The organism is Pseudarthrobacter humi, from assembly GCF_024294965.1.
Lineage (GTDB): Bacteria > Actinomycetota > Actinomycetes > Actinomycetales > Micrococcaceae > Arthrobacter > Arthrobacter humi.
Genome location: NZ_JANCLV010000005.1, coordinates 222,386 through 278,883, shown reverse-complemented (window position 1 = coordinate 278,883; position 56,498 = coordinate 222,386). Strand labels below are relative to the sequence as shown.

Below are 56,498 nucleotides of genomic sequence, written 5' to 3'. Positions count from 1 at the left end.
CGGGGCGGGCGTGGATGTCCTTGCCGTCCAGTGTCACCGTGCCGGAGGCGGGTTTGAGGAGGCGGGACAGCCCGCGCAGGAGCGTGGACTTGCCGCAGGCGTTGGCGCCCACAATCATGGTCACCTTGCCCTCCGGGATGTCCGCCGTGAGGCCGTCCACCACGCAGCGATGGTCGTATTTCAGCGTGAGGTCCTGGGCGCTGAGAACAGCCATGTCAGGCATCCTTTCGGTTGGCCGTGACCAGAAGCCACAGCAGGAACGGGGCACCGAGCGCGCCGGTGATAACACCGACGGGCAGCACGGTGCCGTCCAGCAGCAAGGGGGCGAGGTTGGCCGCGACGTAGTCGGCCGTGAGGACAATCAGCGCACCCACCAGGGCCGACGCCGGGAGGCTGGCTTTACGGGTGAAGCGGAGGGCGATGGGACCGGCCAGGAAGGCGACGAAGGAAACCGGCCCGGCAGCCGCCGTCGCCACCGCGGCGAGTGCGACGGCGGTGACCACCACGGCGAGGCGCGTGAACCCGACGCGGATGCCCAGCCCCGCCGCGGCGTCGTCGCCGAGTTCCAGGATGCGCAGCGGCCCGGCAAGGGCGATGACGGCGGGGACCAGGACCAGCAGCGCCAAGGAGAGCATGCCCGCCCGGTCCCAGTTGGCGGAGTTAAGGGAGCCGTTGAGCCAGACGAGTGCGTCAGCTGCCGTGCGGATGTCCGCGCGGGTCATCATGAAGTTGACCACCGCGTGCAGTGCCGCGGCGATGCCCACCCCGGCCAGAATCAGCCGGTTGCCCGCGGCGTTCCCCCGGTTGCCGCCGCCTGAGCCAAGGGCCGGTCCGCGGGAGATGGCGTAGATCAGCGCTGCGATGCCCAGCGCGCCGCCTAGCGCCGCTCCAGACACGGCGGGACCGGTGGCACCGAAGATCACGATGGCGGTGACCGCGGCCGCGCTGGCGCCGTAGCTGATGCCGATCACGTCGGGGCTGGCCAGCGGGTTGCGGAGCATGGTCTGGAACAGGCCGCCGGAGAGGCCGAACGCGGCGCCGATCATCACACCGATGACGGCCCGGGGCAGCTTGTTCTCCATAACAATGAAGCTTGCGCCCGGGATTCTTTCGCCGCCGGTCAGGTGTCCGATGAGGATCTTGAAAAAGTCCGGGATGGTCACGGTGTAGCTGCCCAGGAGCACGTAGACGGCGAACATAACCACCACGCCGAGGGCAAGGGCGGCGGTCCGGTTCACCAGGGTGCGGCTCAGCAAGGATGCGCGAACCGGCAGATAATCCCCTGTTTCGGCGGTTTTGGGCGCGTTATCTGCCAGTTCGCGCCTGGTGGAGGTGTTCACAGTCCGGCCCCCTTGCCACGGCGGATGAGCCAGACGAAGACGGGCGCACCCACGAGTGCGGTCATGATGCCGGCCGGGACCTCGCCGGGAAGCAGCACAACGCGGCCGATGATGTCCGCGCCGAGCAAAAGTGCCGGCGCGAGGACCAGGGAGAACGGCAGGATCCAGCGGTAGTCGGGGCCGGTGAGTGAGCGGACCACGTGCGGAATGACCAGGCCAACAAAGCCGATGGGCCCTGCCAATGCCGTCGCGGAGCCGCACAGCAGCACGATGCCCAGGGCGGTCACCCCACGTGTCAGGCCCACACGCTGGCCGAGGCCGCGGGCAATGTCATCACCCAACGCCAGGCTGTTGAGGATGCGGCCGGTGCCAAGAATAATAAGTGCCCCGACGGCCAGGAACGGGAGGCCGGGGAGCACCACAGCCCAGTCGCGGCCGGCGATCCCGCCCACCTGCCAGAAACGGAAGCGGTCCAGGGTGTCCTGGCTGGAGACGAGGATAACGCTCATCAGGGAATACAGCCCGGCGCTGAGCGCGGCGCCGCTGAGGGCGAGCTTGACCGGCGTCGCACCGTCCCTGCCCATGGACGCGATGAGGTAAACCACGACGGCGGCGGCTCCGGCGCCGATGAAGGCGAACCAGATGTAGCCGCCCAGGGAGGTGACGCCGAAAACGTAGATGCCGGTGACCACGGCCAGCGCGGCTCCGGCGTTGACGCCCATGATGCCCGGGTCTGCCAGCGGGTTGCGGGCTACGCCCTGCATGGCGGCGCCGGCCAGGCCCAGGGCGCCGCCAACGAGGATTCCCAGGACGGTGCGCGGGATGCGCGCGTGGACCACGGCGTGGTCGCCGTTGGCGGGGTCGAACAGGGTGAGCGCCTGCCAGACGGTGGCCAGGGAAAGGCCGCGGGCTCCGATGGCCAGGGAAGCGGCGGCTAACAAAGAAAGTACGACGACGGCGGCCAGCAGCCAGGCGGCCTGCCTGGTTGTGGCCTTCCCCCCGGCGCGAACTGGCAGATAATGCCGTGTTTTTGCGGTTTTGGGGGCATTATCTGCCAGTTCGCGCGCTCCGGCGAGTGCCGTCGTCGTACTTTCCGCCATGGGACGGTACTTACTTCACTGCAGCTGTGACGTTGTCCGCTGCGCGGGCCAGCTGCGGCAGGAACGTGTCCAGCGCCCACGGCAGGCTGAGCGGCGAGGAGGCAGAGATTGCCAGGACCAGGCTCTTGTCCGCGTCGGCAACGAACGCGCCGTTCTTGACGGCCGGAATCTGGCCCAGCAGGGGGTCGCTCTTGACGGCCGCAGCGGTCGCGGCATCCTCAACCGAGCTCAGGAAGATGTCGGCCTCAAGTTCGTTGGCCTTCTCGGCGGACCACGTCGCAAAGAAGTCCTTGGAGCCGGCGGAAGCCTTCTCGGCGACCGGTGCCAGCTTCATCCCGATGGCGGAGAGGAACTTGGGACGGTTGTCATTGGCGGTGTAGAAGCCCGTGGACGTGAGGTCCGCGGGATCTGCGTAGCCGTAGATGAAGCTCTTGCCGGCGATCTGCGGGTACTTGGCAGCTTCCGTCTTGACGGTGGCCTCAGTAGCGGCGATGAGCTTGGTAGCCTCAGCCTCCTTGCCCAGCGCCTTGCCGATGATGGAGGTGGAATCCTGCCATGAGGTTCCGTAGGCAACCTCGGGGTGCGCCACAACGGGGGCGATCTCGCTGAGCTTTTTGTAGTCCTCTTCGGTAAGGCCGGAGTAGGCGGCCAGGATGACGTCCGGGGTGAGCTTGGCGATCTCGGTGAAGTTGATGCCGTCGGCCTCGGAGAACTGGACCGGAGCCTTGTCTGAGCCGAAGCTCGCGCCGAGTTCCTTCAGTGCCGCGTCCTTCCACGGTGTGGAGCCCTGCTCGTTGCCGCCCCATTCGTTCTTGGGGACGCCAACCGGGACAACGCCGAGGGCAAGGGCAACGTCGTCGTTGACCCAGGAAACGGTGACTACGCGCGTGGGCTGTTCCTTGACGGTGGTTTCACCGAAAGCGTGCTTGATGGTGACCGGGAATTGCGAGCTGCTGGAGCTGGAGGGGCTGGCGTCCGAGGTGGAGGACGCGGGGCCTGTGGAGCAGGCGGACAGTGTGAGTGCCGCGGCGGCCAGAACGGCCGTTGCCTTGCCGGCTGACTTGAACAGCGTGCGGCGGGTGGCGCTCGGGCCGGAGAAGAGGGGGGAAGTCACGGAGCTCCTTAGGTGAATGATGCGAACCTAAGTAAGGGTAGCCTAGCCTGCTCAGAATTAGAAAAGCTTTGTATTGCGTAATTAATGATGTGACGCAGCAAATCGCGCCAGGTCATTGCCGACAGGGGTGAACGGTGGTTCACTCTTAAGGGGTAAACGCGCGTTCACCGCACGATCCCCGCCCCAAGTCCACACCTGAAAGCACCTGATGCCGCGTTCCAACGCCCTGAACAACACCCGGGGCCCGTCCCCGTCCGCCATCACCGCCGTACTTGCCCTCAGCGGCACGGTGGTGGCACTGATGCAAACCCTGGTGGTGCCGCTCCTCCCGGATTTCCCCCTGATCCTGGGCATCACCGCCGACGACGCCTCCTGGCTGGTGACCGCCACGCTGCTCGCCAGCGCCGTGGCCACGCCCATCGTGACCCGCAGCGCGGATATGTACGGCAAGCGCAAGATGATGGTGGTTTGCCTGGCGATCATGGTGGCTGGTTCGGTGGTTGCCGCGGTTGGCGGATCCTTCCTGTGGCTGGTCATCGGCAGGACGCTCCAAGGGTTCGCTTCGGCCCTGATTCCGGTGGGCATCAGCATCATGCGCGACGAGCTGCCCAGGGAGAAGATGGGCTCCGCCGTTGCCTTGATGAGCGCCACACTGGGAATCGGCAGCGCGATGGGCCTGCCGCTCGCCGGAGTGCTGTACGAGAGCCTGGGGTGGGCCTCGATCTTCTGGGTGTCCGCTGCGGCCGGAACGCTGCTGCTTGTTGCCGTGGCGCTGGTGGTCCCGGAATCCAAGGTCCGCACTGCCGGGCGCTTCGATTACGCGGGAGCGCTGGTGCTCTCCGCAGCCCTGGCTGCCCTGCTGCTGGCGATCTCCAAGGGCGGCGCCTGGGGCTGGGGCTCGGAACCGGTGCTGCTGCTGTTCCTTACCGCCGCAATACTGCTGGCCGCCTGGGTCCCGTACGAGCTGAAAGTCAGCCAGCCGATGGTTGACCTGCGCACATCGGGCCGCAGGCCGGTGCTGATGACCAACGTGGCCTCGCTGCTCATCGGCTTCGCCATGTTCGCCAACATGCTCCTCACTACCCAGCAGCTCCAGCTGCCGACGGCCACGGGCTACGGTTTTGGGCTGAACGTCATCACCGCAGGGCTGTGCATGGTCCCGTCCGGGCTCGCGATGGTGATTTTCGCGCCTGTTTCCGGACGTATCATCCGCGTCTTCGGCGGCAAGTCCGCGCTGATCGCCGGCGCCGTCGTGATGATTGTGGGCTACGTGAGCCGGGTCTTCTTCTACGACTCCATCGCATGGGTCATCATCGGTTCAACCGTGGTCAGCGTGGGCACTGCCATCGCCTACGCCGCCATGCCCACACTGATCATGGGCGTGGTGCCGATCACCGAGACGGCCTCGGCCAACGGGCTGAACAGCCTGGTCCGGTCCATTGGCACGTCGACGTCGAGCGCCGCGGTTGCCGCGGTCCTCACCTCGGTCAGCATGACGGTGGGGGCCGCGAGGCTTCCGTCCTTCGATGCTTTCAAGGACGTGTTCTGGCTGGCCGCGCTGGCAGCGGCAGCATCGGTGGTGGCCACGGTCGTCATCCCGAAGGCCACGGCGGCCCACCGCCCATCCGCAGCTGGCACCGCTGCATCCGTCAACACCGCCGAAATCGTGGTGCAGGGACGCGTCCTTGCGCCGGACCACCGCCCTGTCACCCCCGCCGTCGTGACCGTACTTCAGACCGCCGGCGAGCCGGTGGACTGGAGCCGGGTGGATACGGAAGGCAACTATTCGGTGGCCCTCCCCGGCGCGGGGAAGTACCTCATCGTGACCAATGCGGCAGGCTGGGCGCCCACGGCCGACGTTTTCGACTTCGACGGACGTACCCTGCACCAGGACTTCCTGCTGCGGGACCGGCTGGAGATCGGCGGACTGGTCACGGCCGGCAGCGCGGCTGTGGCCGGCGCGGTGGTGACGCTCCTTGAGGCAAGCGGCGGCTACGTGGACACCACCGTCTCGGACGACGACGGCGCGTACGCGTTTCCGCTGCCCGCCGCCGGCCGCTACGTTGTGACCATGGTTAATCCGGCGACACACCAGGCCACGGCACGGAAACTCGCGGTGGACAACCGTTCCGTCACTGTTGACCTCGCCGCGCCGCGCGTGGAGGAAAAGTCCACGGAGCCGGTGAGCGCATGAGCAGCCCCAGCCACGACGCGATCTTCAGCGCCGCCGCCCGCCTTTTCGGGGAACGCGGCTACCGCGCCGTCACAGTGCGGGACATTGCCGCGGACGCGGGCGTTTCGGCGGCCCTGGTGATGAAACTCTTCGTCTCCAAGGAAAAGCTCTATGCTGCCGTGCAGCCGGATGAGTCGCTGCTCGCCGAACTGGAGGTCCCGACGTCGGAACTGGGCAGGGCGCTCGTGTTCCGTGTGTTGATGCGCCGGGAACGCGGAATGCAGGAGCCGTGGGCCATCATCCCGTTCGCCGTGCTGGACGCCCCCGACCTCGAGGCAGCCCGGACGGATGTCCGCGAAAGGTACCTCGCCGCCATCGCGAGCCTGATCGGGGACACAACACCGGAGCGCCGGTTCGCCTCCACCGTGGTGGCCCTGATGACCGGATTCGGCGAGTCCGTCCGCACCCTGGGCCTCTTCGACGGGTGGGACTTTGACGAGCTGGTGGGACACTACGGCGCAATCGTCCAGGCCCAGATCGACGCCTGCACGGCTGCCCTCAACCAGTAGCAACGCGGGGTCACATATGACCCCTCCCTGCGGGAATTTTGGACGTTATGTGACCCCGCGTTGGGGTATCGGAGACTGGTCAGCGGAGCACGATGTCCACGGGGTTCGCCTCGGACCGCCACTGGCCTTCCGCGCCGGGCCTGGGCCGGATGACCGGGGCGGTGAGCACTCCGGAGCGGTTGGTGCGCTTGTCCCGCAGGATCTCCGTCACGGAGCCCAGGTGCCGGGACAGGTCGATCACGTTCTCCGGAGCGGCCAGCAGCAGCTGGAATCCGAACTCGTGCAGCGCCTTGATCCCGGCGCCGGCAAACTCCTCCGAGGCCAGCACAAACGCCTCATCCATCATCACGGTGCCGTAAGTGGTGAACCCCTGCTCGGCGATGCCGAGCTGGTAGCTCAGCGCCGCGGCCATGATGAACGCCGTGAAGCGCTGCCGCTCGCCGCCGGACATGGAGCCGGTGTCTGCGTGCATGTACACGTCGGTCCGCTTGCCGTTTTCCCGGTGCTCCTTGCACTGGATGAACAGGTGCCCGCGGACATCCAGGACTTCGGCGCGCCAGCGCCGGTCTTCCGGGGTGGGCGAGCCGAGCCGCTTTACGAGCGTTTCGAGGGTCTTGTACCGGGCGGTGAGCTCGGCGTCGGCTTCAGCGTTTTCCGGGCCGGAACCCGCGCGGGCGGGCCGCGTGTGCCGGGCCTTCAGCGCGTTCTGGATGGCGTCCTTGAACTGCTTGGCCGTGGCTGGCAGGGGCTGCTTGATGTCCAGTTCCAGGAAGCTGCCCTCGTGGAAGTTGACCTGGGACAGGATGCCGTTGAGCGGCAGGATGCGGCTGGTGATGGACCGCCGCTCCTCGTCCAGCAGGTGCAGCAGCGTGCTGAATGATTCATGCGTGCGCTGGTTGAAGAACTGCCGGAATTCGGACTCCTGGGCGGGCAGTCCGTCGCTGATGATGGCGTGGTACCGGCCTTCGAACTCCCCTGCCGCACCGATGGAGGTACCGTGGTCCGCCGAGATCGCGGAGCCCCACTCGCGCACAAAGCCCTCGAAGATCCGGGTCAGCCGCTCGGAGGTTGCCTGCCCGCGCGTCTCGGCCGCGTGCAGCTCCGCGAGCAGCGCCGTCCGGACGCAGTTGGCCAGGTTATCCAGCTCATGCATTTCGCTGACGTCGCCGAAGTCGGTGAAGTACGGTTCCAGCGCTGTCACTGTGGCGTCCGACGGCGGCGCTTGCTCCAGGCGGGCACGTGCGGCTTCCAGCAGCGAATCAGCTGCGCTCATTTGCCGGTCCAGTGCCTTGTATTCGCTTTGCAGGACTGCTGCTGCTTCGGTGCTGGCCTGGTGTTTCTGCCGCGCGGTCTCGATGTTGGCCCGCAGCGGTTCCAGGTCGGCCTGGGCCGCGAGGGCATCCTTGAGCCGCTGTTCAATCCTGCCGAGTTCATCGGCGGCGACGGCAGCTGAGACCTGTTCCCAGGGCCGGTGGTCCTCCGCGATCCGGCGGAGGGCATCGAGCTGCCGGCTCATGCCCTGGTGCGACTCTTCCCGGCTCTGGGCCAGTTCGGCGGCCTTGGCGAGTTCCTGCTGCAGGTCCTCCACCTGGGCGGCCACAACTTCCAGCTTGGCGGCGTTGTCGAACCCGAGGACGTAGTCCTGGCGGCTGGTGAAGCGGTCGTCCTTCTCCACCGTGTGCCGGTTGCGTTTGACCACACCTCCCAGGCTCAGGCCCTTGTCCAGGGTGGCCAGCTCGTTGGGGTCCTCGACGCACGGGTAGGCGAAATCGAGGGCGATCCGCTCCCGGATCCATTCCCCGGCGTCCGCCACCGCGCCGCTGGCGAGGATGTCCAGCTTGGTGAGCAGGTCGCCGTCGCGCGCGTCCTCCGCGGCGAGGGCGCCGCCCGCGAGTGGCTTGGATACGTCGACCGCCCGCAGGGCGCCACGCACTTTGTTGTCGTTCAGGTAGCGGGTCACCGCGGCGAAATGTTCGCCGGGGACCAGCAACGTCGTGGCGAGGTTCCGGAGGGCACGCTCCGCGGCCGGCCGCCAGCGTTCCTCCCCCTCGGCGAGGTCCATCAGCTCGCCGCCGAACGGCATCCGGTCCTCGGGAACGCCGGTGGCCGCGGCGATGGCCGCACGGTTTTCAATGCTCGACGGCGGCAGCAGGGACTTGCGTGTCTTCAGGGACAGCAGCTCCTGCTGGGCTGCCGCCAGCTCACGCTTTTTGGTGGCGTGGCCGTCGAAGGCTTCGAAGCGGAGCTCCTGCAGGGCCTGCGAGTCGTCCTTGAGCTCGGCCGACCTGGCGGCAGCCTGCTCGTGGGCCTGTTCCCAACCGTCAGCGGTCCACTCAAGCTGCAGGCCGGCGTCGGACAGGGCCTTGCGGGCCGCTTCCTCCACCTGCTCGCGGAGCCGCAGACCCACCGTGGCGTTGTCCAGCGACTGTTCGATCGCGGAGATCGCGTTGCCGCCCTGGTTGTTGTAATCGGTCTCCAGCTGGCGCAGATCCTTGGCCAGCCCGTCGCGGACGGAGCGTTCCGCGCCCAGCTCCTTGGCTTTCGCCTGGGCCAGCTCCTTGAACCGCGCCAGTGTTTTCTGGTGCACCGTGACGGCGAGCTGCTGCTTGTAGGCTTCGAACTCCTCGCCGGACAGCTCACGGAGCCGGTTTGCGTTCAGGAGCGACTGCGCGTACTCCTTGTTCAGGCCGGGCACTGGGGCCAGCTGGTCCCTTTGCTGCCGCACGTCCTCCAGCCGCTGCCGGATGGACATGAGGTTGCTGAATTCCTCCACCACGTCATCGGCCGCGGCGAGGGTAGCGGGGGCGTCCAGGACCTGGTCGCGGAAGAAGGTATTGACGCTGCCGCCCAGGCCCTTGCCTGCCTGGATCACGCGCAGCAGGGGCAGAGCCTGGTCCGAACTGATGCCGAGGAGCCGGCGGAAACGCTCCGCGAAGGCCTTGTGGACATCGAAGATCTGGGCATCCGCGAAGATCGTCTCCAGCGCAGCCTTGGTGAAGCGCTTGTCCGCGATGTCCTCGATGGCCGGCAGGTCCAGCGGCTTGCTGTCGATCACGTAGAAACGCCCAACGCTGGACTCCGTGCCGTTTTTGGGCAGGTCGAACAGTGCGGACACCGTGATGCGGGTGCCCGCGGCGTTATCGAACGTCAGCGCGACGGCGGACCAGGTGGCACCGGGGCGCTGGAACGCGCTGGCCGAGCCCTCGCCCACCGCCTTGTCGCCCACTTTGCCGCGCATGTAGGTGAAGGTGGTCCTCTTGTCCTCCACGGCACCGCCGGCACGCTGGGCCGCGGCCTCGTTGGAACGCGGCCGGGCATCGAATACCCGCAGCATGGCGTCAAACAGCGTGGACTTGCCCACGCCCGAGTTGCCCGTCAGCAGGGTTCCGTTCCTGTCCACGTGCATCGTGTGCGCCCCGTGGAACGTGCCCCAGTTGACCACCTGCACCAGGGCAAGGCGCATCTGGCCCGGGTTCGTGAGCTCGCCCATCGGCAGCATGGTTGCGATGCTCACTTGGATTCCTCCGTTGTTGTGGCTGGGGACGCCGACGACGATGCCGCCCCCGCCCCTTCGCCGGACGGCCCTGCTGCAAGCAGCAGGCCGTCCGGCTCCGACAGGCCCGATGCCACTCCCGGGGCGGCATCGCCGCCGTCGTCGTTTGGTACGTCACCGCGGGCGTCGTCGTCCTCCGCACCAGAGTCGCCGTCGAGTTCTATCAGGGGTTCTGTTCCTGTGGGGTCTGCGGTGGCTGCTACCAGGGCTTCGATTTGGGCGGGGATATCGCCGATGTTTTCGAAGGGGAGTGCCAGCGGTAGGGCGTTGGAGATGGTGTAGACGTCGTCGAGGCCGGTGGTGAGGAGCAGCTGGCGGGCCAGGAGCTTGGTGATGGCCCGGGCGACCACGTCCGAGTCCCTCAGCGCGTCCTGCTGGCCGGCGGGCTGGTAGTGGGCCACAAGGTCGGCGAGTTCCTCGCGGGTGATAGTGGCATCGGTTTGGGCCGTGACGTGGCGGTCCAGCAGCAGGCGCAGGCGCAGCAGCACGATGGTTTCCACCCGGCTCAGCGCACGCTGTTGGCGCAGGATGCTCGACCGGCTGCTGCCGCCGATGGCCTCAGGATCCACCGGGCGCAGGACAGCGATCTTGCGTTCGTGGTCCAGCTGCAGTGTCAGGAACAGTTCGGACAGGCGGCTGCGCAGGATGATCTGGTTGTCCAGCAGCGTGGTCCACAGCTTCTCGTCGCGGCCGCCGTCAATGTAAGGGCCCTTGAGCAGCTTGACCAGCGCCTGGCGCACCTTCATCGAGAGGACGCCGGTGTCGCCGGGAAACAGCGCCGCGCCGTCCACAAACGTGTCCCGGGGCGCAACGGCGAAGGGCCGGGTTTCGACAGGCTCAACCACCGGAACTGTGGGCTCGACCGCCGGCGCGGCCTCCTGAACGGGGGGTGCCGCCGTCGTCATTTCTTCAGTCATCGTCAGTCCTTCTTGAGGGTGACCACCGGCAGGTACGCCGTGCGGGTGGTGCCGTCGATCTGTTCGTAGTCCAGGCCGTCCCAGCCGTCGCGGTCAAAGGCCGCGCCTTCCTGGAGGGCGTGTGAGAGGAGTGCGCGGATGGAGTTGATGTGCTGTTCCTCCGGCGGCAGCTGGCCCCAGGCTTCGGCCAGGGTGGACGCGCCGGCCACGGCGGCCCGGATGGCGTCGGGACGTGCTTTGCCCGTCCTCGGCGAGCGCACCCGGTCTGAGTCGCTGAAGGCGATGGGGTCGGCCAGCTTGGGCGGAACGGCGAACTCGTCCGGGTCGTAGAGCTTGACCATGGCCAGCGATTCGAACCCGGCGTTGAACAGCACCGGACCGCGGACCAGCCCCGGCCGTTCGCGTTCATACGGCAGGGATCTGATAGCCTGCTCGGCCTCGCGCAGGACCTTCCGGAGGCGGACCGACTGGCGGAAGTCGTCGCTCTGGACGTAGGTGTTGAGGCTTTCGCTGAGCTTGCCGTAAATCCGCTGGATCTGGCTGTGCTGGTGGCGGAGCTCGGCCACCAGGTTCTTGAGCGTCTCGCGATCCTCCGGCGAAAGGTCGTCGGCGAACTGCCGGCTGAGGACTTCGCCGATGGCCGACCGGAACCGGAGCTGCTGCTGCGGGTCTTCCAGGAACGCGGTGAAGGAGCGGAAGGTCCTGCCCTCGGGGCTCTGCCGCAGCCGCTTGTCCGCGGCGAGCACCTGCGCCATGGTGGCGCCTTTGCTCAACGACTCCTCGATGATCTGGTTGCGCAGCTCGCCCACCAGTTCCTCGATGCGGTCGCGCATCTTTTTGTAGTCGGCGGGCAGGCTGGCGGCGAGGTCCAGGATGTTCCCGGCGGCTTCCACCGCTTCGTCGTCGTCCAGCAGGCCGTCAAAGTCGCCGGAACTGATGTCCTGGATCAGCTGCTGCCGTTCCCCGATCTCGTCCTCAAGGGACTCCAGCCGGGCACTCTGGTCCGGGTTGGTCTCATTGGCCAGCTTCTCCACGTCGCCCAGGAGCGTGCCCAGCCGGGAACCGTTCAGCGTGGACCGCTCGCTGGAAAGGCTGTCCAGGAAGGCAAGCACGCGGGCGGCCGGCTCCGTCACCTCGTAAACGATCTGCCCCGACTGGTTGCGGCGGGTCAGGAAATGCTTGCGCGTCCACTCGTCCGCATAATTCCTGCCTGACGACGTGCCGATGACGGCACCACCCGGCACGGGCTCCTGGCGCCGGAGCTGCTCAAGGAAGGAGTCGACGTCGGTGTGGAACTCCTCGAGCGGAAGCTGCGGACGGGTGCGGGTGAAGGATGCCTGCAGCACCGCGATCACCCAGGGCGCCGAGCGCGTCAGGGCCCAGGCGGGTCCCTTGGTGAGGAGTTCGAGGTCCCGGAGCCGGGCACTGATCGCGTCAGCGGATGACCTGGCGGAGCGGGGCACGCGCTCTCCTTCAGCTGCTGGGGGATGGTTGGGCAGCGCGGATCGCGAAAAACTGCCAACTACAAGGTTAACGCAGGCCCCGCGCCCGGATAGTCGTTGTACCTTGCTGGCCGCGGGAGCACACTATTTAGATCACCTGAGAGGAGTTTGTCATGCGTGAAAAAGCTGTACTGACCACCGGCCTGGCGGCTGTGGCAGTCATTCTGGGTGGCGCGACAGTGGCGGTCGCCGCGAGCACCGGAACCAGCGGAGATCAGCCCTTGAGCAAGATCGGGGTCAACGTCGACCGGTCAGCGCCGGTGTCCACCGTCCCGGGGCCCGAGCGGGACGACGATTCCAATCTGGCACCACTGAACACTGCGGACCATGACCAGGCCGCAAACGCCGCATTGGCCAGGGTGGGCCAGGGCAGCGTCACCGAGGTGGAACGGGAAAATGACGGGAACGTCGCGTACGAGGTTGAAGTCAGGCTGGACAACGGTTCCCAGGTTGAAGTGGGGCTGGGCGCCGACTTCGCGGTCCTGAACCAGGCCGCCCCGGAGTTCGATGACGACTAATGGCAAGCGCGGACAGTGACTTCCGCGACCGCTCCGTGACCTACGTCCCGGTAGCATTGCGATCCCGTATCAACCCGCCGTGACGGCGGGCCAGGTCTGGCTGGGACGCCCAAGCACCCCTACGCTCATGCTACTGATCTCAACCGAAGCAACGGCGCAGCAGGGGGAACAATGCAGTTCGACTTAAGTGCAGTGGAGACGGCCACCATGGTTTTCATCGGAACCCTGGTGTTTGCCCTGGTCCTGGTGGCCTTCGTCCTGACAGCGGGCTTCCTGGCCCTGGTCATGGTTGGGGTAGGCAAGTTCGCCTGGTTCCTCGCCTCCACCACGCTGCTGACGGTGGTCCATGGGATCAACCACGGCTGGGACAGGCTGGTCCACCACGCCTCCACCGGATCCCCGGGGGACTTCCAGGGCCAGCCATCCCCTAGCACTGGAAGCTACCCGCGGGTAATGTTGGGAGACAGCTGAAGGGTTCTCCCACCCGGCGGATCCATGGCTTGAACCGGCCATCCCGGTCAGAGGAGATACCCCATGAGCTTCGCCACTGACAGTCCCGCCACGAACCCACCTGCCACCGAAGTTCCTGCCACGGATGCCCCGGACGCCGAAGTCCCCGTCGCCGCAGCCAATATCGGGCCCGAAGCCACCGCGGCGGACGCCCGGGCACTTGCTGAAGCCTCCCGCGAGCTCGGCTGGGACCGGCCCAGCTTCGCCAAGGGACTCTACCTGGGGAATTTCGACCTCAGCCTCATCCACCCCTGGCCGAAGGCGAAAGCCGATGACGTGGAACGCGGTGAGGCCTTCATGGAGCGCCTCACCGCGTACGCCCGCACCATGTCCGGGCGCGTGATCGAACGCGAGGCCCGGATCCCGGACGAGTACCTCCGGGGCCTGGCGGGCCTGGGCGTCTTTGGCATGAAAATCCCGCAGGAGTACGGCGGGCTCGGCTTGTCCCTGGTCTACTACGGCCGGGCCCTGGCGCTGCTCGGCAGCGTCCACCCGAGCATCGGCGCCCTGATCTCCGCCCACCAGTCGATCGGCGTCCCCGAGCCCGTGAAGGTCTTTGGCACGCCGGACCAGAAACGCGAGTACCTGCCGCGCTGCGCCGCCGGGGCCATCACGGCCTTCCTCCTGACGGAACCGGACGTGGGCAGCGATCCCGCCCGGATGGGCAGCACCGCCGTTCCCACGGACGACGGCGGGAGTTACGTCCTGGACGGCGTGAAACTTTGGACCACCAACGGTGTGATCGCCGAGCTGGTGGTGATGATGGCCGTGGTGCCGGCCCGCACCGATGCGGACGGCACCGGACATCAGGGCGGCATCAGCGCCTTTGTGGTGGAAATGGACTCCCCCGGCATCACCGTGGAGAACCGCAACACGTTTATGGGGCTGCGTGGGATCGAAAACGGCGTCACCCGCTTCCACCAGGTGGTGGTGCCTGCGGCAAACAGGCTGGGCCGCGAGGGTCAGGGCCTGAAGATCGCACTCACCACGCTGAACACGGGCCGGCTTTCCCTGCCGGCGTTGTGCGTCGCGTCCGGCCGCTGGAGCCTGAAGATCGCCCGGGAGTGGTCCAACGCCCGCACCCAGTGGGGCCAGCCAGTGGGCAAGCACGAGGCCGTGGGCAAGAAGATCGCCTTTATCGCCGCGTCCGCCTTCGCCCTGGACGCCGTCTTCGAACTGTCCGCGGAACTCGCCGACGCCGGGCAGAAGGACGTGCGGATCGAGGCTGCCCTGGCCAAGCTGTGGTCCTCCGAGATCAGCTATCGGATCGCCGACGAACTGGTGCAGATCCGCGGCGGCCGTGGCTTCGAGACGGCGGAGTCCTTGGAAGCCCGGGGAGAACGCGCGGTTCCGGCCGAGCAGCAGCTGCGCGACCTCCGGATCAACCGGATCTTCGAGGGCTCCTCGGAGATCATGAAACTCCTCATAGCCCGGGAAGCCGTGGACGCCCACCTGGCCGCTGCGGGCGACCTTGCGTCTGTGGACGCGAGCCTCCAGGACAAGGCGAGGGCCGCCGTCGGGGCTTCAGGTTTTTATGCCCGCTGGCTGCCCAAACTGGTGGCCGGTGCCGGAATGGACCCACGGTCCTACAGCGACTTCGGCAGGCTGGCCAAGCAGCTGCGCTTTGTGGAACGGTCCTCGCGCCGGCTGGCCCGCCAGACGTTCTACGGCATGGGGCGCTGGCAGGCGAAGCTGGAGTACAAGCAGGCGTTCCTGGGCCGGGTGGTGGACATCGGCGCCGAGCTGTTCGCCATGGCCGCCTGCTGTTCCCGGGCAGAGATGATCCTTCGCACCACGCCCGAACGTGCAGCCAGTGCCTACGAACTGGCAGAGGCCTATTGCGAGCAGGCCCGCGTCCGGATTGACGAGTACTTTGACCAGCTGTGGCGGAACACCGACGACGGCGACCATATCCTCTCGCGCAAGGTCCTGACCGGGGATTACACCTGGCTTGAGGCGGGCGTACTGGATCAGTCGGAGGGCACCGGCCCGTGGATCGCCGATGCCACACCGGGGGCGTCCACCAAGGGGAACCTGCACCGGAAGTACCGCTAGCAACTCATAAGCATCCTTGTTATCGCTGGTCACCAGTGGTTGAGTTGACCCATGAGCAACCAAACGGACCCAGAGGACAAACTTCCGCCCACGACGCGGAACAAGAATCTACGGAATGAAACTGCTCGTGATCAATCGTTCGCCAGTGGCGAGCCCACGCGCGCCTTCGACCAGACCCCGGCGCCCTCTGCCGAGAAGGACTATGCCGAGCAGGGCTACACCCCGGCAACCCAAGCACCGGTGACCGACGCTGCGGTGCTGGATCCACGCCTGACGGATCCCCGCCTGACCGACCGGCAGACGGCCGCAGCCAGGGAGAAGGAACAATTCGGCGGCATAAAAGTTGGCTCGGCCTTTTTCGGCTGGCTCGCAGCCACCGGCATGGCCGTGCTGCTCACAGCCTTTGTGGCCGCGGCCGGAACCGCGGTGGGCCTGGCGAACAACACCGACGTAAACGACGCCGTTAACCAGGTGACGACGAACGGCGCTGTCGGGCTGGCGGGCATCATCGTCCTGCTGGTGATCCTGTTCGTCTCCTACTACTCGGGCGGCTACGTTGCCGGCCGGATGGCACGGTTCAACGGCGCCCGGCAGGGTTTTATGGTGTGGATCTGGGCGCTGATCGCCGCGGTGGTGATTGCTCTGCTGGGCATCATCGCCGGCCAGCAGTTCAACGTCCTGGCCAACCTGAACAGCTTCCCCCGGATCCCCATCAACGAAGGCGAACTGACGCTCACCAGCATCATTGCCGCCGTTGTGGTGGCCCTGGTCGCGCTGGTGGGTGCCGTCCTAGGCGGCCTGGCGGGCATGCACTTCCACCGCAAGGTGGACCGCGCCGGCTTCACCCCCGACGAAACGTACAGCGGGGCCTAGGCGAGCATCACGGCGTCCACGTAGTACCAACGGCGGTTCTCGCGGACAAAACGGCTGGTCTCGTGGTGGACTCCGCGTTCGCCGTGATGCCGGAAGTGGGCCTTGAACTCCACGGTCCCCTCAGTATCCAGCGGGCCGCCGCGGCTCGTTGACAGGATGTCCAGGCGGCGCCACTCCATGGCCGGGTCCAGCTCCAGATCCGACGGCGCGGTGTCCGGATACCAGGTTTTCCGGAGGTATTCGGCGTTCCGCAGGACAAACGCACTGTAGCGGGAGCGCATCAGCTGCTCCGCCGTGGCTGCTTCAGCCCCGCCATTATGGAACCGTCCGCAACAGGCCTCGTACGCCTCGCCGGACAGGCAAACGCACGGGCCGGCGTGGATCGGGTTCTCGTTCATGGTGCTCCTGTCGCGGTTGTCCGGACCGCTTTCCGGCGGCCTCGTGGATCCCTTCCGACTATAGGCCGCAGCCGGTGCTGTCATATCCGGTAACAGCTTCGAAACAACCTCGGAGGAACCCCGCCCGGGAGCGGCAGGACCGAAAAATAGTCCGTAAGGTGGAGGAGGGCTGTTGCCCGTGGTGATGAGTGCCGGGACGGACTCCGCCGCCGGCAGAGAGGAGAGATGACGTGGGAGATTCAACGACGATCGCTCTCAACCTGACCTTTTTGGGCACGCTCGGCCTGGCGCTCCTGATGTTCCTGGGCCTGTTTCTGCTGGTGGTCATCACCTTGCTGCTTGCCGGCGCCGGGCGGCTGTTTGCGCTGACCGTAATGGCCCTCCTTGGACGGCTCCCCAAACACGAAACCCTCCCCCTGGTCCGCCTGACCGGGGAGTCCATGCCGCCGTCGGGCGCCCCCGACGAAACGCACGACGACGGCGCTGCCGCCCCGTCTTCCGGCAAGATTGCGCCGCGCGACTGGCGCAAAGCCCTTCACGACGCCCGCACCTTCCTGAAACCCTCCGAACTCCGGCCCCGCTTCCACCATGCGGTGGAGCATCACCCGCTGCTCACCGCGGCCCGCAAGGAACCCCCGGTGCTCGCCGAGGGCTGGGCTGCCGCGGTGGCCGAAGCGGATGCCCGGGCCATGGCACGCGCCCGGGCCGCCGCCCCCGAAATCAAGATCTCGGTCCGCGATCTTCCCGACCCTTCCGTTCCCGCAGCGAAGGTGGAAGCGGTGGCCCCTCTGGTGGAGTCGGCGCTGCACCAGGACAACCCTGCGCGGGACAATTCCAACCGCGACCCCAGCAGTGAGAGCGCCGCCCTTGGGTCCGCCCGCTCCTTCACGAAGCCGCCCGCCCCAGCGCCCCTGTCCCTGCTGGACACGGGCTCGCTGGTGTCGTTGTCCGGCCACGCGAACGTCCTCAAGGCCAAGCTGCCTGCCGACCGGAGCTGAGGACCGTGCGGCTCCCGGGCCGTCACAAACCGTCACCGAGCCGGCCCGCGTTACCCCGCGCTACGAAAAGCGAAGCACTGCGGCGTCTTCCTGCGGGCTGGCCCCGAATTTGTGTAGCGTCGTGACGATCCACAGCAATCCGCGTGGGAAATCGATTGTGAGGAGCCGGTATGAGCCTCAGCGAACTTCGTGTGTTCGGGCGGTCCGGCACGCCCATCAGCCCGCTCACACTGGGCACCATGAACTTTGGCGAAGGGCCGGGCGGCGCAGCCGGCGGCCCCCATGGAGGCGGTGCGCCCACCGGCGCGGATGAAAGCATCCGCATCATCCAGACCGCTCTGGATGCCGGCATCAGCGCGGTGGACACGGCCGATGTGTACTCCCAGGGTCAGTCCGAGCAGGTGGTGGGGCGCGCTCTCCGCGGCCGCCGCGACGACGTCTTCCTGGCCACCAAGTTCCACGGCCAGATGAGCGCAAACCCCGCCCACTCGGGGAACTCCCGGCGCTGGATCATGCAGGCGGTGGAGGGCAGCCTCCGGCGGCTGCAGACGGACCGGATCGATCTGTACCAGGCGCACCGGCCGGACTACAACACCGACGTGCTCGAAACCATCACCGCCCTGAACGACCTCATCCGGCAGGGAAAGATCCTCTACTACGGCACCTCGGTGTTCACCCCGGCGCAGCTCGTCGAAGCCCAGTGGCTGGCCACCACGAACCACCTGATCCCGCCCGTTGCCAACCAGGTCCCCTATTCGATGCTGGTCCGCGGCAACGAACGCGATGTCCTGCCCATCGCGCAGCAGTACGGCCTGGGAGTGCTGGCGTACGGTCCGCTGGCCGGGGGCTGGTTGTCCGGCGAGTTCGTCCTCGATGCCGGCAAACCGCCAACCCGAGTCCATTCACTCCCGGGCCGCTATGACATTTCCGGGCCGTCCAGCGAGCGGAAACTCCTGGCTGCGGACGCTCTGGCCCGGCTGGCCGACAAACTTGAAATCTCGCTCGTGGAACTGTCCGTCGGGTTCGCGCTGAACCACCCCGCCGTCAGCAGCGTGATCATCGGCCCGCGCACCGAGGACCATCTCAAGGCCTACCTCAAGGCAGCGGACACCCTCCTGGGGGAGTCCGTGCTGGATGCGATCGACGAACTGGTGCCGCCCGGGACCACCTTCGTGGAACGCGACGCCGGGGCGATAGTGCCGTCCCTGGAGTACGCGGAACTCCGCCGCCGCTGATCGCGCGGGCCGCCCAGCCGGCGTCGCGCGTTTGCGGAAAGCCCTTTCCCTCAACGGCTATCTCCGCTAGCGTGGAAACCATGGAATTCAGATACCTCGGAAACAGCGGCTTCAAAGTCTCGGAAATCACGTTCGGCAACTGGCTGACGCACGGCTCGCAGGTGGAGAACGACGTCGCCACCCAGTGTGTACGGGCAGCGCTCGACGCCGGCATCAGCACGTTCGACACGGCGGATGTCTACGCGAACACCGCCGCGGAAACCGTCCTCGGCGAGGCGCTGAAGGGCGAACGCCGCGAGTCACTGGAAATCTTCACCAAGGTCTACGGCCCCACCGGCCCCAAGGGCAAAAACGATGTGGGCCTGTCCCGCAAGCACATCATGGAGTCGATCAACGGCTCGCTCAGCCGGCTCCAGACGGACTATGTGGACCTCTACCAGGCCCACCGGTACGACTTCGAGACGCCGCTGGAAGAGACCATGCAGGCGTTCGCGGACATTGTGCGGCAGGGCAAGGCGCTGTACATCGGCGTCAGCGAATGGACCGCAGACCAGCTCCGCGACGGCCACGTGCTGTCCAAGGAACTGGGTTTCCAGCTGATCTCCAACCAGCCCCAGTACTCCATGCTGTGGCGCGTCATCGAGTCCGAGGTTGTGCCGGCGTCGGAAGAACTGGGGGTGTCCCAGATTGTCTGGTCCCCCATGGCGCAGGGCGTGCTGAGCGGCAAGTACCTGCCCGGCCAGCCTGCACCCGCGGGCAGCCGCGCCACGGATGACAAGGGCGGTGCCAGGATGATCGAGCGCTGGATGCGTGACGACGTCCTCGCCGGTGTCCAGGACCTCAAGCCGATCGCCGCGGAGGCCGGGCTCTCCATGCCCCAGCTCGCGGTGGCCTGGGTGCTGCAGAACCCGAACGTTGCCTCCGCCATCGTCGGGGCGTCGCGCCCCGAGCAGCTCGCAGACACCGTGGCAGCCGCAGGTGTGACGCTGGAGCCGCAGACCATGAAGAAGATCGACGACGTCATCGGCGCCCTCGCCGAGCGCGATCCGGCGCAGACCAAGTCCCCCGCCACCCGGGAAGCCTAGGAACTCCTTGTCCTGGAGTTTTTGTCCAGATAATGGCCGAAAAACGAACGGCCCCACTATCTGGACAAAAACTCCGGGCTGGCGCGGGGCTGGGGCGGGGGTTCTGCAGGCTCAGCAGCCCTCGAAGTCCGTGAGCACCTTGACCTTGTCCGCCGAAGCAGAGCTCGGATCAAACGTGTAGCCGATCCATTCGCGGGCCAGCCGGCTGGCCAGTTCCACTCCCACAACGCGTTGCCCCATGGTGAGGACCTGGCAGTCATTGGACAGTACGGACCGCTCCACGGAGAACGAATCATGGGCCGTCGTGGCGCGGATTCCGTCCACCTTGTTGGCGGCAATCGCCACACCGATGCCCGTGCCGCAGAAAAGAATGGCGCGGTCGGCACGCCCGTCGCGGATCAGCTCTCCCGCCGCAATACCAACGTACGGGTAGGGCCTGACGAAGTCCGCCGGGGCATCGCTCCGGTTGACCCCGATGTCGATGATTTCGCTGATCCTCGGGTCGTCCTGCAGGTCGGCCAGGATGCGGTTTTTGTAGTCGACGCCCGCCTCATCGGCGCCGAGGACCAGGCGCAGTCCCGGGGTTGCCGGAGTGGGCGTTGCTGGTTCGGTGGTCATGACAGTGCTCCTGCTGGATGGCCGGATGTGGTGGCTGATTGGCTGGCGCCCGGCTGGACCGAACCTGCCAGGAACGGCCCCATGACGGTGAAAATCATCGCGAGGGACGTCGCTCCGGGGTCCGGCGTGCCCAGGCTCTTTTCCGCGAGTGGCCGCGCCCGTCCCTTCAGTGGGCGGAGTGCGGCCGTGGCTTCGGCCGCCGCCACAGCCTCAAGGCCCGCTGAAGCCCAGGCCTGACGCGGTTCTGCACCCTCCTGCACCAGCCGGGTGAAGGATTCCGTGAACGGCAGGAGCGCATCCATCATGGTCTTGTCACCCGGTCCGGCCTTCCCCAGGTCAGTGATTCTGGCCGCGAAGGCGGTTATGCCGGCCGCCAGTTCCTCGGCGCCGGGGGTCCGCTGGTTCCCCAGCGATTCACCCAACGCCCGCAGCCCCGCACCCCAGAGAACCCCGGAGGTGCCGCCGGCCTTGTCCGCCCAGGCGTCACCGGCGGCGATCAGGACCGAGCCCGCCCCGGCACCGCGGGTACCGGCCGCGGCGCCTGCCGTCGCGGCGGCGTCGATCCCGCGGACCATTCCGCGGCCGTGATCACCGTCGCCGGCCACGGCATCGAGGTCCCCCAGCCGCGATTCGGCCGCATGCAGCGATTGGCGGGCGGCTTCGAGCGCCGCAACGCACTGGACGGCGTAGGTGCGGGAGTCGGCGTCGGCCTCGAATGGCGCATCGGAGGTCCCGGCGTCGGACGCTTCCTCGCCGGAGGCGTCCCCTGACTGGACGGCGGCAGTTCCCCGGCGGTACGCAGGGGTTTCCGCCGGCGCCGTCCAGAGCGGTTCCAGCTCCTCGTCCAGCCAGGTGATGGTGAGGGAGACGCCGGACATGTCGAGGCTGGTGACGAGCTCGCCCACCTCCGGCATCACCAGCGTGTAGCCGGCGTCGCGCAGGAGCGGGGCAACGGTCAGCCAGAGGACAAAGAGCTCCTCATGCTTGGTGGACCCCAGCCCGTTGAGGATCACCGCGAGCCGGTCGCCGGCGCCGGGCGGGGTTTCGGCCAGCAGCCGGGCCACAAATTCCTGGCCGAGTTCCTTGGCGGACGGCAAATCGGTGTCGAACAGGCCGGGTTCGCCGTGGATTCCCAGGCCGAGGCCCATCTGCTTGTCCGGGAGCGTAAACAGCGGGGCGTCGGCGCCGGGAAACGTGCAGCCGTGGAAAGCGCTGCCGATGGTCCTCGTCAGGCTGTTGGCCTTCCGGCCCAGGCGGACGACGTCGGCCAGGTCAGCGCCCGCCTCAGCTGCAGCGCCCATGATCTTGAAGACCGTGAAGTCACCGGCGATGCCGCGGCGTTTCTCGGATTCCGACGGCGGCGCGCTGGCGATGTCGTCGGTGACCAGGACGTTCTCGACCTGGACACCTTCGGCGGCGAGGCGTTCGCTGGCCATGCCGAAGTTCATCACGTCCCCCGCGTAGTTGCCGTAGGTGAAGACCACGCCGGCGCCCGAATCCGCGGACTTGGCCACGGCGTAGGCCTGCTGCGCCGAAGGCGACGTGAAGATGTTGCCCACCACGGCGCCGTCGGCCAGTCCGGTGCCGATCAGCCCGGCGAACGCCGGGTAGTGTCCGGACCCGCCGCCGGCGAGGACCGCCACTTTGGGCTTGGCGGGGCGGTGGCGCCGCACGGCGCCGCCGGGGATCTGGCGCACCAGCCCGGAATGGATGTCGCAGAATCCGGCCAGGGCCTCTTCTGCGAATTCGGAGGGATCGTTGAAAATCTTGGTCATGGTGGGCTCTCTGACGTGGACTTAGTCTTCTGGGCGGAGCGCTGTTAGTGGATGTGGCTTCCGCCGTTGATGTCGATGGTGGTTCCGGTGAGGTATGCGGATTCCTCGGAGGACAGGAACGTGATGACGGCCGCGATCTCCTCGGTGGTGGCGTTCCGGCCCAGCGGGATGCCGGCGTTGATGGCGGCTTCCTGCTCCTCGGTGCTGCCCACGCGGATGTTGGTGTCCACGGCGCCGGGCGTGATGGCGTTGACGGTGACGCCAGTGGCGCCGATTTCGCGGGCCAGTGCCTTGGTGAGGCCCAGGATCGCGGCCTTGGCTGCGGAGTAGGGGACCTTGCCGAAGACGCCGCCGCCGCGCTGGGCGGAGACGGAGGACATGTTGACGATCCGGCCCCAGCCGTTTTCGATCATGTCCGGCAGGAACGCCTTGGTGACCAGGTAGGTTCCGGTGGCGTTGACGTCCATCACCTTGTGCCAGAGCTCAAGGGTGGTTTCCAGGAACGGGACCGGGGAAGTGATTCCGGCGATGTTCGCGAGGGCTCCGACCGGCGGAAGGTTGCCGGCGGTGATTTCGGCCTTGACTGCTGTGTAGGCGGTGTTGACGGAGCCTTCGTTGGCGACGTCGATCTCGTGGCCGAACGCCGGGACGTTGAATTCATTGCCGATGTCGGCGGCGACCTTTGCGGACTTCTCGGCGTCGAGGTCCAGGATCACCACGCCCCAGCCCAGGCTGGCGTAGCGGCGGGCAGTGGTGATGCCGATGCCCCGCTCTGAGGTGGCTCCGGTGAGGACGGCGGTGCGCTGGATGGTGGTGGTCATGATGCTCCTTGGATTACTTGGTGGTGGTTCAGATGAGGTCGGTGATGAAGCTTGCTGCCTTGGCGGCGGCCGCTGGGCGTTCGTCGTGGGTGACGTCCCGGGTTTCGAGCTCGAGGGAGAAGTGGCCGGTGTAGCCGCTCGCCGCGAGGGCGCGGAGCCCGGCGGCGAAGTTTGCCCGGCCGTTGCCGATGCTGAGGTTGATGTTGCCCGGCACAGCGTCGCGGAGGTGGACGTGGGAGATCCGGTCCTCGTGACGTTCGAGGTACTCCAGCGGATCTTCGCCGGCGGCGACAATATGGCTGAAGTCCATGACAATTCCGACGCCGGTACCCGCCAGCCGCTGGGCCAACAGTTCCGCGCGTTCCAGGTTCCAGCAGAACCGCAGGAAGTGCAGGGATTCGGTCCAGAGCTCGACGCCGAACTCCGCCGCGCGCTGGGCGGCGTGGGTGAGTTGGGCGGCAATGAGGTCCAGGTCCTCGTCGACGCTCCGGACCGGTTCGTGGCTCAGCGCCCCGCACGGCAGGACCAGCGCCTTCGCCCCGGTGTTGGCGGCGAGCGTGAGCAGCGCCTCGAGGTGCCGTTCGCGGGCTTCGCGGGCACCGGCGTCGAGCACTGCGTTGAGGTCGCCGATATCTCCGTTGACGGAACGGACGCGCAGGCCGGAGGCGGCAACTTCCGCAGTCACGGCCGTCACGGCAGCTGCATCCAGGTTGTACGGCACGTGGTCGCATACTCCCGGGAGGGCGCCGAGATCGATTTCGTCGAAGCCCAGGCCGCTGATGGTCCGCAGAGCCGCCGGCAGGTCCTGGTGCCTGAAGCTGATGGACGAGCAGCCGAGTCGGGAATTGAACATCGTCGTTGATCCTCTGAACGAGTGGGTGGTGATGTGAATCACTGTAGATGATTTTATTGTTGACAGTCAACCTCAAACATTGACTGTTGACAGTGATGCATGATGCGGGTCACACTGGCATATCATTTGTTAACAGTCGACAGCGGCGGTGCGGAAGCGTTCCTCGCTCTTCGAAAGGGATTCAGCAATGAGCAATGAGGCTCTCAAAATGCGCGGCCACGTGCATGGCACAAAAGACGCAAAGCGCGTCGCGATCGGCTCCGGCGTTGGCGCCGTTATCGAGACGTACGACTTCATCGGCTTCGGCACCGCCGCTGCACTGTACTTCGGCACCGCGTTCTTCCCCACCGGCGATCCCGTCACCGGAACGCTGGCAGCCTTCGCCACCCTCGGCGTCGGCTTCGCCGCCCGCCCCATCGGCGGCATCATCGGCGGCCACCTGGGCGACAAGGTAGGCCGCAAGCCCGTCCTGGTGGCCTCCCTGATCCTGATGGGTGTGGCCACGTTCCTCATCGGCCTCCTGCCCACGTACGAGCAGGTTGGCCTGCTCGCTCCAGCGCTGCTGGTGTTCGTCCGCGTGGTCCAGGGCCTGGCCTTCGGCGCTGAATGGGGAGGCGCCATCCTGATGAGTTACGAGCACGCACCGTGGAAGTCCAAGGGCAAGTACACCGGCATCGTCCAGGCCGGCTTCCCCGTGGGCCTGCTCCTGGCGAACCTCGTGTTCCTGGTCAGCGTGAACCTGGGCGGCGAACTCGCATGGCGCGTCCCGTTCCTGGCCAGCATCGTGCTCGTCGCCGTCGGCCTGATCATCCGCTCCAAAGTCCCGGAATCACCGGTGTTCGACGAGGTCAAGGAAAGCGGCTCCATCGTCAAGTCCCCGATCATCGAGGTCATCAAAACGGACTGGCGCAGCATCGTCCGCGGCATCGGCCTTCGCATCGCCGAGACCGCCGGCTACGCCGTGTCCATCACCTACATGATTTCCTACCTGCACACCCAGCAGCTGGCTGACAAGACCCAGACCCTCGTGGCCCTCTGCATCGCCTCGTTCATCGGCATCTTCGCCACCATGGCCTGGGCCCGCCTCACGGACAGGATCGGCCGCCGGCCCCTGTACATCTGGTCCACAGCCTTTGCGCTCCTGTTCGGCATCCCCATGTTCCTCATGGTCAACACCGGTATGTTCATCTTCGTGATCGCCACGATTGTGATCTCCTACGCCGTCTGCCAGAACTCCCTTGCCGGCGCCCAGGGCGCGTGGTTCCCCGAACTGTTCCAGGCCAAGACCCGCTCCTCCGGTGCCTCGCTGGCGTACCAGATCTCCGCCATGGTCTCCGGGTTCACGCCCTTCGTCACCACGCTCCTCTTCGTTTCCCTGGGCTGGATGGGTCCTGCGATCCTCTTCAGCTTCTATGCGGCGATCGGCCTGTGGGCCGCCTTGGTCACCCGGGAGACTTGGGGCAAGCGAGAGCGCCAGCTGGCAGATGAGGCCACCAAAAGCACGCCGCAGTCAGTGAGCGTCTGATGACTGCGACTCAGGAACTGCCTACGCACGATCTCCCCCACAAGGAACGAATGTCACACGAAACCGGTTCAGAACGCCTCGAACGCGTCAGCGCCGCGGCGTTCCGGATCCGGCACCATGCCCTGAACATGGGCGAGGTGCAGGGCCAGGGCTACGTGGGCCAGGCCCTCGGCGCCGCGGACATGCTGGCCGCCGTGTACTCGGACCAGCTCCGTTTCCGCGCCGAGGACCCCGAATGGGAGGCCCGGGACCGTTTCCTGCTCTCCACCGGCCACTATGCGATCGGGCACTACGCGGCGCTGGCAGAGGCCGGCATCATCCCCGTGACCGAACTCGAAACGTACGGCTCGGACGATTCGCGGCTGCCGATGTCCGGAATGTCCACCTACACCCCGGGCATGGAAATCTCCGGCGGATCCCTGGGCCACGGACTGTCCATCGCCGTCGGCATGGCCCTGGGCCTGCGCTATCAGGGCTCCGGGGCGAGGGTCTACAACTTCCTCTCCGACGGCGAACTGGACGAAGGCTCCACCTGGGAAGCGGCCATGGGCGCCCACCACCACCGGCTCGGGAACCTCACCGCCATGGTGGACATCAACGCCCTGCAGGCCGACGGCAAAACGGACACCGTGCTCCGCACCGAGCCCGTGACCGAAAAATGGGAAGCGTTCGGCTGGTACACCCAGCGGGTGGACGGGAACGACGTGGCTGCGCTCCTGGCAGCGTTCGACAACGCGGCCGCCCAGGCCGCCGCCGTCGGACGTCCTTCGGTGATCCTCTGCGACACCAAGGTCGGCCGCGGCGTTCCGCTGCTGGAGGAGCGCGAGAAGGCGCACTTCATGCGCATCGAGGAACACGAATGGCAGACCTGCCGCGAACAGCTGACCGCCGGATCCGCACCCGCCGAAGGAGAGACCAAGTGAGCACCACCGCCGTCACCAAGCCGAAGCTGAAGACCTCGGCCATGATCGCGTCCTTTGCCGATCCCGGCCAGAAAACAGCGTCCGCGCCGTTCGGGCACGCCCTGGTCAAGGCCGCGCAGGAGAACGATAAAATCGTGGGCCTCACCGCGGACCTCGGCAAGTACACCGACATGCACATCTTCGCCCAGGCCTTCCCGGAGCGGTTTTTCCAGATGGGCATGGCCGAACAGCTCCTCTTCGGCGCCGCCGCGGGCCTCGCCGAAACCGGGCTCATCCCGTTCGCGTCCACCTACTCAGTGTTCGCCGCCCGCCGCGCCTACGACTTCCTCTGCCTCGACGCCGCCGAACCCAACCTCAATGTCAACATCGTCGGCGGGCTCCCGGGCCTGACCACCGGCTACGGACCCAGCCACCAGGCCACCGAGGACATGGCGATCTTCCGCGGCATGCCCAACCTGACCATCGTGGACCCCTGCGACTCGATCGACATCGAGCAGGCAGTACCGCAGCTGGCAGCCAGCGAAGGCCCCACCTACCTGCGCCTGCTCCGCGGCAACGTCCCCACCGTGCTGGACGAATACGGCTACACGTTCGAACTCGGGAAAGCCAAGGTCCTGCGCGGCGGCAACGACGTGGTCTTCATCTCCTCAGGCCTGATGACCATGCGTGCCCTGCAGGCAGCCAAGGCCCTCGCCGAGCACAACGTGGACGTCGCCGTCGTCCACACCCCCACCATCAAACCGTTCGACGCTGCCACCGTGCTGGCCGAAATCAACACCGACCGGCTCGCGGTGACCCTCGAGAACCACAGCGTCACCGGCGGCCTCTTCGAAACGGTGGCCTCCGCCGTCGTCACCGCAGGCCTTGGCAAGCGGGTGGTGCCGGTAGCACTGCCGGACGCGTTCCTGGACGCCGGCGCACTGCCCACCCTCCACGACCGCTACGGACTCACCGTCCAAAAGATCGTGGCCAAAGTCCTCGCCGAACTGAAGTAGAAGCGTTTCGCCGGAAGCGCGGAGCCGTCCCGGCCGGCGCCGCGCTTCTGGCGTACCATCGACAGTTAACACATCGACTGTAAACAGTTGACCCCTGACATTGAGGAAGTATCACGATGGCCGGAGCAACAGCATCGCTGCTGGGACTGCAAAAGAAGAGCCTTCGCGAGCAGGCCCTCTCGGCACTGCGCGCCGCCATCACCAGCGGCGAGCTGGAGCCGGGGCGGCATCTGGTGGAAACCGAGCTGTCGGAAATGCTCCAGATCAGCCGCGGCACGCTGCGGGAAGCGCTGCGCCAACTCGAACAGGAGGGCCTCCTCTCCGCCGGGCCCCGGGGCCGCCTCTCGGTCAGGCACCTGGATGAAAAGGAAATCCGCGACATCTACTCCGTCCGGGCAGCACTTGAATCCCTTGCGGCCCGCACCCTGTGCGAACTCCCGGACCGGGAGCACGTCATCACCTCGCTGCGGGCCGCCATTGAAGCCATGGCCGCCGCCGAGAAGGCCAGCCTGCAGGAACGCATCGAATCGGATCTGGAATTCCATCGGACCCTATGCCGCCTGACCGGCAACGAAACCCTGCTGCATTCCTGGGAGTCCCTGGAAGGGTCCATCCGGATGTCCATCATGTTCGCGGGCAGGGACAAAGGTGTGAAGAACATGAGCGTGGACCGTCATTACGACATCGTCACCGCCATCGAGACCGGAGACGCCTCGCTGGCCCGGAACACAATCCGCGAGCACATGGACACCGCCGCCGCGAACCTGGTGGCGTAGGGCTCTGCCGCACTGACATGAAAATTGAGGTGGGCAGGTCGCGGTGACGGTTCAACTTTGCCCGGGGTCGTTATCCGGCCTGTTGAAGTGGCTCGAGGATGACTTGGTAGCCCAGGGATTCGAGCTGTCCGATCGCGCGGGCTTTAGCTTTGGCTGGTGCCTGCCGAGTGAAGTAGTCGGCTCCGGGGTCTTTGTAGAGTTCGCCGGTGGTGAGCATGTTCCAGGCCGCGGTAAGCATGGCGTGTTCGATCGCTACGAGGGCTTTGGACGGTCCGCGCCGGGCGGCGAGGCGCCCGTACTTTGCGGAGAAGTAGGTGTTTTTCGATCGTGCTGCCGAGAGTGCGGCGATGCCCAGGGCTCCTTTGAGGTAGCGGTTGCCGGGCCGTGTTTTGGTGGACTTGACCCGTCCGGCGGATTCGTTGGATCCCGGGGAGGTGCCGGCCCAGGACGCCAGGTGTCCGGCGGTGGGGAACACCGTCATGTCGGCGCCGGTTTCGGCGATGAAGATTTCCGCGACGGTGGTGCTGAATCCCGGGATGCTGATCAGGAGTTCCCGGGCGAGACGAAAGGGCTCCATCGCCTCCTCGATCCTGGCGCTCAGGTCCTCGATGTCGGCGGTGTGGGCGTCGATCCGGTGCAGATACAGTTCCGCCATGTAGCGGTGGTGGCTGCTGAACCGGCCGGTGAGCGCGTCGGTGAGCTCGGGGATCTTTGACCGCATCCTGCGCTGGGCGAGGTCTGCCAGGACCACCGGGTCGTTCTGGCCCCCGATCAGGGCTTGTAGCATCAGCCGTCCGGAGACCCCGGTGATGTCCGAGGCCACCGAGGAGAGCTTGATACAAGCGTCCTCGAGGAGTTTCTCCAGCCGCTGGATCTCCCGGGTCCGTTCCCGGGTGATGACGGTCCTGGCCCGGGTCAGGTCGCGGAGTTCACGGATCGGCGGCGGGGGCACGAACGAGGCCCGGACCAGCCCGTGGGCGCCGAGGTCCGCGAGCCAGGCAGCGTCGGAGACATCGGTTTTGCGGCCCGGGACGTTCCTGGCGTCTCGGGCGTTGACCAGGACCAAGTTCAGGGCCTCATCCTCGAGCAGGTAGTAGAAGGGACGCCAGTAATCAGCGGTCGCTTCCATCACCACCAGACTTACCCGTTCGTTGAGCAGGTGCTCCTTCAGATCCAGGATCTGTCCGGTCATCGCACCCCAGGTGGTGACCATAGCCTCGGTGGGCCTGGTTCCGCGGCCCTGGATACGGACGCAGACCTTCGCGTCCTTCTTCGAAATATCAATACCCGCGCACCGCGGGTGGATCACTTCCATGGCGGATCGGCCTCCCAGTCATTCCAGCAGGAATCACGGTGCATGCGTTCCGGGGAGGGCGGATAAAACGACAAATCTGACATCCGTGCTCAAGGCAACAGTCCACGGTCCCGCGGACAACAAAGCTGTGCCCTCCACCACCAAACTAACCTGCAGGCTCACCGGCACCATAGGGCGACCGGGGTTGACCGAAACACACACATCAAGTGTGTTCCACAGCCTGTGAAAAGCACCAGACGTCTGCAGTGCCAGGTGACGCGTCCACATTTTCCTTCCCCACGGCGGAGCGGAGCGCCCCTGGACAACTAACCTGGTTCCGCGAGGCCGACGCCGTATACTCGGTGCCAGCCATGACCATCCTTCCGTCCTCCCCCGCCAGCGTCCGCATTGATGCGTGGCTGTGGGCGATCCGCGCCTACAAGACACGCTCTGCCGCCACCGCGTCGTGCAGGGCCGGGCACGTGCGGCTGAACGGAAGCCCGGCCAAAGCTTCGGCCACCCTGGTCACGGGCGACACCGTCACCGTGCGGATGTCCGGCTTCGAACGCACCCTCGAAGTCCGCCGCCTGATCGCCAAACGGGTCGGCGCAGAGGTGGCTTCGCACTGCTTCACCGACCACACACCGCCACGGCCGGTGGCGCCGGCGCTGGGCCTCCCGCAGCGCGACCGTGGCGCGGGACGCCCCACCAAGAAGGACCGCCGCGAGATGGAACGGCTCAAGGGCCCCGCAACCTAGGCTGTTCGCCCGCTGAGCTATCAGAATGGGAACTGTGAACAACATCGTCCTGACCTCCGTCCGCCAGCCCGGCGAGGACGCCGTCTCGGACCTGCACATCGTTGACGGCGTGGTGGCCAGGATCAGTGCCGACGGCGGAATCCCGCGTGGCGCCCGGGTGGTCAGCCTGGACGGGCGCCACGTCATTCCAGGCCTTTGGGATGAGCACGTCCACATGACCCAGTGGGCGCTGCACTCAAACAGGCTGGACCTGTCCGCCGCCGCATCCGCGCGGGAGGCTGCCGCCGCCGTCGGACGTTCTGTTCGCGATGCCGATCTGTCGGTCACCACGGTGGGGGTGGGCTTCCGCGACGCCCTGTGGGCGGACGTCCCCAGCCTGGAAATGCTCGACGCCGCCACCGGCAGCCAGCCCACAGCCCTGATCAGCCACGACCTGCATTGTGTCTGGCTGAACAGCGCCGCAGCCGGGCGGTACGGCGTGGAGGTTGATGACGGTGGCCTGCTCCGGGAGGAACCTGCCTTTGCACTGACCCGTGATCTGGGCAAACTTCCGGATTCAGTGGTGGACGGCTGGGTCCGCGACGCTGCAGAAGCAGCATCCGCCCGGGGCATTGTGGGCGTCGTTGATTTTGAAATGACCTGGAACCGCGACGTCTGGCTACGGCGCGTCGCCGGTGGATTCAGCAGCCTGAGGGTGGATGCCGGTGTTTACCCCGGGGACCTGGAGCGTGCCCACCGCGACGGGATGCGCACAGGCTTGGAGTTCGACGGCGGCATGGGGCTCCTGCGCGCCGGCCCGCTGAAGGTCCTCATTGACGGTTCGCTGAACACCCGGACAGCATTTTGTGTGGATCCATATCCCGACGGCGGTTACGGGCTGCTGACGGTCAGCTTTGACGACTTGGTGTCCCTGCTTAGGCGGGCGCGGGATTATGGCTTTGTCCCGGCGGTCCATGCCATCGGGGATGGCGCCAACCAGGTGGCGCTGGATGCCTTCGAACGTGCCAACATCGGCGGCCGGATTGAGCACGCGCAGTTTGTCCGGACGGAGGATCTGGCCCGCTTTGGGCGTCTGGGGGTTACGGCAAGCGTGCAGCCGGTACATGCACTGGATGACCGCGACGCAGCGGAGTCCAACTGGAGCGGTCGCACGCAGCGGGCCTTTCCACTGAGGTCGCTCCTCGATGCAGGCGCCACGTTGGCACTGGGTTCGGACGCGCCGGTTGCGCCGCTGGATCCGTGGGCTGCGATGTCCGCGGCCACCACCAGGTCCCGGCAGGACACCCGCGGGCCGTGGCATCCCCAGGAATGCATCAGCCGGCGGCAGGCACTTGCCGCTTCAGCGAGGGGCCGGAGCCGGCTCCGGGCCGGGGACCCGGCGGACCTGGTGGTGCTCGACGCCGATCCGCTGGCCTCGCCGGACCCGGAATTCGCCGCCATGCCGGTTGCGGCGACGCTGGTGGCCGGCCGCTTCACGTACGACGGCGGCCTGGCTTAGTTCCGCACCTTGGCCTGCACGAGATTCGCGAACGGCAGCTTGCCGTGGTCCGCGAGGAAGGCAGCGTGGTACGCGGCCTCAGCCTGGCTCACTTCCTCGGCAGGGAGCTCTTTCCACGCCAGGATCAGTTCGTCCGTGTGGGTCAGCTGCCAGATCAGCCGGCTGTCCCAGTGGCCCGGCGGCCTGCCCCGCCCAAAATCCAGGAACTCTTTGATCTGAATGCGGAGGCCGCGGTTGCCCTTGCTGCCGGGCCCGGCTTTGCCAAGGTAGAGAATGTCCGCGCCGTCCACCCATTCAGCCCATATGGCGTCCGCCGGCAGGGTGGGATTCTTTTTCTTGAAGGTCCCGGCGGTGCTGATCTTCAGGAAGTGAGGCTCGAACTCATTCGGCCGAAGAACGGCGAACACCCCGGTCCCCTGCGGAACCCTGATGATCTCAAGGCTGTCGAAGCTCCGGAAGCCGGCAAAGCCGTCGGACTTGAGCGTTTTCCTGTTCATCATCATGACGTTACCCGGCCTGGCGCCGGTCCGGAGCTAACTTGCACTGCGCACCTAAACCTCCAAAAGCGTAGAGTGGGCTTAGACGCCTGTTTCTGGACGCCGTGCTGCTGAGGGAGAGATCGTGACGATTGACTGGGACGAAAAAAAGGCCCTGCTACAGGAACCAAATATCGCGGCGGTAACGCAGCTCTGCGATGAACTGATGGAAAAGAAGCCAGGGTCCGTCGTCCCGTACATCGACCCCGTGCACGACGAGGACGAATGCCGGATCGTCAGCCTCCACGTCAGTCCGGGCAAGGGCACCGAATCCGGCTTCGTCTCCCATTTCAACGACGACGAAGCCGCCCGCCGGGCCACCCAGATTTACGAACTTGCCGAGCTTGATCCGCGCTATGTGATGCCGTGGAACGCGTACCCGTGGGTGCGGGATCCAGAGCTTCCGTCGGCGCTGAACGTCCAGGAGAAGACTGACGGGCTGCGGCCCTTCCGGCAGTTCCTGAAGATCAACCGCCGTGTCTCCGCAGTCATCGCCCACGGCACGGACGCTTCCACGTTCCTCACCCTCTTCGAGAAGACCTACCATTCTTCCCTGAAGAACAGCGGCATCAAGATCTACAAGGCCAGCGCGCTCGGCGGGCGGGCCTTTGCTGTTTCCGAAGCAAAGCAGGAGGATCTCCTCGCCAAGAGCGTGGACGTCTACAAGGACGCCATGCAGCGGGCAGGCATCCAGCACCTCTAACCAACGCACGACGGCGGCAGTCACCGCGGGTGCCTCAGCCTTCCAGCAGCCTCCGCCGGTGTTTCAGCTCCTTCACCCACGCCCTGGTGACCATGCCCGGGAACGGCGAGCCGCCGTCGTCGTCCTTCGCCGGACCTCCAAGTGCGGCAAACGCGGTGCCCGCCTCCAGGTCGGCGATCAGCGGACCTGAGGCCTTCAGGGCGAGCTCCAGCACCTGGGCTGCCGTGCGGTCACTCAGTCCCAGGTCCTTGGCCCAGCCAAGAAAGTGCCGGCGCGAGATCCCGCTCCGTTTCCCGTTCAGGGTCAGCGCAAGGGTCTTGTCCCCGTAGACCACGGTGGAGGGAATGTCGTAGACCGGGGCGATGGTCCACTCGCCATGCGGCTGCTGGACCATGGAAACGTTCTTGGCGTGCAGGTCCCCGTTGCCGCTCAGCCACGCAAACGCCCCCTGGACCGCCAGGTTCCGCAGGGCCGGGAGCGGCGCCGAGCAGTAGTCGGCCAGGGCATGGCAGACCTGGCCATAAGGCACGTTGTACTTGTCCGCCGGGTAGAGCTTCAGGACCTGGGCCCCGTCCTCCACCGCCAGGCGCCGGACGTCGTCCGGCCCGCCGCCGGGGATGGGCACCCTATCGAAGCGTTCCACCAGCAGACCCGGCCGGCCCGCGACGTCCCGGATGAGCCGGACCCGGCTCAGCGGAATCCGCAGCCTGGCCGCATACCGGAACATCACCTGCTCGTTCTCCACCACATGCGGGAATTCGGGGGCGTTGAGTTTGAGGATGAACCGCCTGCCGGCGCTGGCCACAGGGAGCGAGATCATGCCGGCGGACAACTTGTCCTGCACACCCGCCAGCGCCACGGGGTCGATCAGGTCCGGATCGCCGAGCAACTTGTCGAAGTCAACCGGCAACTTGGGATCCAGCTGGACAGCATGCTCGTCCGGGTCAAGCGGCTCACCGTGGCCCACGATCTGGACGTCTCCCACCGGGTTCCCGCCGGCGGCGATCAGCAGGGACAGGTCATCGTCGGCGCTGGTCTTGATGGACCGCCGCAGCGCGTTGAGCCTGCGGCCCTCCGGCAGGAGCCCGGTGAAATAGGGCGGTGCCGCCCCCGCCGCTGAATCGACGGGCGCGCCGGTGAGCGGCAGGGAACTGGCGACGGCAGGTCCCCCGGATGCGAGGTACGCCGGCACGTAGCTGAACCGGGTGCCGCCGTCGTGCCGTTCAAGCCGCGCGGCGAGCACGCCGGCCTTGTAGATGTCTGCGACGCGGTGTTTCATCGCCGTGGTTCCTGGCCGGTGGTGTGGCCTGCGAGCGCGCGGGCACCCTTGCCGGTCCTGGTGGTGATCCGGAGCTCCAGGCCCAGCGTGTCCAGGACGGCCAACAGGGAATCCAGCTGGACAGAGGGCTTTCCCTGCTCAACGAACCTGACGAAGCGTTCCGAGACCCCGGCCATGTCTGCGAGGTCCTGTTGCGTCAAGCCCAGCGCCAGGCGGCGGGAGCGGACCTCTGAAGGCAACTGATCCCCAAATGCGTCGGCCATGAGCAACTCCAATAGGTACGATCGTTCCGATTTCAGCTTGCAGACAGTTTAAGCCTTGGCATTTGCTTCTGCATAGGGCTGAACGGCACGTTCGTACCGATCTGCCGTGAGGAATTCGCGAAGTCCCCTGCCCCGATTGCTGGCGCAACTCGCAGAACGGCGGGAGAATCTAAGTACCAGGATCAAAGAATCTGAAGGAGCCAGCAGGCATGCATGCTCCGGCGTATCCGCGCCCGGTGGAGCGACTCGATGGGTTCCTGCCCATCGAGGATCACGGCCTCATCGGCGATGGTTCCACCTGCGCCCTGGTGGGGCGGGACGGCGGAATCTCCTGGCTCTGCCTGCCCGAATTCGACAGCCCGCCCTTCCTGGCAGGAATTCTGGACACGGATGCCGGCGGCCTCCTTGAGATCACGCCACTTCCGCTCGTATCCTCCACCCAGCGGTATACAGAAGATTCCGGGGTGCTGGTCACCTCGCTGTTATCTGACCACGGCATGCTCAAGGTGACGGACTGCATGTCCCTCCGTTCCGGCGCCAACCTCGGCGAACCTGTTCCGGCCGGCCGGCATGAACTGCTTCGGTACGCGGAGGCAGTTGGCGGCGATATCCGGGTGCGCGTGAGCCTGGCGCCGAAGGTTGGCACAACCTTTGACCAGCTTGCATCCGGGTGGAGGTTCGACTGGCCGGTAAACGGCACAGCGGAGGTCTACCTGTGGTCATCGGTGGAGCTCCGGCCCGACGGGCGTGGACTCAGTACCGAGCTGACGCTGCGCGCCGGCGAAACACTGACAGTCTCCCTGCACTGGTCGGGCCGCTTCCGGTTGCGGCAGCGGCCGGACGCGAGGAAGCTCATCGACCAGACCGTGCGGGCCTGGCGGGAGTGGTCCTCGGGCCTGGATTGCGAAGGCTCCCAGGCAGACCTGATGAAGCGCTCGGCCCTGACCCTGAAGCTGCTTGACCATGCGGAGACCGGCGCCATCATGGCAGCGGCCACATCTTCCCTGCCCGAATGGCCAGGTTCTCCGCGCAATTGGGACTACCGCTACACCTGGGTCCGGGACGCGTCCTTCTCCAACTACGTCTTTAGACGGATCGGCGACCCCAGCGACGCGGATGTGTTCCTTGCGTGGGTGCTGACCAATGTAGAGCGCGACGGCGTCCCGCACATTATGTACGCACTGGACGGTTCGCAGCCGCCGGAGGAAGTGGAGGATCCGGTGCTGCGGGGCTACCGCGGTTCCGCACCTGTGCGCTGGGGTAACGGCGCAATCCACCAACTGCAGCATGATGTCTACGGTGAAATCGTGGACATCGCCTACCAGTGGTCCAACAGCGGCCAGCCAGTGGATAAGCATCTATGGGCGGCACTGACCCCCATTGTGGAAGCTGCCATCACCAGCTGGAAAACACCCGACAGCGGCCCCTGGGAGGTACGCAGCGCCGGCCGGCCCTTCACATACTCGGCAGCCATGTGCCATGTGGCCTTGGACCGGGCAATCCAGATCGCCCGGAAGCACAGGCTGCCGTATCCGAAGAGGCGGTGGGAGGCCGCCGCCCGGGAGATACACGACGCCACACTCCGCCTCTCCTGGAATCCGGAACGGCGCACCTTCACCGAACAGCTGGGCGGTTCCGGCGGTGTGGACGCCGCGCTGCTGTCCCTCCCCATCCGGAATGTCATTTCATTCAACGATCCGAGGATGGTCTCCACCACCCAGGCCATCGCGGCAAACCTGGATGCCGGCAACGGGCTGCTGTTCCGGTACCTGCCACAGGTATCGCCGGACGGACTGCCCGGCGGCGAAGGCGCCTTCCTGCTGTGCAGCTTCTGGCTGGTGGACAACCTGGCCGGGCAAGGGCGGCTGGACGAGGCGCACGAACTGTACGAATCCCTGTGCAGCCGCGCGAATCCCCTGGGGCTGCTCCCCGAGCAGATCCATCCGGACACCGGGGAATTCCTCGGCAACTTCCCCCAGGCCTTCAGCCATGTGGGCGTGCTGGCCAGCGGGTTGCGGCTCCTGAAGGCCCAGCGCCGCAACGCCGCGCACTCCTGAACAGCGCCGTCACAAACATTGACACGCACTATGGCCCGTGCCATATTTGTGGCGTGAACCTGTCGGACAGCCGGACAGCAGAACACCCCGCGACGGCTTGTCCGCAGCTCCAGGGACTTCCCAGCCCCTAACACCTGGCCAACCTCAGAAAATAGGCCCCAACCGCCCGTCCCTCCGATCACCATCCGATCCGGGGCACATCGTTGTGCCCAAAATCCCCGCCGGGGCAGCAGCCGCCAGACTCACGCAGAAGAGACCCGCGTCCACGCTCCAGCAATGCACTGATCGAGTCACGCCCTGAAAGGCAAGCGAAAAATGATTCATTCACTCACGGTCCCCGAAGATGCGGACCGCCGCCGCGACGTCCGGTCGAGGATCATCGAGCATCTCGCCCGTAACGGAGCGAGCAAGGTGTCCGACATCAGCAGCGCCATCAATTCCTCCAGGGAAAACGTCCGCTACCACCTTGCGGCGCTTGAGGCCGCTTCGCTGGTCCGCTCCAACATTTCCCCCGGGACAAGAGGCGGCTGCACCCCCTTCTACGCCCTCATATCCGCGATTGCGCGGTCCCGGCAACCAGTTCCCTGAGCGGCGGCATACCTTGCACAACTGTTGGTCCGAAGCTGACGGCCGGCGGACCCTGGTCCGGGGATTCAACCTCCTCGGGCCAGGGCCCGCAGGCCCCTCGAGTACCCGCATTGACACACACTGTGACCCGTGCCATATTTGAGAACGTGAACCTGTCAGACAGCCGGACAGCAGGGCATCCTGCGAAGCCCTCCGGACACCAGTCCCCCGGAGCCCAGCGGCTCGACGCCCGACCGCTGGCCCGTCTCAGCGCGGCGGAAGCTGTCTTCAACGCCATCCGCGCCGATATCGAGTCCGGCACCGTGGCCGTGGGCGGCAAGCTCAGCTCCGAGGCGATGCTCGCGCAGCAGTACGGGGTCAGCCGCTCGGTCATCCGCGAGGCGCTCCGCTCCTGCACCGCCCTGGGCCTGACTGTCACCAAGACCGGGAAGGGCACGTTTGTGGTCGCCAACAAGGTGGCCAATGACCTGACCCTGGGGCATTACTCTGCGCGGGACCTCACCGAGGCCCGCCCGCACATCGAGGTTCCGGCAGCAGGACTGGCCGCCCAGCGCAGGACGGACGAGGAACTCGAGACACTGCGGCACATCGTCGCCGCCATGACCACGGAAACGGACCCGGAATCCTGGGTTGCCCTGGACTCCAGCTTCCACGCCGCCATCGCCCGCGCCAGCGGCAACAAGGTGTTCGCCAGCGTGGTGGCAGACATCCGGGGAGCCCTGGCCTTCCAGTCGGAAACCCTGAACATGGTGGCCGACCGCCAGAACGCGTCGGACACCGAGCACCAGCAGATCCTCGCGGCCATCGAAGCCGGTTCCGCCGAGGCCGCAAGCCTAGCCATGGCCGAACACCTGCGCGCTGTGGGCGTCGCCCTCGACTCCATCCTCAACAAGTAACTCCCTAACAAAGACCCCTAGGACTCCATGCCTGCCCCTGCCCTTCCTGCTGCCCAAACCGCTGTCCCCGGCACGGCCGCACACGCATTTTTGACCGGCACCGAAGCCGGGACGCTCCCCCGGCACACACCCCTGGTGGTCGCCACCCGCGACGGCCTCGTGGAAAGCGTCCACTACGGCTCGGCCATCGCCACCGCAGCCGACGGCTCGATCCTGGCGACGGCAGGCGACCCGCTGGCGCCGTTCTACCCGCGTTCTTCCCTCAAACCCCTCCAAGCCGTGGCCATGGTCCGCGCCGGCCTGAACCTCCCCGCCGACCTGCTCGCCCTGACCGCAGCCAGCCACTCCGGCGGAGCCAAACACCGCGGCGGCACCCAGCGCATCCTCGCCATGCACGGACTTGCTGTGGGCGACCTCGAGAACAGCACCGACCTGCCCTACGGCACCGGCGAGCGCGAGGACTGGCTGCGCACCGGCTTCCGCGCCACGCAGCTGACCCAGAACTGCTCCGGCAAGCACGCCGCCATGGCCGCGACGTGCGTCATCAACGGCTGGCCTGTCAAGGGTTACCTCGATCCGTCCCACCCGCTGCAGCAGCTGATCGCCGCCACCGTCACCGAACTGACCGGCGAGGAGGCCTTCGCCCGCAGCACGGACGGCTGCGGGACGCCCCTCTTCGCCCTCACCCTCCGCGGCATGGCCCGCGCTTTTGGCGCCATCGCGGCGGCCGCCACAGCGATTACCATCGTCAGCACCTCCGACGACGGCGGAACCGCCCCGCTGCTTGCGGAAGCCGCCGTCGGGCTCGCCATGCGGCAGCACCCTGACATGGTGGCCGGCGATCACCGGGACGTCACGGAACTGATGCGCCTGCTGCCCGGCTCTGTGGCGAAGGACGGTTTTGAAGGTGTGCAGCTCGTCGGCCTGCCGGATGGCCGCGCAGTTGCCGTCAAGATTTCCGACGGCGGGGACCGCGCCCGGATGCCCGCCACCGTCCACGTTCTTGAATCCCTCGGTGTGGACATTGCGCCGCTCGCCGGCATCGGCACCGCCCCTGTCCTGGGCGGCGGCCACAAAGTGGGCCTGCTGCGGCCCACAGATTTCCTGCCTGCACTAACCCTGTCCGCGCCCGTCAACGAAGCCCTGTGAGGACCCCCATGACCAACCTGACCACCACCCTGAGTGCCGTGGATGCCGTTCCCGAAACCCGGTCCGAGCACGACCTCCTGGGTGACCGCGACGTCCCAGGCAACGCCTACTGGGGTGTCCACACGCTCCGCGCCGTGGAAAACTTCCCCATAACCGGGCAGCCGCTGTCCTCCAACATGCACCTGGTCCGGGGACTGGCCGCCGTGAAGCTCGCCGCCGCCCGCACCAACCGCGAACTGGGATTGCTGGACGCCGAACGCGGCCAGGCGATCGAACAGGCGTGCACCGACGTGATGAACGGCCAGCTCAGCGACCAGTTCGTGGTGGACGTGATCCAGGGCGGCGCCGGGACGTCGTCGAACATGAACGCCAACGAGGTCATCGCCAACCGCGCCCTCGAAATCCTCGGCCACCCCAAGGGCGACTACGCCCGCCTGCACCCCAACGACCACGTGAACCTCAGCCAGTCCACCAACGACGTGTACCCCACCGCCGTGAAGCTGGGCACCATCTTCGCCGGCCGGGAACTGCTGGACGCACTGGCAGAACTCGAAGAGGCCTTCGCCGCCAAAGCACTGGAATTCCGCACCGTGGTGAAGATGGGCCGCACGCAACTGCAGGACGCTGTCCCCATGACGCTGGGCCAGGAGTTCGGCACGTACGCCATCACCATCGGCGAGGACCGGCTGCGCCTGGCCGAGGCGGAACTGCTCATCCACGAAATCAACCTCGGCGCCACCGCCATCGGCACCGGCCTGAATGCCCCCGCCGGCTACACCGAGGCAGCCTGCCGGCACCTGGCCGAGGTCACCGGGCTACCCCTGGTCACGGCCGTCGACCTCATCGAAGCCACCCAGGACGTGGGCGCCTTTGTGCACCTGTCCGGTGTGCTCAAGCGCGTGGCCGTGAAGCTGTCCAAGATCTGCAACGACCTCCGCCTGCTCTCCTCCGGCCCGCGCGCCGGCTTCGGTGAGATCAACCTGCCGGCCGTCCAGTCCGGCTCCTCCATCATGCCCGGCAAGATCAACCCGGTCATCCCGGAAGTGGTCAGCCAGGTGGCCTACGAGGTCATCGGCAACGACGTCACCATCACCATGGCCGCCGAAGCCGGCCAGCTCCAGCTCAACGCCTTCGAACCCATCATTGTCCACAGCCTCCACAAGAGCATCTCCCACCTCGAAGCAGCCTGCCGCACCCTCACGGCACGCTGCGTCCGGGGCATCACCGCCAACACCGAGCACCTCCGGCTCACCGTGGAACAGTCAATCGGCCTGGTCACCGCGCTGAATCCCCACCTTGGCTACGCCACCGCCACCGCCATCGCCCAGGAGGCTCTCGCCACCGGCAAGGGTGTGGCCGAGCTTGTGCTCGAACACGGCCTGCTCACCGCCGCCCAGCTCCAGGAACTCCTCAGTCCCGAGCGCCTGGCGAACCTCAGCAAACAGCCCTAACCGCACCACCCTGATAGTCCCCATCCCAAGAGACAAAGGACTCCCCGTGACACAACCCCCCGTGGCCACCCAGCAAAAAGCGGCCATCTCCGACCACACGATTCCAGCGCACGCCCACGCCTCCGAAGCCGCTTTGCACCAGGAGGACGAGGGCTACCACAAAGGCCTCAAGCCCCGCCAGGTGCAGATGATCGCTATTGGCGGCGCTATCGGCACCGGCCTGTTTATGGGCGCCGGCGGCCGCCTCGCCACAGCTGGCCCTGCCCTGATCCTCAGCTACGCCGTCTGCGGCTTCTTCGCGTTCATGATCCTGCGCGCGCTGGGGGAACTGGTCATGCACCGGCCGTCTTCGGGTTCGTTCGTTTCTTATGCCCGGGAATTTTTCGGTGAGAAAGCCGCATTCGTCACCGGCTGGCTGTACTGGCTGAACTGGGCGATGACAGCGATCGTGGACATCACCGCCGTCGCGCTTTACATGAACTTCTTCAAGAAGTACTGGGCGCCCATCGCGGGCGTTGAGCAGTGGATCTGGGCCCTTCTGGCGCTCCTCCTGGTGCTCGGCCTGAACCTGATCTCGGTCAAGGTGTTCGGCGAGCTGGAGTTCTGGTTCGCGCTGATCAAGGTGGTGGCCCTCGTGGCCTTCCTGATCGTTGGCATCTACTTCGTCATCTTCGGCACGCCAGTGGCAGGCCAGGAGGTCGGCTTCACGCTGATCGCAGACAACGGCGGCCTCTTTCCCAACGGCCTGCTGCCCGCCATCGTAGTGATGCAGGGCGTGGTGTTCGCCTACGCCTCGATTGAGCTGATCGGCACGGCCGCCGGGGAAACGGAAAACCCCGAAAAGATCATGCCCAAGGCCATCAACACGGTTATCGTCCGCATCGCTGTCTTCTACGTCGGTTCCCTGGTCCTGCTCTCGCTGCTGCTCCCTTACACCTCGTACAAGGCAGGTGAAAGCCCGTTTGTGACGTTCTTCGGTTCCATCGGGGTTGAGGGTGTGGATGCCATCATGAACCTGGTGGTGCTCACGGCGGCCCTGTCCTCGCTGAATGCCGGGCTGTATTCCACGGGCCGCATCATGCGGTCCATGGCGGTCACCGGCTCCGCCCCCAAGTTCGCCGGACTTATGAACAAGGCCGGCGTCCCTTACGGCGGCATCGCCCTGACCGCCGTGGTGGCTGGCCTGGGTGTGGTGCTCAACGCGATCGTTCCGGCCGAGGCGTTCGAGATTGTCCTCAACATCGCTTCCCTCGGCATCATCAGCACGTGGGCCATGATCGTCCTGTGCCAGATGCAGCTGGTCAAGCTCTCCAAGCGCGGCGAACTGCTGCGCCCCGCCTTCCGGATGCCCGGCTCCCCTGTCACCGGTTGGGTCACACTCGCATTCCTCGCCGCGGTGCTGGTGCTCATGGCGTTCGACTCCCCAGTGGGCACCTGGACCATCGCTTCCCTGCTAATCGTTATCCCGGCCCTCATGCTGGGCTGGCGCCTCTGCAAGGAGCGCGTCCTGGAGTTGGCAGCGGTGCGTGACGGTTTCACCGGCCCGTACCCGCTGGTGGCCAACCGTCCGGGTCCGGGCGCGCGCGACAACAGCTAACCGCGCCCTTCCAGCCCATCACCACCCAAAGCGCGAACGGACAGTTGAGGCCCCGGATTCCGGGGCCTCAGCTGTCAGTTCGCGCTGGTGTGAGGCCGCTTCTGGACCGGGAAAGTGGTAGCTCATGCCAGCAACCAAACTTGCGATTGTGGGGCCGGACGCGTGGGCACCTCGCTGGCCTACGTCGCCCTGATTCGGGGCTTTGCCAGGCGCATTGCCCTGTTCGACGTCAACGCCCGCAAGGCGAGGCCGAGGTCCTGGATCTCGCCCACGGCACCCAGTTCGCTGCCGCGGCCGCCACCGTCACCGGCGGCGACATCGCCGTGACGGAAGGCGCCGACGTCGTTGTTAATACTGCCGGGGCCAAGCAGGCTCCCGGCCAGACACGAGAACGCTGTGCTTCCCGTTCCACCGTGCTGGACGGTGCTTACGGAACCTCCGGCGTGGCGCTGCCCCTGCCCAGCATCTTGGGGCACAGCGGGGTAAGGAGCCTCAGATTCATGCCGGAGTTCATGGATGTTCATCGCAATATGACCGGAATCACCCAAGCAGCCCTCCAGGCGGCCCACGACGCCGACCTCGCCATTCAAGGCGACGAAGGCGTCGACTTTAAATCTGCCTGGGCCGATCCGGAGTCAGGCCTGGTTTACTGCCTCTCCGAGGCTCCCTCCGCGGACGCTGTGCGGCGCATCCATGAGCGTACAGGGCATCCCGCGGACGAAGTCCATCCGGTCCCGATCAAGGTCTGACCGGGTAGCGGCGTTCGACGCCGGGTGCATACATTGGCGTAACGCAACTCTCCGGCGAGCAGGCCGCTGCCGGTTGATCGGGCACCCTCACGCTGTGGGCGGCGATGTGCGGGTCGTGTGAGCCTTGCCCTGAAGACAGGCGGGGACAGGTCTGCAGCCCTTCAACCGTTCGGAAGCACGTGCCGATTCGTCGGCGGAACTCTCAAGCCTGCGGGAAGGGTGCCTGGTCCAACTCCCTTTCCACCCGGTCCAGCTCAGCCTCGTCGGCGCCCAGGTTGGCCGCGGTTCCCTTGAGCCTATGGGCTGCCCGCTGTATGGCACCCCGTTGCCGCTGCTGAAGGCAGTGCGCAGCGCAACGAGGCTGATGGGAACTTCGTCACGGGAGGCTGCGTGCAAAAGACTCTGGCCGTCCCGCGGGTCCCATCCGACGCAGAACATCCAGCAGCGACGGTGCCAGGACCGGCGGTTACGCCGTTCCACCCGGCGCCGGCGGAACCCAGCGCTCGAGGGCAGCCTCCAGGGCTGAGGGGTCCACCGGTTTAGTGAGGTAGTCGTCCATGCCGGCAGCGAGGCACTTCTCACGGTCCTCGTCCAGGGCGCTCGCGGTCATGGCAATGATGGGAAGATGTCCCGTCCCCTCGCCCTTGCGGATGGTCCTGGTGGCCTCAAATCCGTCCACCACCGGCATATGGCAGTCCATAAGTACGGCCGCGTAAGAAGCTGCCGCAACAGCCGAAACGGCTTCAGCGCCGTCGGACACAACGTCGACGAGGTAGCCCAGTCTCTTCACCATTTCCCGGGCAACAAGCTGGTTCACCTCGTTGTCCTCCACCACCAGGATGCGCCCCTTCCGAGGCTGGCTTTGCGTCTCGGGCATACGACGGGCCGCAAGGTCTTCGGCCGCCTGCGCCCCTCCCCTCAGCCGCAGAAGACGGTCGTAAAGTTCAGAGCTTCGCACCGGTTTCATCAGCCATTCACGGACACCCGCAGCTGCCAGCTCCGCCGGATCCAGCTGTGGCGATGACGTCAGCATGATCAGCGAGGCGGGAGCCAGAACCCGGTCGGCACGGATGGCCCGTGCCAGGTCCAGCCCGTCCATCTCCGGCATACACATATCCAGTACGACGATTTCGAAGGGCCGTCCGGCGGTGACGGCCTGACGGCAGCGGTCCAGGGCTGCACGCGCATCCCCGATGGTATCCGGGTCCATGTTCCACGCCCTGAGCTGGGTTTCCAGCACCAGCCTGTTGGTAGCGTTGTCATCCACAATCAGGACCCTGACTCCGGTCAGCAGATCGGGGGAGCGGACCGCCGCTTCCTCGCTGCCCACGGAAGCCGTCGCGGGCTGCAACGGGAGCACAAACCAGAATGTGCTGCCCTCCCCTGGAGCGCTGGTCAGCCCGATTTCACCGCCCATCACCTCAGTCAGTCGCCGCGAGATCGCCAGCCCCAACCCGGTCCCGCCGTACCGGCGCGTGGTGGAGGAATCGGCTTGGGAAAAGGACTCGAACAGGCGCCGATGATGTTCTGGCTCAATGCCGATCCCGGTGTCCCGGACTTCAAACCGCAACGCAGGCCGGCGGGGATGCTGATGAACCGGCTGCACGCGAACGGACACCTCCCCGGCCGGAGTGAACTTCACGGCGTTGGAGGCAAGATTGAGCAGGACCTGCCGGATGCGTCCGGCGTCTCCGGACAGCAGGGCCGGCACGTCCGGGCGGCAGAAGGCGATGAGCTCCAGACCTTTGACGCGGGCTGACTCGCTCAGCAAGCCTGCCACTTCCTCCACCAGAACCCGGGGATCAAAGGCGGCGATGTCCAAATCAACCTTGCCCGCCTCCAGCTTGGACAGATCCAGGATGTCATTAATCAGGGCCAGCAGCACTGCGCCCGCCCCCCTGACCCCTTCTGCGTACCGGCGTTGCGTCTCATCCAGCGGCGTTTCCAGCAACAAAGAGGTCAGGCCGATAACTCCGTTCATCGGTGTCCGGATCTCATGGCTCATTGTCGCCAGGAATTCGGACTTCAACCGGCTCGATTCGAGCGCTGCCTCCCGCGCGGCCAGAAGCTCTGCCGCTGCCCGCCGCTGTCCGGTAATGTCGCGGACGATCTTCGCCATTCCGCGTACACCGCCGCCTTCGGCCCGGATGGGTGAGATGGTCACGGAAACGGGGACCGTCGTCCCATCCTTGCGGACGCGCTCCGCTTCAAAACTCCGCGCAACCCCGCGCTCCCGGACATCAGCGAGCAAGGCATCCTCAATCCGGCGAAGATGCTCCGGGATCAGGAACTGGATGCCCCTGCCTGTCACCTCGTCCGCGCCGTACCCGTACAGCCGTTCGGCGCCCCGGTTCCAGCTGGTGATCACACCATCCGGGGTGAGGCCGATGATCGCGTCGGCCGAGGAACTGACGATCGCGCCTAGACTTTCCTGCTGTGCGATCGCTTCACGGGCTTGGTCCTCTGCACGCCGGCGCTCCGTGACATCCCGGAAACTCCAGACCCTGCCCACAATGTCATCGCCCACCCGTTGGGGCCGGGAGTAGCGTTCAAAGGTCCGGCCATCATGGAACTCCAGCATATCCAGGCTCTCCGCATCCGGATCGGCGTACAGCTCCTGGACCTTGCGCATGAAACTGCCCGGATCGGACAGCTGGTCCAAGACGAAGCCGATCAATTTCGCGTCGTCCCCTGAATCCAGCAGCTCCGGAGGGATGCCCCACAATGCCGCGAACCGCTCGTTGGAACCGGCAATCTTCCCGTCGGCAGTCACCACCAGGATGCCGTCGGCGGTAGATTCCAAGGTGGCGGCGAGCAGAGAAAGGGCATCGCGCAACTCGCTGTCCGTACGGCGGCTTTCGCTTACGTCCCGGACGGAGGCAACGATGTCCGCGCGCGGACGGTCCCCGAGTGCAGCAGCGGTGATTTCAACAGGGAACCCGGTCCCGTCGCAGTGCCGGCCAGACAGGCCAAGGCCGGTACCGATCGGGAGAATCCTCTGCCCGGACGCGGTATCATCACGCGTTCTGGCAACCTGGGCCTCGAACCACTCGGGCAGCAGCATCCCGACGTGCCTGCCCAGCAACTCATCCCGCCGGTAACCGAAGAGCTCTTCCGCCTGGTTGTTGGCGAAGACGATGGAACCCTCAGCGCTGACCCTCAGCAACGCGTCCGGAGCCGCTTCGACCATCTCCTGGTAAAAATCTGTTCCTGGATCGTTGCCCATGACTGCCTGTTCCATTTCAGCCCCCACCAAAAGGTTCGCGGCCGTCGCCGCCGCGCATCCGGGCGGCCGGATGAGCCTACCCACGCACAGCTTATCCGGCAGCCCCTGTGAGGCCCTATAGGCCGGAGAAGCTGATCGCTCCCGCGGGCCGTTGCCCTGGCTCGCGTCGCCTTGCGCGTCAGGAAACCTTCCGCCAGGCATCAGTTTCTTGCCGGAATGCATGGACGTTCGCCACAATATGACCGGAATCTCCAAGGAAGCCCTCCAAGCCGCCCACGACGCCGATATCGCCATTCACCAAGGCCAAGGGCCAGGACAAGACCAAAGCGTAGATCCCGGGCCTTGTCATGGCGTAATGCAACGCTCCCGCAACCCTTCGCCGCGGGCTGATCGCCTATGCTCAGCAGAGCGCGTCACAGCGCTTTTTGCAGTTCAACGACGAAGCTCACTGACCCGTTCAATGACGAACCACCCGGGAGACACGGCATGACCAACTGGCGCATCAGGGATTTTCATTCCGCAGACCTGGACGGGATCCTGCACCTCTGGGAGTCGCTCAAGGCCTCTGATGTGGAGCCCGTTTATGCCCTTTCCGAAGTGCTGGCATCCTGCGAGAAGGACCACGCAGTGGTGGCGGTGCAGGGCGATCAGGTGGTGGGCGCCGCCGTCGGCCGCGCCGCGCATGACCAGGGCTGGATCGTCTTCCTGGCTACACTCCCTGAATACCGCGGGCGCGGGATCGGCACGTCGCTGCTTGCCGCCGTCGAAAACCGCATGGCCCCGCATGGCCTCAACAAACTCTCCGCGCTGATGCCGGAAGCGGAAACCCGGGTGGAGGCGTTCCTCAGCCGCGGCTTCGCGCTCAAGAAGAACCTGCGCTATTTCGAGCGGACCATCCCCGTCCAGCGGCAGGAGCTGGGGGCACTGGGCCAGTTGGGCGGCCGGATCCTCGCCCGCGACCTGTGGGAGAACGTGGCCGGCATGCGCAAGGAAAAGGAACTCCTGGAGCGTCGGCTAGTCCTGCCTCTCGCGGAGGCCGACCTCGCCGATGAATACGGCGTGGTGCCGCCGCGCGCCGTGGTGCTGTTCGGTCCTCCCGGGACCGGCAAAACCACGTTTGCGAAGGCCATCGCGTCCCGGCTCGAGTGGCCGTTCGTGGAGGTTTTCCCGTCCCGGCTGGCCTCCGACCCCAAGGGCCTCGCCGGCGCCCTGCGCGAAACATTCCTCGAGATCGCGGAGCTGGAGCACTGCGTGGTGTTCATCGACGAGGTGGAGGAGATCGCCTCCCAGCGTTCGGGTGAACCGCCGTCCCCCTTGCAGGGGGTCACCAACGAGCTCCTGAAGATCATCCCGGCGTTCCGCGAACAGCCCGGCCGCCTGCTGGTCTGCGCCACCAACTTCATCCGCGCACTGGATTCGGCGTTCCTGCGCCACGGCCGGTTCGACTACGTCATCCCCATCGGCTTGCCGGACCGCCAGGCCCGCGAAGCCATGTGGCAGCGCTTCATCCCCGCCACCGTGGTGGACGACGTGGACGTGGAGCTCCTGGTGGAACGGACCGAAGGATTCTCCCCCGCGGACATTGAGTACGCCGCCCGCAGCGCCTCCCAGCGTGCGCTGGAAAAGGCAGTGTACGACGACGGCGGCGCGGCTTCCGGAGGCAATTCTTCAGTTCGCGAGGCGGTCCGGAAGGGGCCCTGCACGGAGGACTACCTCGACGCGATTGGCGATACCCGGACCACCGTGAGCCAGGACGTCCACGAGCTGTTCCTGGAGGACATCGACGCGCTGGGGCGGGTCTAAAACCTCCGGCCCAGGGCGCGAACGGGCAGTTCAGGCCCTGCGCGCGTACGGCTCTGCACTGCCCCTGCGCCTCTTGAGGTCGAGTCCTAGCGGGTTTGCTCCTCTGGCCCGCTGAGTTATGCACATAGGCATTCATCCTCGCGGTCATTGTCGGGCCCTCGCGGGATGATGTGGGTATGGATAGCAGAGCGGCTGTGGCGACGGCGGAGGCCCTTTCGGTGTCCTTCGCTGAGCTTGCTTCTGCGCTCCGGGACGGGACCGGTTCCGGCTGTTCCGGGGAGGCTGATCCGATGCGTCGGGTGGCGGATGGTTTCCTGGACGGGCTGGCCGAGATCTCACGGCTGGACGCTAAAAGTGCCGCCCTGAAGGCCTGGCTGGCTGCCGTATATGCCGACACCGCCGGGGCTCTGGCCGGCCCTGCAACGTCGCCCGAGGACAACACCGGGCAGGAAATGGCCGTCGTCGCCGAGGTCGCCTGTGCCCTGACGGTCAGCGAACGCGCCGCCGGCGGCCTGCTCGCCGAGGCGCACGCCCTGACCACTGCCCTGCCTTTGACGTTGTCCGCGTTGCAGGCCGGGACGATCTCGTGGCAGCACGCCCGGATCATGGTCGACGAAACCCTGAACCTCGACCGTCCGGCCGCTGCGGCGTTGGAGGCACATTTCCTGGACCCCCACGCAGTGAATCCGGCACGTGGCTTCGCCGGTGGGCTCATCCCCGGCAGGTTCCGGCACAAGGCCCGGACCTGGCGGGAACGCCACCACCCGGTCAGCATCGAAAAACGCCACACCAGGAGCGCAGCCGACCGGCGGGTGGAGTACGCCCCGGACCGCGACGGCATGGCCTGGCTCTCCGCCTACCTCCCGGCCGACCAGGCGGCCGGGATCTGGAACCGGGCCACGTCGGCGGCACGTGCCCTCCAAGGCCCGGCCGAGGACCGGAATCTCAGCCAGCTCCGGGCCGACACCGTCGCTACGTGGCTCCTCGGCGGCACCGGGGACCAGGCAGATACCGACGGCGGCAGAGTGGATGCTGGTGTTCCGTCGCCGCGGGCGCAGGTGTTGATCACGGTCCCGGTCCTCTCGCTGCTGGGTGTCACGGATGAGCCCGCCATGCTCGACGGGTACGGGCCGATCCCGCCGTCCATGGCCCGCCGTCTCGTCGCCGACGGCGCCGAGTCCTTCCACCGCGTCCTGATCGACCCCCGCGACGGCGCACCGCTCGAGATCGGGCGCACCAGCTACCGGCTCACCAAAGCCCAGCGCCAATGGCTCCGGCTCCGCGACGGCAAATGTCCTTTCCCCGGCTGCAGCAACCACTCCCTCGACAACGAAGCAGACCATATCCTCGCCTGGGCCCACGGCGGCACCACCGGAATCAGCAATCTCGGCCAGCCATGCCACAAACACCACAGACTAAGACACACCAGCGGCTGGACACCCAAAGCGGCCACCCTCAACGAACCACCCGGCTGGACCTCACCGACCGGACGGCACTACCAAAGCGAACACCCCGACTGGGAACCACCCCACTGGCCACTTCAGTGAGACGGGTGTTGAGTTATCAAGATCCTGACTGTCCGCTGTCTGACGACACCCGGCCCGAAAGCACACTGCCTTCTAATACTCTGCCTTCCAATACTCTGCCTTCAACTACTCTGCCCGAGAGTCTTCTCGCAGCAGATCGCTCGCCAGCTTGGGCCCAGCTGCGGACAGCCCCGAAGAACCGGGGCCTCCGCTGTCAGTAGCTGACTTTTCTCTGGTTGTCAGCGCAGCCGGTCCAGTCGAGCGGCACGCTGACGCCTCATGCAGCACCGCCGAAACCTTTGTCTCGGAGCCATCTGCGCTCTGGAGCCAGCCACGGCCCTGGCGGTAATCTTTGACCCATGTCAGCAAACCCCCTCCGGCATGCCATGGCCCGCATGGGCGGCCGGGATCCGCATGAGAAGCACCGGGCGGCCACGCCGCTGGAACTCTTTTTCGACCTGACCTTTGTTATTGCCTTCGGTGTGGCCGGCAGCCAGTTCGCCCACCAGATTGCTGAAGCCCACTTCGGCGCCGGGCTGCTCGGATTCTCCTTCGCGATGTTCGCCGTGATCTGGGCGTGGATCAACTTCACGTGGTTCGCCAGCGCCTACGACACCGACGACTGGGTGTTCCGCGTGGTCACCATGGTCCAGCTCCTCGGGGTGCTGATCCTGGCCATGGGCCTTGAGCCGATGTTCCACTCGCTTGTGGAGGGCGACCACGTGGACAACGCCGTGATGGTGGGCGGCTATGTGATCATGCGCCTCGCCCTGGTCTTCCAGTGGCTGCGCGCGGCAAGGCAAGATCCGGCACGCCGGCGGACCTGCCAGCGGTACGCCACGTACCTTGGCGTGGTGCAGCTCGGCTGGATCGCGGTGCTCATTATTGAGGCGGACATCCTGACCACGTTCCTCGTGGCTGCGCCCCTGTTCATCCTGGAAATGGCCACACCCTACGCCGCGGAGCGCAGCATGCGGACCCCGTGGCACGCGCACCACATAGCCGAGCGCTACGGGCTACTCGCCATCATCGCCCTGGGCGAATGCCTGATCGGGGCGATCGAAACCCTACGTGCCATTGTGGCCAACCATGGCTGGAGCGTCGATGCGGGTCTCGTGGGATTCGGCGGAACGGCCCTCGCGTTCAGCATGTGGTGGATCTACTTCATCCTGCCCGCCGGCCCGGCCCTACATTTCCAGCGCCACCGCTCGTTCTTCTTCGGCTACGCGCACATGCCCATCTTCGCTGCCATCGCCGCAACCGGCGCCGGATTGCACGTGGCGGCCTACTATGTCGACCATGAGGCCCACATCAGCGCCGCCGTGGCCGTGGCCAGCATCGCGGTCCCCGTGGCGCTGTTCAAAGTCTCCCTGACCTGGCTCTTCAGCATCATGATCTGCGTGGACCGGACCGTCATTGCCGTGGCGGCGGGCGTCGTGGCCGCGCTGGCGGGCAGCGTGGGACTTGCCACCGCCGGGGTCTCGGTGCCGATCTGCCTGCTGGTGATTGTGCTGGCGCTGGGCGTGTCGATTGTCATTGATGAGAAGCGCGGCACGGAGCGGGTCCACGCTGCGTTAGCGAAGCTTGAAGCAGAGGCTACTTCTCCTCGCCCGTAGTGGCGTCCGCCTTCTCGAAGGTCTCGACGGGCTCGACCGCCGGGACAGACTCAACAGCCGGGGCCGGCTCCGCGGCCGGAGCGTCGTCGTACGTCAGGTTCTCGTAATCCGTGTCGTCTTCGTCGTCGAGCCTGTCGTCCAACTCCTTCAGCAGCCAGGGATTAACCCGCGCAAGGATCTTGCGGACTTCCTCAACGTCGACGGCGGCATAAAGCACCGGACGGGCATCGCGGTACTTGGTGACGGGCGGCTTGTCCGGCCACTTCGCGGCCAGAGCCCTGACGCGTTCGGGCAGGGAGTTGTGGGCATTGTCGGCGATCTTTACGAGTGCCGCGTCGTGGTCCTCGGCAATGAAATGCATCCCGGCCTGGTAGTCATCGGGGTTATCGTGCAGCCTGTTGGTCACCCGCTCGATGATGTCTGCTGCCCGCTCGGAAACGCCCATGTCCAGCAGCGCCTGCCGCGTGATGGGAGTGTCCTCGGCAATGTCATGAAGGTAACCGGCAATCCGGATATCGTCGTCGAAATCTGCCAGCGCATCACCCACCGCAATCACGTGGTCACGGTAGGGCCGCTTGAGCTTGTCCTTCTGCCGGTTGTGGGCCACCTCGGCCAGGACCTTAGCGGTCTCGACAGTGAATCGCGGTTGAGGGATTTGTGCTTCAGTGAATTCGGGTGCCGACATAGCTCCAGCCTACGCGTAGGGCAGCAAGTGGCCTCACGCCGGCGGGGCCGCAAGTGTCCGTTCGCGCGCTGCTGAGGGGCCGGTCCAGACCCACGGTTCACGCGGGAGGTCCGCCGGGCGAAACTCCGCGAGCGCGTTTTCGAGCGTCCCGGCCGGCAGCCCCAGGGACTGCAGGATGAGGTTCCGCACGTCAGCGGCGGAAACACCGGTACGGGCGAGATCGGTCAGCGTCACGGCGCCGTCGCGCTTGGCCAGCCGGGCGCCGTCGGAATTCACCACCAGCGGCACATGCGCATATTCCGGAACAGGAATATTCAACAGCCCCGCAAGATATGCCTGCCTCGGCGTGGACGGCAGCAGGTCGTCGCCCCGCACCACCTGGTCGACGCCCTGTGCGGCGTCGTCCACCACAACGGCCAGGTTGTAGGCGGTCACGCCGTCGTTGCGGCGCAGGACAAAATCGTCCACGACGCCGGTGAAATCGCCGTGCAGCACATCCCGCACGGTGTACTCCGCTACCTCGGCGCGGAGCCGGATGGCCGCAGGCCGGGTGGAGCGTTTGAACTCCAGTTCAGCAGGATCGAGGTTCCGGCAGGTGCCCGGATAGGCGCCCTGCGGCGCGTGCGGCGCGGACGGCGCCTCCTGGATTTCGCGGCGCGTGCAGAAGCATTCGTAGGTGAGGCCTGCGGCAGCCAGCCGCCCGATTGCTTCGGCGTAGACGGCGCCTCGGTCCGTCTGGCGCACGACGGCGCCGTCCCACGTCAGGCCCACGGCCTCCAGGTCGCGGAGTTGCTCCGCCTCTGCGCCGGCCCGCGCCCGGTCAAGGTCCTCGACGCGCAGCAGGAAGTCGCGCCCCGTGGACCGGGCGAACAGCCAGGCGAGCATTGCGGTGCGGAGGTTTCCTACATGGAGTTCGCCGGAGGGGCTGGGGGCAAAGCGGCCGGCAGGGGTCATGGATCAACCCTAGCCCGGGGCAGCACAAGAGCCCCTCAGCTACCGATGACTTCGGGGATCCGACGTCGGTGGCTCAGGGGCTCTTGCCGTGTGTGCAGAATGACCGTGGTGTGAACAAGTGTCAATCAGCGGCGTCCTCCTTGCGGGAGGCGGTGTCCAGTTGCCGGGTGGTGTGCCGGGGTTCCTGTAGCCTGCGGGATTCGGCGGTAGCCTCAACCCTTGTTGCCACAATTTGAGCAGACGCCATACAGTTGGCACAACCAGCAAGGATTTCCTTGGTCAGTCTGACCAATAGGGACCACAAGCTCCGACAGGAACTGATCAGATTGCAGCAATTGGACACCACGGACAAGCGCATCCTCAATGCTCTGGACGAGGACCCGCGCGTCCCCATCATGGTGCTGGCCCAGCGGCTGGGCCTGGCGCGCGGGACCGTCCAGTCGCGCCTGGAGCGGATGTCGGCGTCGGGCGCCCTCCGCCCCAACAGCAGCCGGGTCCTCCCCTCCGCCCTGGGCCGGGGCGTGGCGGCGGCCGTCAGCGCCGAACTGGACCAGAGCCACCTCAACGAAGCCATCGCGGCGCTCCGCAAGATCCCCGAGGTCCTCGAATGCCACGCCCCTGCGGGCGACACCGATCTGCTGATCCGGGTTGTGGCCACCAGCCCGGACGATCTCTACCGCGTGTCCGAGGAAATCCGGCTCTGCCCGGGAATCGTCCGCACCTCCACCAGCATGTTCCTGCGCGAAGTCATCCCGTACCGGACCACCGGGCTGTTGCAGGGCTGAGTTCCGTCTCTCTCAGGGCCGCACTCAACCCCGCACGGGGAGCTCTCCCCATCGCCCTCGCGGACGCATCACAGCTAGGCTGGCACGGGAATCCACTCAGGGGGAAACATGGCGGGAAACTTTTACGGCGGCGACGTTGCCCAGTTGCGGCAGCTCGCCAAGGACCTGGCAGGCGGCGCCACCAGGTTGAGCCTGCTCGGCCAGCAGCTCAGCAGTGTCATCGGCACCGGCGCCTGGAAAGGGCACGACGGCGAGCGCTTCCGCAGCGACTGGACGTCATCGCACTTGAAGCTGCTGAAGTCCGCGACGGCCGGGCTGGAATCGGCCTCCAAGACGGTGCTCGCCAACGCCGACGAGCAGGAGATGGCCAGCAACGGGGCCGGCTCGGGCAGCGGCTCCGGGAGTGGTGGCAGCGGTTCCGGGAACGGCGCTGCCCAGGACCTGACGGACCGGCTGAACGGCATGACCCCCGAAGAACGCCAGGACTACCTCGGCAGCAACGAATTCAAGCAATGGGCCCTGGACAACCCTGACGGCGCCAAAGCCGCCATGGATGCTGCAGCCGACACCGGGCTGATCGACAAAAGCTCTGAGGAATACGCGGATTTCCTCAGCGACTACTGGAACAACCAAGCCATGCTGGACATGGGCATCGACCCCGCCAGCTGGGACACCTCCAAAGGCACCGAACACAACTGGGAGACCATCAAGAAGGTCTACGACTTCTACGGCCAGGCCTACCTCTCCAACCCGGACCTGCAGTGGGCCGGTATGGCCAACATGATCGGCCCGTCCTTCGCGGGCGGCTTCAAGGACATGGCCATGCTGCGGGACCTCGCCCAGCAGATCGCGGAAAATCCGGCCTCGGACATCCCGCTCCCCATCCTGGATCAGATCGAACAGCTCGCAGGCATGACCGACCAGGAGATCCGTTACTACGAGACCAGCATGCTGGATATGAACAAGGAGATCTTCCTGGACCAAGCCCGCCAACATGAGGCCTACATGAACGGCGGAATCGAGGAGATCAATAGGCTGCGCGACTCGGGTGCCATCGATACGGGTACCGCCGAGGAATGGGCGAAGATCGATTCCGGCGACCCGGACCTGATCCAGGAAGGCAACACCGCCCTCCTGTACCGCGAGCAGAACGAGATCATCGCGGACGACTACGACGACATGCGGAACCACCCTGGCGGAGAGGCCGTAACGTACATGGTCACGCTGGCCGGCGAGCCGTCCATCCCGGGCGCAAAGAGCTACCCGGAAGTCTTTCCCTACACCTTCAGCGTGGAGAGCCCCGGCCCGGAAAACATGCCCTTCACCAACTGGGACAACCCCACCCAGTTCCGCACCGACTTCACCACCGGCTTCCCGGATGGGAACATCTCCAACGCGGACCAGCGGTGGGAGCTCATTCGGCAGGACACCCTCCCCGCCTACCAGGACCTCCTGGCGACGGATCCGGGACGGGCGGAGCAGATCATCGGCTCGGACTTCAACGACCGCGTGGAGCAGCACCGCCCCACCAACAACATCCCCGGCATCATGGACCGCTTTGTGGATGGCTTCGGCGCGGAGGTCCACCAGTGAAGGCCACATGCCGAACCGCACCTCGGCGCCAGAGCCGGCTCCCCGCCGTCGTATTCCTCGCCCTTTCCGCCTGCCTCGCCCTGACGGGCTGCCAGATCAGTGGCACCACGAACGCACCGACCTCTCAAGGGAGCACCATGAGCACCTCGGAATTTTCCACCCTCGACGCTGCCGGCGTGGACCGGATCCGCGAATCCAAGACCGCCCGGCTGGACATGAGTTCGGGAAGACTGGAGAAGGCTGCTGTCCGGGTCACGGAAGACAGCTATGGACCCGAGATCAACACCAGGGACTCGGGCAAGATCAAGCTCACCATCGTTGCTCCGAGCGGCGAGATCACTGGGGAAACGGACCGCATCCGCTTGAACACCACGGACAAGCGGCCGGACTTCAGCGAGGTCACCTACTTCCTCACCGCAGGATCCCCCCATGAGTATTTTGAGCTCATCCGGGACGGCGTGGCGCGGTACGGGATCGACGCCGACTCCGCCGAACGCTGGATCGCCGGTGCCCAGCGGGACCCGGACCGAAAGACCGAGTTCTCCATCACCTCCGGCACCTCCACGGGTCTGGACGTGAACTACGACCTCCGGTACGACGGCGGCAAGGACACCCAGGTGATCATCGTCCACGTCCGCCCCACAGACTGAGGCAACGCAGGGCGGACGCAACGCAGAACAAACGCCCGTGCGCTAGAGCGGCGGGCCCGCATTGGACTTGATGTTCTTCATCACCAGCGTGGACGTCAGCCGCTCAACCCCGGGCAGTGACGTGAGCTCGGCGTCGTAGAAGCGCTGGTAGCCGGGCAGGTCCTCGGCGATGACCTTCAGCAGATAGTCCGGCGAGCCGAACAGCCGCTGGGCCTCCACAATGTTGGGATTGTCCGCCACCCGGTTCTCGAAGATCTCCATGGTGGAGCGGTCCACCTGGCGCAACGTCACAAAGACAATGGCCTCGAAACCTAGCCCGACGGCGGCCGGATCGATGTCCGCCTTGTAACCGCGGATCACGCCCGACGTCTCCAGATCCCGGAGCCTCCGGTGGCATGGCGCCACCGTGAGCCCGACCTTCGCGGCCAGCGCAGTGGCGGTCATCCGGCCATCTTCCTTGAGGTGGCGCAAAATGTTTCTGTCGATATGGTCAATCACGCAAATATCTTACCAATTCGGACTCAAAGTGAGCGAAAAGGGTAAGCACTTATGGCCGGAAAGTTCATAAGGTTTGTCCTGTACCTCATCGGACAGGAGCCCGCCATGAATCCCCAGT

50 protein-coding genes and 2 pseudogenes (2 of these 52 running past the window's edge) are annotated in these 56,498 nt (G+C 66.2%); 31 read left to right on the top strand and 21 right to left on the bottom strand.

Features of this window, described 5'->3' with window-relative positions; genetic code table 11:
* The 4 genes from NFC73_RS10230 to NFC73_RS10215 all read right to left on the bottom strand — a co-directional run.
* Positions 1–214: the beginning of an ABC transporter ATP-binding protein gene (locus NFC73_RS10230; RefSeq protein WP_254749847.1), read on the bottom strand. Its footprint begins 602 nt before the window's first position; the window shows 214 of its 816 coding nt (coding positions 1–214); the start codon lies at positions 212–214; its stop codon lies off the left edge, out of view.
* Between the two features lies 1 nt (position 215).
* Positions 216–1,199: a FecCD family ABC transporter permease gene (locus NFC73_RS10225; RefSeq protein ID WP_254749900.1), complete on the bottom strand. Its 984-nt coding sequence runs from the start codon at positions 1,197–1,199 to the stop codon at positions 216–218.
* 137 nt (positions 1,200–1,336) lie between these two features.
* Positions 1,337–2,440 carry a FecCD family ABC transporter permease gene (locus NFC73_RS10220; RefSeq protein WP_254749845.1) on the bottom strand — a complete coding sequence of 368 codons (1,104 nt, stop codon included), beginning with the start codon at positions 2,438–2,440 and terminating at the stop codon, positions 1,337–1,339.
* A 10-nt stretch (positions 2,441–2,450) separates the two neighbouring features.
* Positions 2,451–3,554 (bottom strand): iron-siderophore ABC transporter substrate-binding protein, encoded by a 1,104-nt coding sequence (locus tag NFC73_RS10215; RefSeq protein ID WP_254749843.1) that lies wholly within the window; start codon positions 3,552–3,554, stop codon positions 2,451–2,453.
* Positions 3,555–3,762: 208 nt separating this feature from the next.
* On the opposite strand from NFC73_RS10215, the gene NFC73_RS10210 reads away from it, so the two are divergent.
* Both NFC73_RS10210 and NFC73_RS10205 read left to right on the top strand, forming a co-directional pair.
* Positions 3,763–5,748, top strand: a complete 1,986-nt coding sequence (locus tag NFC73_RS10210) for an MFS transporter (RefSeq protein ID WP_254749841.1) — start codon at positions 3,763–3,765, stop codon at positions 5,746–5,748.
* On the top strand, positions 5,745–6,296 hold the full coding sequence (locus NFC73_RS10205; protein WP_254749839.1) for a TetR/AcrR family transcriptional regulator: 552 nt from the start codon (positions 5,745–5,747) through the stop codon (positions 6,294–6,296). The genes NFC73_RS10210 and NFC73_RS10205 overlap by 4 nt, the downstream gene beginning before the upstream one ends.
* 79 nt (positions 6,297–6,375) lie before the next feature.
* On the opposite strand, the gene NFC73_RS10200 is transcribed toward NFC73_RS10205, so the two are convergent.
* From NFC73_RS10200 to NFC73_RS10190, 3 genes are read right to left on the bottom strand one after another with little or no spacing between them, the layout of a single operon-like run.
* Positions 6,376–9,810 carry an ATP-binding protein gene (locus tag NFC73_RS10200; protein ID WP_254749837.1) on the bottom strand — a complete coding sequence of 1,145 codons (3,435 nt, stop codon included), beginning with the start codon at positions 9,808–9,810 and terminating at the stop codon, positions 6,376–6,378.
* Entirely contained in the window at positions 9,807–10,766 is a 960-nt protein-coding gene (locus NFC73_RS10195; protein WP_372494625.1) for a DUF4194 domain-containing protein, read from the bottom strand. The genes NFC73_RS10200 and NFC73_RS10195 overlap by 4 nt, the downstream gene beginning before the upstream one ends.
* Positions 10,767–10,768: 2 nt before the next feature.
* A complete protein-coding gene (locus NFC73_RS10190) occupies positions 10,769–12,229 on the bottom strand; it encodes a DUF3375 family protein (RefSeq protein ID WP_254749835.1) in 1,461 nt (486 codons plus the stop codon).
* A 152-nt stretch (positions 12,230–12,381) separates the two neighbouring features.
* Here NFC73_RS10190 and NFC73_RS10185 point away from each other — a divergent pair, with 152 nt between their 5' ends.
* The 4 genes from NFC73_RS10185 (at position 12,382) to NFC73_RS10170 (ending at position 16,224) form a co-directional block, all read left to right on the top strand.
* A complete protein-coding gene (locus tag NFC73_RS10185) occupies positions 12,382–12,786 on the top strand; it encodes a PepSY domain-containing protein (protein WP_254749833.1) in 405 nt (134 codons plus the stop codon).
* Positions 12,787–12,957: 171 nt separating this feature from the next.
* Positions 12,958–13,257, top strand: a complete 300-nt coding sequence (locus NFC73_RS10180) for a hypothetical protein (RefSeq protein WP_254749831.1) — start codon at positions 12,958–12,960, stop codon at positions 13,255–13,257.
* Between the two features lie 63 nt (positions 13,258–13,320).
* Entirely contained in the window at positions 13,321–15,351 is a 2,031-nt protein-coding gene (locus NFC73_RS10175; protein ID WP_254749829.1) for an acyl-CoA dehydrogenase family protein, read from the top strand.
* Positions 15,352–15,402: 51 nt separating this feature from the next.
* Positions 15,403–16,224 carry a hypothetical protein gene (locus NFC73_RS10170; protein ID WP_254749827.1) on the top strand — a complete coding sequence of 274 codons (822 nt, stop codon included), beginning with the start codon at positions 15,403–15,405 and terminating at the stop codon, positions 16,222–16,224.
* Here NFC73_RS10170 and NFC73_RS10165 read toward each other — a convergent pair.
* Positions 16,221–16,622, bottom strand: a complete 402-nt coding sequence (locus tag NFC73_RS10165; protein WP_254749825.1) for a YchJ family protein — start codon at positions 16,620–16,622, stop codon at positions 16,221–16,223. The genes NFC73_RS10170 and NFC73_RS10165 overlap by 4 nt on opposite strands.
* 230 nt (positions 16,623–16,852) lie before the next feature.
* Between NFC73_RS10165 and NFC73_RS10160 the strand changes: the two genes are divergently transcribed.
* From NFC73_RS10160 to NFC73_RS10150, 3 genes are all read left to right on the top strand, one after another.
* The gene (locus NFC73_RS10160) at positions 16,853–17,620 is read left to right on the top strand and encodes a hypothetical protein (RefSeq protein ID WP_254749823.1); all 768 of its coding nucleotides are present in this window, start codon (positions 16,853–16,855) and stop codon (positions 17,618–17,620) included.
* Positions 17,621–17,790: 170 nt separating this feature from the next.
* Positions 17,791–18,855, top strand: a complete 1,065-nt coding sequence (locus NFC73_RS10155; protein ID WP_254749821.1) for an aldo/keto reductase — start codon at positions 17,791–17,793, stop codon at positions 18,853–18,855.
* An 80-nt stretch (positions 18,856–18,935) separates the two neighbouring features.
* On the top strand, positions 18,936–19,940 hold the full coding sequence (locus NFC73_RS10150) for an aldo/keto reductase family protein (RefSeq protein ID WP_254749819.1): 1,005 nt from the start codon (positions 18,936–18,938) through the stop codon (positions 19,938–19,940).
* A 111-nt stretch (positions 19,941–20,051) separates the two neighbouring features.
* On the opposite strand, the gene NFC73_RS10145 is transcribed toward NFC73_RS10150, so the two are convergent.
* The 4 genes from NFC73_RS10145 to NFC73_RS10130 are packed head-to-tail and all read right to left on the bottom strand — an operon-like array spanning position 20,052 to position 24,007.
* On the bottom strand, positions 20,052–20,558 hold the full coding sequence (locus tag NFC73_RS10145; RefSeq protein WP_254749817.1) for an RpiB/LacA/LacB family sugar-phosphate isomerase: 507 nt from the start codon (positions 20,556–20,558) through the stop codon (positions 20,052–20,054).
* Positions 20,555–22,333 (bottom strand): dihydroxyacetone kinase family protein, encoded by a 1,779-nt coding sequence (locus NFC73_RS10140; RefSeq protein WP_254749815.1) that lies wholly within the window; start codon positions 22,331–22,333, stop codon positions 20,555–20,557. Before NFC73_RS10140 ends, NFC73_RS10145 begins: the two co-directional genes overlap by 4 nt.
* Positions 22,334–22,377: 44 nt before the next feature.
* A complete protein-coding gene (locus NFC73_RS10135) occupies positions 22,378–23,154 on the bottom strand; it encodes an SDR family NAD(P)-dependent oxidoreductase (protein WP_254749813.1) in 777 nt (258 codons plus the stop codon).
* A 28-nt stretch (positions 23,155–23,182) separates the two neighbouring features.
* On the bottom strand, positions 23,183–24,007 hold the full coding sequence (locus NFC73_RS10130; RefSeq protein WP_254749811.1) for a sugar phosphate isomerase/epimerase family protein: 825 nt from the start codon (positions 24,005–24,007) through the stop codon (positions 23,183–23,185).
* Positions 24,008–24,194: 187 nt separating this feature from the next.
* On the opposite strand from NFC73_RS10130, the gene NFC73_RS10125 reads away from it, so the two are divergent.
* From NFC73_RS10125 to NFC73_RS10110, 4 genes are all read left to right on the top strand, one after another.
* Positions 24,195–25,532: an MFS transporter gene (locus NFC73_RS10125; RefSeq protein WP_254749809.1), complete on the top strand. Its 1,338-nt coding sequence runs from the start codon at positions 24,195–24,197 to the stop codon at positions 25,530–25,532.
* Between the two features lie 50 nt (positions 25,533–25,582).
* The gene (locus NFC73_RS10120) at positions 25,583–26,455 is read left to right on the top strand and encodes a transketolase (RefSeq protein ID WP_254749807.1); all 873 of its coding nucleotides are present in this window, start codon (positions 25,583–25,585) and stop codon (positions 26,453–26,455) included.
* 41 nt (positions 26,456–26,496) lie between these two features.
* Positions 26,497–27,450 (top strand): transketolase family protein, encoded by a 954-nt coding sequence (locus NFC73_RS10115; protein WP_254749896.1) that lies wholly within the window; start codon positions 26,497–26,499, stop codon positions 27,448–27,450.
* Between the two features lie 116 nt (positions 27,451–27,566).
* Positions 27,567–28,226 (top strand): GntR family transcriptional regulator, encoded by a 660-nt coding sequence (locus NFC73_RS10110; RefSeq protein ID WP_254749805.1) that lies wholly within the window; start codon positions 27,567–27,569, stop codon positions 28,224–28,226.
* Positions 28,227–28,296: 70 nt separating this feature from the next.
* Here NFC73_RS10110 and NFC73_RS10105 read toward each other — a convergent pair whose 3' ends face one another.
* Positions 28,297–29,541, bottom strand: a complete 1,245-nt coding sequence (locus tag NFC73_RS10105) for an IS110 family RNA-guided transposase (RefSeq protein WP_254749803.1) — start codon at positions 29,539–29,541, stop codon at positions 28,297–28,299.
* A gap of 350 nt (positions 29,542–29,891) precedes the next feature.
* Here NFC73_RS10105 and NFC73_RS10100 point away from each other — a divergent pair, with 350 nt between their 5' ends.
* Both NFC73_RS10100 and NFC73_RS10095 read left to right on the top strand, forming a co-directional pair.
* Complete coding sequence (locus NFC73_RS10100; protein ID WP_056342031.1) at positions 29,892–30,278, top strand: RNA-binding S4 domain-containing protein; 387 nt, start codon at positions 29,892–29,894, stop codon at positions 30,276–30,278.
* A 34-nt stretch (positions 30,279–30,312) separates the two neighbouring features.
* Positions 30,313–31,776 carry an amidohydrolase gene (locus NFC73_RS10095; protein ID WP_254749801.1) on the top strand — a complete coding sequence of 488 codons (1,464 nt, stop codon included), beginning with the start codon at positions 30,313–30,315 and terminating at the stop codon, positions 31,774–31,776.
* Here NFC73_RS10095 and NFC73_RS10090 read toward each other — a convergent pair.
* Positions 31,773–32,279 (bottom strand): hypothetical protein, encoded by a 507-nt coding sequence (locus NFC73_RS10090; protein WP_254749799.1) that lies wholly within the window; start codon positions 32,277–32,279, stop codon positions 31,773–31,775. The genes NFC73_RS10095 and NFC73_RS10090 overlap by 4 nt on opposite strands.
* 118 nt (positions 32,280–32,397) lie before the next feature.
* Between NFC73_RS10090 and NFC73_RS10085 the strand changes: the two genes are divergently transcribed.
* The gene (locus tag NFC73_RS10085) at positions 32,398–33,015 is read left to right on the top strand and encodes a uracil-DNA glycosylase family protein (protein WP_056342023.1); all 618 of its coding nucleotides are present in this window, start codon (positions 32,398–32,400) and stop codon (positions 33,013–33,015) included.
* A 34-nt stretch (positions 33,016–33,049) separates the two neighbouring features.
* Here the strand turns inward: NFC73_RS10085 and NFC73_RS10080 are convergent, their stop codons facing one another.
* Together NFC73_RS10080 and NFC73_RS10075 are read right to left on the bottom strand one after the other, a co-directional pair.
* Entirely contained in the window at positions 33,050–34,294 is a 1,245-nt protein-coding gene (locus tag NFC73_RS10080) for a type II toxin-antitoxin system HipA family toxin (protein ID WP_254749797.1), read from the bottom strand.
* Positions 34,291–34,557, bottom strand: coding sequence for a helix-turn-helix transcriptional regulator (locus NFC73_RS10075; protein WP_254749796.1), 267 nt, complete (start codon positions 34,555–34,557; stop codon positions 34,291–34,293). Before NFC73_RS10075 ends, NFC73_RS10080 begins: the two co-directional genes overlap by 4 nt.
* A 209-nt stretch (positions 34,558–34,766) precedes the next feature.
* On the opposite strand from NFC73_RS10075, the gene NFC73_RS10070 reads away from it, so the two are divergent.
* The 8 genes and pseudogenes from NFC73_RS10070 (at position 34,767) to NFC73_RS10035 (ending at position 43,044) form a co-directional block, all read left to right on the top strand.
* Positions 34,767–36,614 (top strand): glycoside hydrolase family 15 protein, encoded by a 1,848-nt coding sequence (locus tag NFC73_RS10070; RefSeq protein WP_254749794.1) that lies wholly within the window; start codon positions 34,767–34,769, stop codon positions 36,612–36,614.
* A 315-nt stretch (positions 36,615–36,929) separates the two neighbouring features.
* A complete protein-coding gene (locus tag NFC73_RS10065; RefSeq protein ID WP_254749792.1) occupies positions 36,930–37,202 on the top strand; it encodes a helix-turn-helix domain-containing protein in 273 nt (90 codons plus the stop codon).
* 146 nt (positions 37,203–37,348) lie between these two features.
* Positions 37,349–38,098: a FadR/GntR family transcriptional regulator gene (locus NFC73_RS10060; protein WP_372494624.1), complete on the top strand. Its 750-nt coding sequence runs from the start codon at positions 37,349–37,351 to the stop codon at positions 38,096–38,098.
* Between the two features lie 27 nt (positions 38,099–38,125).
* Complete coding sequence (locus tag NFC73_RS10055) at positions 38,126–39,247, top strand: asparaginase (protein WP_254749790.1); 1,122 nt, start codon at positions 38,126–38,128, stop codon at positions 39,245–39,247.
* An 8-nt stretch (positions 39,248–39,255) separates the two neighbouring features.
* Positions 39,256–40,698, top strand: coding sequence for an aspartate ammonia-lyase (locus NFC73_RS10050; RefSeq protein WP_254749788.1), 1,443 nt, complete (start codon positions 39,256–39,258; stop codon positions 40,696–40,698).
* 46 nt (positions 40,699–40,744) lie between these two features.
* On the top strand, positions 40,745–42,295 hold the full coding sequence (locus NFC73_RS10045) for an amino acid permease (RefSeq protein WP_372494623.1): 1,551 nt from the start codon (positions 40,745–40,747) through the stop codon (positions 42,293–42,295).
* A gap of 114 nt (positions 42,296–42,409) precedes the next feature.
* Positions 42,410–42,684 (top strand): annotated as a pseudogene (locus NFC73_RS10040) (lactate/malate family dehydrogenase); the annotation flags it as partial.
* A gap of 111 nt (positions 42,685–42,795) precedes the next feature.
* Complete coding sequence (locus NFC73_RS10035) at positions 42,796–43,044, top strand: SCO4226 family nickel-binding protein (RefSeq protein WP_254749889.1); 249 nt, start codon at positions 42,796–42,798, stop codon at positions 43,042–43,044.
* 202 nt (positions 43,045–43,246) lie between these two features.
* Here NFC73_RS10035 and NFC73_RS10030 read toward each other — a convergent pair.
* Positions 43,247–43,372 (bottom strand): annotated as a pseudogene (locus NFC73_RS10030) (Hpt domain-containing protein); the annotation flags it as partial.
* Positions 43,373–43,510: 138 nt separating this feature from the next.
* Positions 43,511–46,285 (bottom strand): PAS domain S-box protein, encoded by a 2,775-nt coding sequence (locus tag NFC73_RS10025; RefSeq protein ID WP_254749786.1) that lies wholly within the window; start codon positions 46,283–46,285, stop codon positions 43,511–43,513.
* A gap of 471 nt (positions 46,286–46,756) precedes the next feature.
* Here NFC73_RS10025 and NFC73_RS10020 point away from each other — a divergent pair, with 471 nt between their 5' ends.
* The 3 genes from NFC73_RS10020 (at position 46,757) to NFC73_RS10010 (ending at position 51,215) form a co-directional block, all read left to right on the top strand.
* Positions 46,757–48,073 (top strand): ATP-binding protein, encoded by a 1,317-nt coding sequence (locus NFC73_RS10020; RefSeq protein WP_254749784.1) that lies wholly within the window; start codon positions 46,757–46,759, stop codon positions 48,071–48,073.
* A gap of 176 nt (positions 48,074–48,249) precedes the next feature.
* The gene (locus NFC73_RS10015) at positions 48,250–49,620 is read left to right on the top strand and encodes an HNH endonuclease signature motif containing protein (protein ID WP_254749782.1); all 1,371 of its coding nucleotides are present in this window, start codon (positions 48,250–48,252) and stop codon (positions 49,618–49,620) included.
* A 338-nt stretch (positions 49,621–49,958) separates the two neighbouring features.
* Entirely contained in the window at positions 49,959–51,215 is a 1,257-nt protein-coding gene (locus tag NFC73_RS10010; RefSeq protein ID WP_254749780.1) for a low temperature requirement protein A, read from the top strand.
* On the opposite strand, the gene NFC73_RS10005 is transcribed toward NFC73_RS10010, so the two are convergent.
* Both NFC73_RS10005 and gluQRS read right to left on the bottom strand, forming a co-directional pair.
* Entirely contained in the window at positions 51,196–51,900 is a 705-nt protein-coding gene (locus NFC73_RS10005; protein WP_254749778.1) for a phosphohydrolase, read from the bottom strand. The genes NFC73_RS10010 and NFC73_RS10005 overlap by 20 nt on opposite strands.
* 33 nt (positions 51,901–51,933) lie before the next feature.
* Positions 51,934–52,854 carry a tRNA glutamyl-Q(34) synthetase GluQRS gene (gene gluQRS, locus NFC73_RS10000; protein ID WP_254749776.1) on the bottom strand — a complete coding sequence of 307 codons (921 nt, stop codon included), beginning with the start codon at positions 52,852–52,854 and terminating at the stop codon, positions 51,934–51,936.
* 326 nt (positions 52,855–53,180) lie between these two features.
* Here gluQRS and NFC73_RS09995 point away from each other — a divergent pair, with 326 nt between their 5' ends.
* The 3 genes from NFC73_RS09995 to NFC73_RS09985 all read left to right on the top strand — a co-directional run bounded on the left by NFC73_RS09995 (position 53,181) and on the right by NFC73_RS09985 (position 55,882).
* Positions 53,181–53,639, top strand: coding sequence for an Lrp/AsnC family transcriptional regulator (locus tag NFC73_RS09995; protein WP_254749775.1), 459 nt, complete (start codon positions 53,181–53,183; stop codon positions 53,637–53,639).
* Positions 53,640–53,747: 108 nt separating this feature from the next.
* Positions 53,748–55,232 (top strand): WXG100 family type VII secretion target, encoded by a 1,485-nt coding sequence (locus tag NFC73_RS09990; protein WP_254749774.1) that lies wholly within the window; start codon positions 53,748–53,750, stop codon positions 55,230–55,232.
* Between the two features lie 137 nt (positions 55,233–55,369).
* A complete protein-coding gene (locus NFC73_RS09985) occupies positions 55,370–55,882 on the top strand; it encodes a hypothetical protein (protein ID WP_308292670.1) in 513 nt (170 codons plus the stop codon).
* 42 nt (positions 55,883–55,924) lie between these two features.
* Here the strand turns inward: NFC73_RS09985 and NFC73_RS09980 are convergent, their stop codons facing one another.
* Positions 55,925–56,380: an Lrp/AsnC family transcriptional regulator gene (locus NFC73_RS09980; protein WP_083510350.1), complete on the bottom strand. Its 456-nt coding sequence runs from the start codon at positions 56,378–56,380 to the stop codon at positions 55,925–55,927.
* Positions 56,381–56,485: 105 nt separating this feature from the next.
* Here NFC73_RS09980 and NFC73_RS09975 point away from each other — a divergent pair, with 105 nt between their 5' ends.
* Positions 56,486–56,498 carry the 5' portion of a LysE family translocator gene (locus tag NFC73_RS09975; protein ID WP_254749773.1) on the top strand. 641 nt of this gene lie beyond the right edge of the window, so only the first 13 of its 654 coding nucleotides appear in the window; its start codon is at positions 56,486–56,488; its stop codon lies off the right edge, out of view.

What these genes read in the sequence shown, in the direction of transcription:
- NFC73_RS10015 (WP_254749782.1), top strand. Translation starts at nt 48,250, where the DNA reads ATGGATAGCAGAGCGGCTGTGGCGACGGCGGAGGCCCTTTCGGTGTCC.
- NFC73_RS10210 (WP_254749841.1), top strand. Translation starts at nt 3,763, where the DNA reads ATGCCGCGTTCCAACGCCCTGAACAACACCCGGGGCCCGTCCCCGTCC.
- NFC73_RS10130 (WP_254749811.1), bottom strand. Translation starts at nt 24,007, where the DNA reads ATGTTCAATTCCCGACTCGGCTGCTCGTCCATCAGCTTCAGGCACCAG.
- NFC73_RS10170 (WP_254749827.1), top strand. Translation starts at nt 15,403, where the DNA reads ATGAGCAACCAAACGGACCCAGAGGACAAACTTCCGCCCACGACGCGG.
- NFC73_RS10120 (WP_254749807.1), top strand. Translation starts at nt 25,583, where the DNA reads ATGTCACACGAAACCGGTTCAGAACGCCTCGAACGCGTCAGCGCCGCG.
- NFC73_RS10155 (WP_254749821.1), top strand. Translation starts at nt 17,791, where the DNA reads ATGAGCCTCAGCGAACTTCGTGTGTTCGGGCGGTCCGGCACGCCCATC.
- NFC73_RS10035 (WP_254749889.1), top strand. Translation starts at nt 42,796, where the DNA reads ATGCCGGAGTTCATGGATGTTCATCGCAATATGACCGGAATCACCCAA.
- NFC73_RS10080 (WP_254749797.1), bottom strand. Translation starts at nt 34,294, where the DNA reads ATGAAACACCGCGTCGCAGACATCTACAAGGCCGGCGTGCTCGCCGCG.
- NFC73_RS10135 (WP_254749813.1), bottom strand. Translation starts at nt 23,154, where the DNA reads ATGACCACCACCATCCAGCGCACCGCCGTCCTCACCGGAGCCACCTCA.
- NFC73_RS10100 (WP_056342031.1), top strand. Translation starts at nt 29,892, where the DNA reads ATGACCATCCTTCCGTCCTCCCCCGCCAGCGTCCGCATTGATGCGTGG.
- NFC73_RS10165 (WP_254749825.1), bottom strand. Translation starts at nt 16,622, where the DNA reads ATGAACGAGAACCCGATCCACGCCGGCCCGTGCGTTTGCCTGTCCGGC.
- NFC73_RS10150 (WP_254749819.1), top strand. Translation starts at nt 18,936, where the DNA reads ATGGAATTCAGATACCTCGGAAACAGCGGCTTCAAAGTCTCGGAAATC.
- NFC73_RS10055 (WP_254749790.1), top strand. Translation starts at nt 38,126, where the DNA reads ATGCCTGCCCCTGCCCTTCCTGCTGCCCAAACCGCTGTCCCCGGCACG.
- NFC73_RS10070 (WP_254749794.1), top strand. Translation starts at nt 34,767, where the DNA reads ATGCATGCTCCGGCGTATCCGCGCCCGGTGGAGCGACTCGATGGGTTC.
- NFC73_RS10025 (WP_254749786.1), bottom strand. Translation starts at nt 46,285, where the DNA reads ATGGAACAGGCAGTCATGGGCAACGATCCAGGAACAGATTTTTACCAG.
- NFC73_RS09985 (WP_308292670.1), top strand. Translation starts at nt 55,370, where the DNA reads ATGAGCACCTCGGAATTTTCCACCCTCGACGCTGCCGGCGTGGACCGG.
- NFC73_RS10090 (WP_254749799.1), bottom strand. Translation starts at nt 32,279, where the DNA reads ATGATGATGAACAGGAAAACGCTCAAGTCCGACGGCTTTGCCGGCTTC.
- NFC73_RS10075 (WP_254749796.1), bottom strand. Translation starts at nt 34,557, where the DNA reads ATGGCCGACGCATTTGGGGATCAGTTGCCTTCAGAGGTCCGCTCCCGC.
- NFC73_RS10195 (WP_372494625.1), bottom strand. Translation starts at nt 10,766, where the DNA reads ATGACTGAAGAAATGACGACGGCGGCACCCCCCGTTCAGGAGGCCGCG.
- NFC73_RS10005 (WP_254749778.1), bottom strand. Translation starts at nt 51,900, where the DNA reads ATGTCGGCACCCGAATTCACTGAAGCACAAATCCCTCAACCGCGATTC.
- NFC73_RS10145 (WP_254749817.1), bottom strand. Translation starts at nt 20,558, where the DNA reads ATGACCACCGAACCAGCAACGCCCACTCCGGCAACCCCGGGACTGCGC.
- gluQRS (WP_254749776.1), bottom strand. Translation starts at nt 52,854, where the DNA reads ATGACCCCTGCCGGCCGCTTTGCCCCCAGCCCCTCCGGCGAACTCCAT.
- NFC73_RS10105 (WP_254749803.1), bottom strand. Translation starts at nt 29,541, where the DNA reads ATGGAAGTGATCCACCCGCGGTGCGCGGGTATTGATATTTCGAAGAAG.
- NFC73_RS10180 (WP_254749831.1), top strand. Translation starts at nt 12,958, where the DNA reads ATGCAGTTCGACTTAAGTGCAGTGGAGACGGCCACCATGGTTTTCATC.
- NFC73_RS10010 (WP_254749780.1), top strand. Translation starts at nt 49,959, where the DNA reads ATGTCAGCAAACCCCCTCCGGCATGCCATGGCCCGCATGGGCGGCCGG.
- NFC73_RS10205 (WP_254749839.1), top strand. Translation starts at nt 5,745, where the DNA reads ATGAGCAGCCCCAGCCACGACGCGATCTTCAGCGCCGCCGCCCGCCTT.
- NFC73_RS10110 (WP_254749805.1), top strand. Translation starts at nt 27,567, where the DNA reads ATGGCCGGAGCAACAGCATCGCTGCTGGGACTGCAAAAGAAGAGCCTT.
- NFC73_RS10020 (WP_254749784.1), top strand. Translation starts at nt 46,757, where the DNA reads ATGACCAACTGGCGCATCAGGGATTTTCATTCCGCAGACCTGGACGGG.
- NFC73_RS10065 (WP_254749792.1), top strand. Translation starts at nt 36,930, where the DNA reads ATGATTCATTCACTCACGGTCCCCGAAGATGCGGACCGCCGCCGCGAC.
- NFC73_RS10220 (WP_254749845.1), bottom strand. Translation starts at nt 2,440, where the DNA reads ATGGCGGAAAGTACGACGACGGCACTCGCCGGAGCGCGCGAACTGGCA.
- NFC73_RS09990 (WP_254749774.1), top strand. Translation starts at nt 53,748, where the DNA reads ATGGCGGGAAACTTTTACGGCGGCGACGTTGCCCAGTTGCGGCAGCTC.
- NFC73_RS10225 (WP_254749900.1), bottom strand. Translation starts at nt 1,199, where the DNA reads ATGTTCGCCGTCTACGTGCTCCTGGGCAGCTACACCGTGACCATCCCG.
- NFC73_RS10140 (WP_254749815.1), bottom strand. Translation starts at nt 22,333, where the DNA reads ATGACCAAGATTTTCAACGATCCCTCCGAATTCGCAGAAGAGGCCCTG.
- NFC73_RS10185 (WP_254749833.1), top strand. Translation starts at nt 12,382, where the DNA reads ATGCGTGAAAAAGCTGTACTGACCACCGGCCTGGCGGCTGTGGCAGTC.
- NFC73_RS10125 (WP_254749809.1), top strand. Translation starts at nt 24,195, where the DNA reads ATGAGCAATGAGGCTCTCAAAATGCGCGGCCACGTGCATGGCACAAAA.
- NFC73_RS10115 (WP_254749896.1), top strand. Translation starts at nt 26,497, where the DNA reads ATGATCGCGTCCTTTGCCGATCCCGGCCAGAAAACAGCGTCCGCGCCG.
- NFC73_RS10050 (WP_254749788.1), top strand. Translation starts at nt 39,256, where the DNA reads ATGACCAACCTGACCACCACCCTGAGTGCCGTGGATGCCGTTCCCGAA.
- NFC73_RS10175 (WP_254749829.1), top strand. Translation starts at nt 13,321, where the DNA reads ATGAGCTTCGCCACTGACAGTCCCGCCACGAACCCACCTGCCACCGAA.